At 66.6% G+C, this 46,893-nt stretch carries 48 protein-coding genes; 24 read left to right on the top strand and 24 right to left on the bottom strand.

Features of this window, described 5'->3' with window-relative positions; translation table 11 throughout:
- Positions 1–47: 47 nt before the first annotated feature.
- Together TV39_RS15520 and TV39_RS15525 are read right to left on the bottom strand one after the other, a co-directional pair.
- Complete coding sequence (locus TV39_RS15520; RefSeq protein WP_235347411.1) at positions 48–734, bottom strand: LuxR C-terminal-related transcriptional regulator; 687 nt, start codon at positions 732–734, stop codon at positions 48–50.
- Positions 731–2,158 (bottom strand): ATP-binding protein, encoded by a 1,428-nt coding sequence (locus TV39_RS15525; RefSeq protein WP_043483064.1) that lies wholly within the window; start codon positions 2,156–2,158, stop codon positions 731–733. The genes TV39_RS15520 and TV39_RS15525 overlap by 4 nt, the downstream gene beginning before the upstream one ends.
- 124 nt (positions 2,159–2,282) lie before the next feature.
- On the opposite strand from TV39_RS15525, the gene TV39_RS15530 reads away from it, so the two are divergent.
- The 5 genes from TV39_RS15530 (at position 2,283) to TV39_RS15550 (ending at position 6,512) form a co-directional block, all read left to right on the top strand.
- Positions 2,283–3,872 (top strand): PspC domain-containing protein, encoded by a 1,590-nt coding sequence (locus tag TV39_RS15530; RefSeq protein ID WP_043483067.1) that lies wholly within the window; start codon positions 2,283–2,285, stop codon positions 3,870–3,872.
- A 1-nt stretch (position 3,873) separates the two neighbouring features.
- Positions 3,874–4,200: a hypothetical protein gene (locus TV39_RS22605; protein ID WP_043483079.1), complete on the top strand. Its 327-nt coding sequence runs from the start codon at positions 3,874–3,876 to the stop codon at positions 4,198–4,200.
- Positions 4,201–4,203: 3 nt separating this feature from the next.
- Positions 4,204–4,461 carry a PspC domain-containing protein gene (locus tag TV39_RS15540; protein WP_011692833.1) on the top strand — a complete coding sequence of 86 codons (258 nt, stop codon included), beginning with the start codon at positions 4,204–4,206 and terminating at the stop codon, positions 4,459–4,461.
- A 170-nt stretch (positions 4,462–4,631) separates the two neighbouring features.
- Positions 4,632–5,657 carry a 6-phosphofructokinase gene (locus tag TV39_RS15545; protein ID WP_043483085.1) on the top strand — a complete coding sequence of 342 codons (1,026 nt, stop codon included), beginning with the start codon at positions 4,632–4,634 and terminating at the stop codon, positions 5,655–5,657.
- Positions 5,658–5,753: 96 nt separating this feature from the next.
- Positions 5,754–6,512 carry a GNAT family N-acetyltransferase gene (locus TV39_RS15550; protein ID WP_043483087.1) on the top strand — a complete coding sequence of 253 codons (759 nt, stop codon included), beginning with the start codon at positions 5,754–5,756 and terminating at the stop codon, positions 6,510–6,512.
- Positions 6,513–6,535: 23 nt separating this feature from the next.
- On the opposite strand, the gene TV39_RS15555 is transcribed toward TV39_RS15550, so the two are convergent.
- From TV39_RS15555 to TV39_RS15585, 8 genes are all read right to left on the bottom strand, one after another.
- Positions 6,536–8,062, bottom strand: a complete 1,527-nt coding sequence (locus TV39_RS15555) for a DHA2 family efflux MFS transporter permease subunit (RefSeq protein ID WP_043483089.1) — start codon at positions 8,060–8,062, stop codon at positions 6,536–6,538.
- Between the two features lie 34 nt (positions 8,063–8,096).
- Positions 8,097–8,222, bottom strand: coding sequence for a hypothetical protein (locus TV39_RS22745; protein WP_268747789.1), 126 nt, complete (start codon positions 8,220–8,222; stop codon positions 8,097–8,099).
- Between the two features lie 10 nt (positions 8,223–8,232).
- Positions 8,233–8,661, bottom strand: coding sequence for a PadR family transcriptional regulator (locus TV39_RS15560; RefSeq protein WP_235347412.1), 429 nt, complete (start codon positions 8,659–8,661; stop codon positions 8,233–8,235).
- A gap of 158 nt (positions 8,662–8,819) precedes the next feature.
- Positions 8,820–9,227 carry an ankyrin repeat domain-containing protein gene (locus tag TV39_RS15565; RefSeq protein WP_043483091.1) on the bottom strand — a complete coding sequence of 136 codons (408 nt, stop codon included), beginning with the start codon at positions 9,225–9,227 and terminating at the stop codon, positions 8,820–8,822.
- Entirely contained in the window at positions 9,224–10,309 is a 1,086-nt protein-coding gene (gene ygfZ, locus TV39_RS15570; protein WP_043483093.1) for a CAF17-like 4Fe-4S cluster assembly/insertion protein YgfZ, read from the bottom strand. The genes TV39_RS15565 and ygfZ overlap by 4 nt, the downstream gene beginning before the upstream one ends.
- A gap of 77 nt (positions 10,310–10,386) precedes the next feature.
- Positions 10,387–11,121: a flavodoxin family protein gene (locus TV39_RS15575; RefSeq protein WP_043483096.1), complete on the bottom strand. Its 735-nt coding sequence runs from the start codon at positions 11,119–11,121 to the stop codon at positions 10,387–10,389.
- A 103-nt stretch (positions 11,122–11,224) separates the two neighbouring features.
- Positions 11,225–11,839, bottom strand: coding sequence for an FABP family protein (locus TV39_RS15580; protein WP_043483099.1), 615 nt, complete (start codon positions 11,837–11,839; stop codon positions 11,225–11,227).
- 169 nt (positions 11,840–12,008) lie between these two features.
- On the bottom strand, positions 12,009–12,743 hold the full coding sequence (locus tag TV39_RS15585) for a hypothetical protein (RefSeq protein ID WP_043483102.1): 735 nt from the start codon (positions 12,741–12,743) through the stop codon (positions 12,009–12,011).
- Positions 12,744–13,019: 276 nt separating this feature from the next.
- On the opposite strand from TV39_RS15585, the gene TV39_RS15590 reads away from it, so the two are divergent.
- From TV39_RS15590 to asd, 10 genes are all read left to right on the top strand, one after another.
- On the top strand, positions 13,020–13,718 hold the full coding sequence (locus tag TV39_RS15590) for a winged helix-turn-helix transcriptional regulator (protein ID WP_011692843.1): 699 nt from the start codon (positions 13,020–13,022) through the stop codon (positions 13,716–13,718).
- Between the two features lie 269 nt (positions 13,719–13,987).
- On the top strand, positions 13,988–14,959 hold the full coding sequence (gene mshD / locus TV39_RS15595; protein WP_043483105.1) for a mycothiol synthase: 972 nt from the start codon (positions 13,988–13,990) through the stop codon (positions 14,957–14,959).
- Positions 14,960–15,063: 104 nt separating this feature from the next.
- A complete protein-coding gene (locus TV39_RS15600; protein ID WP_043483108.1) occupies positions 15,064–17,313 on the top strand; it encodes an RNA degradosome polyphosphate kinase in 2,250 nt (749 codons plus the stop codon).
- Positions 17,314–17,323: 10 nt separating this feature from the next.
- Positions 17,324–18,328: an NUDIX hydrolase gene (locus TV39_RS15605; RefSeq protein WP_043483110.1), complete on the top strand. Its 1,005-nt coding sequence runs from the start codon at positions 17,324–17,326 to the stop codon at positions 18,326–18,328.
- A gap of 108 nt (positions 18,329–18,436) precedes the next feature.
- Complete coding sequence (locus tag TV39_RS15610; RefSeq protein WP_235347413.1) at positions 18,437–20,089, top strand: hypothetical protein; 1,653 nt, start codon at positions 18,437–18,439, stop codon at positions 20,087–20,089.
- Positions 20,086–20,475 carry a GntR family transcriptional regulator gene (locus TV39_RS15615; protein ID WP_043483113.1) on the top strand — a complete coding sequence of 130 codons (390 nt, stop codon included), beginning with the start codon at positions 20,086–20,088 and terminating at the stop codon, positions 20,473–20,475. Before TV39_RS15610 ends, TV39_RS15615 begins: the two co-directional genes overlap by 4 nt.
- Before the next feature lie 9 nt (positions 20,476–20,484).
- A complete protein-coding gene (locus TV39_RS15620; RefSeq protein ID WP_011692849.1) occupies positions 20,485–21,288 on the top strand; it encodes a thymidylate synthase in 804 nt (267 codons plus the stop codon).
- Entirely contained in the window at positions 21,285–21,869 is a 585-nt protein-coding gene (locus tag TV39_RS15625; protein ID WP_043483116.1) for a dihydrofolate reductase, read from the top strand. Before TV39_RS15620 ends, TV39_RS15625 begins: the two co-directional genes overlap by 4 nt.
- A 4-nt stretch (positions 21,870–21,873) precedes the next feature.
- Positions 21,874–22,092, top strand: a complete 219-nt coding sequence (locus tag TV39_RS15630; protein WP_043483118.1) for an NF038396 family protein — start codon at positions 21,874–21,876, stop codon at positions 22,090–22,092.
- A gap of 130 nt (positions 22,093–22,222) precedes the next feature.
- Complete coding sequence (gene asd / locus TV39_RS15635; RefSeq protein ID WP_043483119.1) at positions 22,223–23,353, top strand: aspartate-semialdehyde dehydrogenase; 1,131 nt, start codon at positions 22,223–22,225, stop codon at positions 23,351–23,353.
- On the opposite strand, the gene TV39_RS15640 is transcribed toward asd, so the two are convergent.
- Complete coding sequence (locus tag TV39_RS15640; protein WP_043483121.1) at positions 23,350–24,453, bottom strand: winged helix DNA-binding domain-containing protein; 1,104 nt, start codon at positions 24,451–24,453, stop codon at positions 23,350–23,352. The genes asd and TV39_RS15640 overlap by 4 nt on opposite strands.
- 252 nt (positions 24,454–24,705) lie before the next feature.
- Here TV39_RS15640 and TV39_RS15645 point away from each other — a divergent pair, with 252 nt between their 5' ends.
- The gene (locus TV39_RS15645; protein WP_235347414.1) at positions 24,706–25,059 is read left to right on the top strand and encodes a hypothetical protein; all 354 of its coding nucleotides are present in this window, start codon (positions 24,706–24,708) and stop codon (positions 25,057–25,059) included.
- Positions 25,060–25,105: 46 nt separating this feature from the next.
- Here the strand turns inward: TV39_RS15645 and TV39_RS15650 are convergent, their stop codons facing one another.
- From TV39_RS15650 to TV39_RS15665, 4 genes are read right to left on the bottom strand one after another with little or no spacing between them, the layout of a single operon-like run.
- Positions 25,106–26,173, bottom strand: coding sequence for a UDP-N-acetylmuramate dehydrogenase (locus TV39_RS15650; protein ID WP_043483123.1), 1,068 nt, complete (start codon positions 26,171–26,173; stop codon positions 25,106–25,108).
- Between the two features lie 37 nt (positions 26,174–26,210).
- Positions 26,211–27,491 (bottom strand): MFS transporter, encoded by a 1,281-nt coding sequence (locus tag TV39_RS15655; protein ID WP_043483238.1) that lies wholly within the window; start codon positions 27,489–27,491, stop codon positions 26,211–26,213.
- A 13-nt stretch (positions 27,492–27,504) separates the two neighbouring features.
- Positions 27,505–27,957 (bottom strand): MaoC family dehydratase, encoded by a 453-nt coding sequence (locus tag TV39_RS15660; protein WP_082049767.1) that lies wholly within the window; start codon positions 27,955–27,957, stop codon positions 27,505–27,507.
- Positions 27,958–27,959: 2 nt separating this feature from the next.
- Positions 27,960–28,439 carry an FAS1-like dehydratase domain-containing protein gene (locus TV39_RS15665; protein WP_043483125.1) on the bottom strand — a complete coding sequence of 160 codons (480 nt, stop codon included), beginning with the start codon at positions 28,437–28,439 and terminating at the stop codon, positions 27,960–27,962.
- 195 nt (positions 28,440–28,634) lie between these two features.
- Between TV39_RS15665 and TV39_RS15670 the strand changes: the two genes are divergently transcribed.
- Both TV39_RS15670 and TV39_RS15675 read left to right on the top strand, forming a co-directional pair.
- On the top strand, positions 28,635–29,012 hold the full coding sequence (locus TV39_RS15670) for an ArsR/SmtB family transcription factor (RefSeq protein WP_043483126.1): 378 nt from the start codon (positions 28,635–28,637) through the stop codon (positions 29,010–29,012).
- Entirely contained in the window at positions 29,009–30,667 is a 1,659-nt protein-coding gene (locus tag TV39_RS15675) for a SulP family inorganic anion transporter (protein ID WP_043483127.1), read from the top strand. The genes TV39_RS15670 and TV39_RS15675 overlap by 4 nt, the downstream gene beginning before the upstream one ends.
- Here TV39_RS15675 and TV39_RS15680 read toward each other — a convergent pair.
- Genes TV39_RS15680 through TV39_RS15690 form a run of 3 tightly spaced genes read right to left on the bottom strand, consistent with a single transcriptional unit; the run spans position 30,657 to position 32,789 of the window.
- Positions 30,657–30,881 carry a DUF3188 domain-containing protein gene (locus tag TV39_RS15680; protein ID WP_043483129.1) on the bottom strand — a complete coding sequence of 75 codons (225 nt, stop codon included), beginning with the start codon at positions 30,879–30,881 and terminating at the stop codon, positions 30,657–30,659. The genes TV39_RS15675 and TV39_RS15680 overlap by 11 nt on opposite strands.
- A 22-nt stretch (positions 30,882–30,903) precedes the next feature.
- Positions 30,904–31,881: a DUF2797 domain-containing protein gene (locus tag TV39_RS15685; protein WP_082049769.1), complete on the bottom strand. Its 978-nt coding sequence runs from the start codon at positions 31,879–31,881 to the stop codon at positions 30,904–30,906.
- A gap of 38 nt (positions 31,882–31,919) precedes the next feature.
- Entirely contained in the window at positions 31,920–32,789 is an 870-nt protein-coding gene (locus TV39_RS15690) for an HpcH/HpaI aldolase/citrate lyase family protein (protein ID WP_043483131.1), read from the bottom strand.
- Positions 32,790–33,092: 303 nt separating this feature from the next.
- On the opposite strand from TV39_RS15690, the gene TV39_RS15695 reads away from it, so the two are divergent.
- Genes TV39_RS15695 through TV39_RS15710 form a run of 4 tightly spaced genes read left to right on the top strand, consistent with a single transcriptional unit; the run spans position 33,093 to position 36,911 of the window.
- Positions 33,093–34,112 carry an ABC transporter substrate-binding protein gene (locus tag TV39_RS15695; protein ID WP_043483132.1) on the top strand — a complete coding sequence of 340 codons (1,020 nt, stop codon included), beginning with the start codon at positions 33,093–33,095 and terminating at the stop codon, positions 34,110–34,112.
- Between the two features lie 40 nt (positions 34,113–34,152).
- Positions 34,153–35,046, top strand: coding sequence for an ABC transporter ATP-binding protein (locus tag TV39_RS15700; RefSeq protein WP_043483134.1), 894 nt, complete (start codon positions 34,153–34,155; stop codon positions 35,044–35,046).
- On the top strand, positions 35,046–35,954 hold the full coding sequence (locus TV39_RS15705; RefSeq protein WP_043483135.1) for an ABC transporter permease: 909 nt from the start codon (positions 35,046–35,048) through the stop codon (positions 35,952–35,954). The genes TV39_RS15700 and TV39_RS15705 overlap by 1 nt, the downstream gene beginning before the upstream one ends.
- Positions 35,955–35,990: 36 nt before the next feature.
- A complete protein-coding gene (locus TV39_RS15710) occupies positions 35,991–36,911 on the top strand; it encodes a TauD/TfdA dioxygenase family protein (protein WP_043483137.1) in 921 nt (306 codons plus the stop codon).
- 88 nt (positions 36,912–36,999) lie between these two features.
- On the opposite strand, the gene TV39_RS15715 is transcribed toward TV39_RS15710, so the two are convergent.
- The 5 genes from TV39_RS15715 to TV39_RS15735 form a co-directional block, all read right to left on the bottom strand.
- Entirely contained in the window at positions 37,000–37,986 is a 987-nt protein-coding gene (locus tag TV39_RS15715) for an aldo/keto reductase (protein WP_043483139.1), read from the bottom strand.
- A 126-nt stretch (positions 37,987–38,112) separates the two neighbouring features.
- Positions 38,113–39,819, bottom strand: a complete 1,707-nt coding sequence (locus TV39_RS15720; RefSeq protein WP_043483140.1) for a glycoside hydrolase family 13 protein — start codon at positions 39,817–39,819, stop codon at positions 38,113–38,115.
- Between the two features lie 98 nt (positions 39,820–39,917).
- Positions 39,918–40,817, bottom strand: a complete 900-nt coding sequence (locus tag TV39_RS15725) for a carbohydrate ABC transporter permease (protein ID WP_043483142.1) — start codon at positions 40,815–40,817, stop codon at positions 39,918–39,920.
- Positions 40,817–41,761: a carbohydrate ABC transporter permease gene (locus TV39_RS15730; protein ID WP_043483144.1), complete on the bottom strand. Its 945-nt coding sequence runs from the start codon at positions 41,759–41,761 to the stop codon at positions 40,817–40,819. The genes TV39_RS15725 and TV39_RS15730 overlap by 1 nt, the downstream gene beginning before the upstream one ends.
- 25 nt (positions 41,762–41,786) lie before the next feature.
- A complete protein-coding gene (locus tag TV39_RS15735) occupies positions 41,787–43,088 on the bottom strand; it encodes an ABC transporter substrate-binding protein (RefSeq protein ID WP_043483242.1) in 1,302 nt (433 codons plus the stop codon).
- A gap of 238 nt (positions 43,089–43,326) precedes the next feature.
- Here TV39_RS15735 and TV39_RS15740 point away from each other — a divergent pair, with 238 nt between their 5' ends.
- On the top strand, positions 43,327–44,529 hold the full coding sequence (locus TV39_RS15740; protein ID WP_043483145.1) for an ROK family transcriptional regulator: 1,203 nt from the start codon (positions 43,327–43,329) through the stop codon (positions 44,527–44,529).
- 85 nt (positions 44,530–44,614) lie between these two features.
- Here TV39_RS15740 and TV39_RS15745 read toward each other — a convergent pair whose 3' ends face one another.
- Complete coding sequence (locus TV39_RS15745; RefSeq protein WP_043483146.1) at positions 44,615–46,186, bottom strand: Na+/H+ antiporter; 1,572 nt, start codon at positions 46,184–46,186, stop codon at positions 44,615–44,617.
- A 395-nt stretch (positions 46,187–46,581) separates the two neighbouring features.
- Between TV39_RS15745 and TV39_RS15750 the strand changes: the two genes are divergently transcribed.
- A partial coding sequence (locus tag TV39_RS15750; RefSeq protein WP_043483148.1) for an IS110 family transposase occupies positions 46,582–46,893 on the top strand: 312 nt, incomplete at its 3' end.

Here is a 46,893-nt window from a genome sequence, read left to right on the forward strand (position 1 = left end):
AGCGCCTGCGTTTGGGCGACAGGAAGTGAGGGAGCGTCTGTGGCGCGCTAGAGGAGCCTGCGTTCGGCCGCCCACTTGGTCAGTTCGTGGCGGCTGGACAGCTGAAGTTTCCGCAGCACGGCGGAGACGTGGGTTTCCACGGTCTTGATCGAGATGAAGAGCTCCTTGGCCACTTCCTTGTAGCTGTAGCCCCTGGCGATGAGCCGCATGACCTCCAGCTCACGGGCCGAAAGGCGGTCCAGTTCGTCGTCGGCAATATTCGCCGGAGCCGTCCCGAACGCGTCCAGGACGAACCCGGCCAGCCGCGGCGAAAAGACAGCATCGCCGCCGGCCACGCGCAGCACGGCATCGGTGATTTCCGCACCCGAGATGCTCTTGGTCACATATCCGCGGGCGCCGGCGCGGATGACGGACACGACGTCCTCGGCCGCGTCCGAGACACTCAGCGCGAGGAACCGGGTGCTGCCCAGCAGGGCGGCAGAACCGGCAATGACCTCGCGGCCGCCGCCGCCCAGCCCGCCCGGCAGGTGCACGTCCAGCAGCACCACCTCCGGACTGGTCTGCGCGATCACGGCCATGGCCTGTTCAACCGTTCCCGCCTCGCCCACCACGGTGACCCGGGCATCCAGGTCCGCTTTGAGCCCCGACCGGAAAATGGCGTGGTCGTCCACAATGACCACGCGGACCGCCGGGGCGCCACCGGCTTCCGCACTCCCTGCTTCGACGTTGTTCACGACTTTCCCTCTCCGTTGTCCGCGGCGTCGGACGGCAGCTTGAGCCGCACTTCCGTGCCGTCCGGGCTGCTGCTGATGACGGCGGTACCGCCGTGCCGGTTCATCCGCCCGACAATCGATTCCCGGACCCCCATACGGTCCTCCGGAACCGACGCGGGGTCAAAGCCGGGCCCGCGGTCCTTGACGTAAACTTCCGCGCCGCCGTCGGCTACCTCAAGATAGACCGATACCGTCCCGCCGCCATGGCGGGACGCATTCACCATGGCCTCGCGGCTGGCCTGCACCAGCGCTTCATGCCTTGCGGTCATGGCGGTGTCTCCCACACTGACCACGTCCACGGCATTGCCCAGGGAATCCTCCACCTCCGCGGCAGCTGCCCTGATGCGGTCCGAGAGCTGCCCTGCCTCCTTGCCGGGGTCACGGTACAGCCAGCCCCGCAACTCCCGTTCCTGCGCGCGGGCCAGCCGCAGGACGTCGTTCTCGTTGCCTGACCGGCGCTGAATCAGCGCGAGAGTCTGCAGGACGGAATCGTGCAGGTGGGCGGCAATCTCCGCCCGTTCCGTTGCACGGACCCGGCCCGCGCGTTCCGCTTCAAGGTCCCGCCAGAATTTCAAGCCCCACGGAAGCAGCACCAGGGCCACGCCGCCAAGGACCGCCACGGAGGCCAGGAGCGCCAGCCAGGTCTGCTCCCAGGAACCGGAGCCCGACACCATCACCAGTACGCCTGCCACCACCAGGGCGAGTCCGGCGGCGAGCCTGGCCCAGCCGCCGGCCTGGTCTGCCTTGGTCTTGTCGAGGAGTCCGGCCCTGCGGGTTTCGTCCAGCTGTATCCAGGCGATGGCGGCCCCGCCAAGGATCGCCGCAACCGGGATCAGCGTCCCCAGCGGGACGTCGACACCCACCATGCGCGCGATCAGGATCCCGCCAGCCAGCAGCAGGCCTGCGCCCAGGAGGACTTCCTTGCCGTACGGCATGCCCCTGACGCGGAACCACGGGGCGGTGGCGGCCTCCGCGCCATTCGTCCCCCCGGTCAGCCCGCCAGCAGCCCCCGGGCCGGTCCCGGGCGCCATGCCATGAAGCGGCGCACCGGGGAGTGGGCCCGCTGCCGGGAAGGCGGCAGCGGCAGGCACCGGGCCGGAACCACAATCCGGCGGCAGCGGCAGCCCGGGCGCGCTGACGGCCGGGGCAATAGGCGACGCCGGGCGCCGCGCGTTCCGCTTCGCATTCTCGTCGGCAGTCGGGACCATGATCCAAAGCCACGCATAAAATGCCAGCCCTGCTCCCCCGGCGAGCGCGGCCACCACCATACCGATCCTGACCATCCGCACGGGCCAGCCCAAATGGGCGGCCAGGCCCGCACAGACGCCCGCGATGACGCGGTCGCTGCTGCGGACCAGCGGAGGGCGGGTAATGGCCGTTGTCATGTGTCAATCCAAACACGGATCAGGGTTCCACACGTCTGGTTTCAGCCGGAACCGGGGGTCAGTCAGGGGTCGCTCAGGGTGTTCCCCAATAGAGCGGCGGCGACAGGGACGGCAGGATCGAAGTATGAACTCGCACAATGCATACCCCGAGGAAGATCCGCTGCCGTCCGGCCGTCCCGATTCCGGCTCCGCCGCTTCAGCGGATGACACATCCGACGCCGGATCAGTCCAGGAAGGTGACAACGCCGGCCCGGTCCAGGATGGCCCGGGCCCTGCGCAGGACACCTTTCCTGGCGGCCCGCCGCCGCTTTACCCGAATGCCCACTTCCCGGATGCCCGGCCGGCGGATGCCCCCTACGCTTACCCGCAGTCGCAGCCCCAGAACTTCTTCAGCTGGGTCCGGAGCCACGGCATTCAGCGTGGACGGGACCGCTGGATAGGCGGTGTGGCCAGCGGCATCGCCCACCGGCTGGGGGTCGATCCGCTGATCGTCCGGGGCGTCTTCATTGTCCTGTCCATCTTCGCCGGCATCGGAGTGCTGCTCTATGGCATCGCCTGGGCACTGCTGCCGGAGCCCGACGGCCGCATCCACGTACAGGAAGCCGGCGCCGGACGCTGGTCCACGGGCATGACCGGAGCCCTCATCACCACAGTGATCGGCTTTCCCAGCCTGGGCAGCGGATTCTGGGGCTGGGAGCGCAACGGATTCGGCGGCTTCTTCTGGACCGTCTTCTGGATAGCCGGAGCCATCTATCTCATCTATTACCTCTCCCAGCGCGATAAGGCCACCCATGGAGCGCCCCTGATGAACACCAGCACGGAAGGCGACGCAACCACCGGCCGAACCGCCTTCGCAGCCACGTCGCCGGCCGGCACCTCGTCCCCTGCCCCCGGCGCACCCTACGAACCCGGCGCCTTTGCGGGCGGCCCATACGCCACCGGCCCGTACACGGGCGGCACCCACTCAGGCAGCCCTTCCGCCAGCGGCCCGTACGACGGCGGCGTTCCCGGCTCGGGCGGTTACGGCCCCACCCCGCCATACGGCGGCAGCTACGGCGGGCCGTCCGCTCCCGCGCCGAAGGCGCCTAACCTTGGCCCGGGCGCCCCCGCCGTCGCGGTAACGGCCGGCCTTGCCCTCCTGGTGGGCGGCGGCATCAAAGCCCTCGAAGCCCTCAACGTCACCAACCTCGGTGACGCCACCAACGCGGTGGTGTGGGCCAGCGGCGCGGCCGTCCTGGGCCTCGGCATCCTCGTCGCGGGACTCAGGGGCCGGACCTCCGGAATCCTTGGATTCTTTGCCGTTGTGGCCCTCATCATCGGCGGGATCTTCAACGTGGTGCCCAACGGAGACCGCTTCCGCTTCCAGAACGCGGACTGGAACCCGGCCAGCATCGAACAAGCGCGGCAGGGCTTCGACATCACCGGCGGCAGCGGAACCGCTGACCTGACAAGGCTGAACATCACCCCGCCGCTGGGCACCGACGTCGTCATTCCCCTGGATGTCACTGCCAGCAACCTGACCGTCATCATTCCGAACACCGTACCCGTGGAAATCCGCGCGGACATGACCCTGGGCAACCTCAACGAAGGCTCACAGAATCACGGGGGCATGACCTCCAAGCAGAGCAACTACAACACGGACAAGCCGGGCGCCGCGCTCATCCTCGAGATCGACGGCACCATGAGCAACATCACCATCCAGGAAGGAAACTGACGTGAGCAGCTACGAACCTGCCCCGGACACCGCACCGCAGGCCCAAGGACAGGCCAAAGAACAGCCACATGCCTCAGCGACGGAACCCTCCCGAAGCGCAGGCGCACGGCACGGCGGCCAGTCACCGGCCCGGGTGGGCACAGTGGTCTGGGGCCTCATCGTCCTGGCGCTGGCGGCGTTGATCATCATCGGCCAGCTTGGCATCGTGGTGCTGAACGGCACCTACGTGCTCATCGGCCTGATGATCGGTGCCGGCGCCGCACTGGTGGTTGGCGGCCTCCTCTCAGCCCGCAGACGTGACAAAGAAACCACAACAGGGAAGTCTTGAGCCATGGATAAGTTCTTCAGCATCGTCAGGGGCCTCGGCCTGAAGCGCGGACCGCAACGGTGGCTGGGCGGTGTGTGCGGAGGCATCGCCGCAAAGCTCAACGTGGATGTTGCCTTCGTGCGGATCGCGTTCCTGCTCCTCAGCCTCCTGCCCGGCCCGGCCTTCGTGTTTTATCTGGCAGCATGGCTCATCCTCCCGGACCAGCGGAACGCCATCATCCTGCAATCCTTCCTGGACAAACGCTCGATCAACGGATCCTGACCACGGGTCCAAGGGCCCCCGCTCTCCGGAGCGGGGGCCCTTTCGTTCGCCATGGATGACCGGCCCTTTGTAACCGGTTTGTGTCGTAACCCACACTCCCCACTAGAATCTAGGTGAGCTCAGCGTGGCGCTCTGCCTGTACACCCCCTCACCAGGATTTGAGCCGAGACATGAAAATTGGAATTCTCACCAGCGGTGGCGACTGCCCCGGACTGAACGCCGTCATCCGCGGTGCCGTCCTCAAAGGGATCGCCATCCACGGCCACGAATTCGTAGGTTTCCTCGACGGCTGGCGCGGCGTCGTCGAAGGCGACGTCATCGACATCCCCCGGACCATGGTCCGCGGCATCGCGAAGCAGGGCGGTACCATCCTCGGCACTTCCCGGACCAACCCGTTCGAAAACGGCGGTGGCCCCGAGGTCATCAAGGGCCACATGGACCGGCTCGGCATCGACGCGATCATCGCCATTGGCGGCGAAGGAACACTGGCCGCAGCCAAGCGGCTGACCGACGCCGGCCTGAAGATCGTCGGTGTTCCCAAGACCGTGGACAACGACCTTGACGCCACGGACTACACCTTCGGCTTCGACACCGCCGTCCAGATCGCCACCGAGGCCATCGACCGCCTCCGCACCACCGGCGAGTCCCACCACCGCTGCATGATCGCCGAAGTCATGGGCCGCCACGTGGGCTGGATCGCGCTGCATGCGGGCATGGCCTCAGGCGCCCACGCAATCCTCATTCCGGAGCAGAAGGCCTCCATGGACCAGATCACCGAGTGGGTGCAGGAAGCCCACGCCCGCGGCCGCGCACCCTTGGTGGTTGTAGCCGAGGGCTTCGTCCCGGAAGGCCAGGAAACGCCGCACTCAGAGCGCGGGCTGGATACTTTCGGACGCCCGCGGCTGGGCGGCATCGCCGAAATGCTGGCTCCGGAGCTCGAGGCGCGCACCGGCATTGAGACCCGGGCAACGGTTCTTGGCCACATCCAGCGCGGCGGCGTCCCCTCCGCGTTCGACCGTGTCCTGGCCACACGCCTGGGCATGGCCGCCATCGACTCGGTGGTAGACCAGCGCTGGGGCACCATGGTGTCGCTCCACGGGACCGACATCGTCCACGTTGGCTTCGATGCCGCCCTGGGCAACCTCAAGCGCGTTCCGCAGGACCGCTACGACGAGGCCGCCGTCCTCTTCGGCTAGGCCGACCAGCCGCAGCAGCGCGAACGGACACTTGAGGCCCGCTTGTGGGGCCTCAAGCGTCCGTTCGCGCTTCACTCCGCTGGGTAGGGTTGAGGCATGACTCTCGACCCCGGTTCCGCAGACATCATCCAGCTCGCATGGGCCCGCCATCTGGGACTCGATGACGGAGCTTTTGCCGCGGCCCGGAAGCTCGACGCCGATGCGACCGCTTCAGGGGAGGGCTTGCCAGCCGCCGGTGCACGGATCACGCGGGCGGAGGAGGCCCGGAATTCAGTGGACTTTGTGCGTTTGTTCGGCACCTCTGCCCTCGTGGGACCCCAGTGGGCGATCGACGCGGCCGAGGGAATCCCGGACGAGGAACTCGCCCAGCACGTGACACTCCTGACCATTACCCGGAAGCACGGCGGCCACGGCCAAGGGGCCGCCGCACTGTTCTTCGCCGACGACCTCCCCCTGCGGCAGCCGGCCGACGAGCTGACCGTCTCGCACGGGAACCCCGAGGCCATTGAGCTGGAAGGCATGTGCCCGCCGGACGATGTCAACGAGGTGGGATTGTCCGATCTGGAGCACCGGTTCACCATCCTGCGCGACGACGACGGCCGCAAAGTCCCGGTGGCCTGTGGCGCCTACGGCGAGTGGGAAGGCATCCTCGCCCAGATGGGCGTCCTGGTGGATCCCGACTGGCGGCGGCGGGGACTGGGCTCCCTGGCTGCGTCCATCGCCGCCCATGAGGCACTCGCGGCGGGGCTCACCCTGCAGTGGCGCTCGGACGTCAGCAACAAGGGCTCACTCGCAATCGCGCGCAGCCTCGGATTCTCAACCGGCGGCATCCACACCAGCGTGCTGCTGGGCTGACCGGAATCAGCCCTGCGCACCTCTTAGGCGGACTTGGTCTGCGCTGCTTCGGCGTCGGCGTCGTTCGATGCGGGCACGCTGACGGCACCCCAGTTCTTAACCGGCTTGGGTTTGGCGAAGAACAGCGCCACGGCTGCGCCGAGCAGGATCACCGCCGCCGGCAGCATGATGGACTGGCCCATCGCCGTCGAGAAACCCTCGTGCAGTGCCTCCGGCAGTGTGCCGCCGAAGGCCATGGGGCTGGCCTTGCCGGAACCGTCAGGTGCCGCCGGAAGCTCCGCCGCGAGCCGCGACTGGATGAGGACGGCAATAGCGGCGCTGCCCAGGACGGCGCCAATCTGTCGCGTGGTGTTGTAGACGCCCGAGCCGGCGCCGGCTTGGCGCGGCGGCAGGTTGCGGGTGGCTGTGGAGCTCAGCGGGGCCCAGATGCCCGCGTTCGCGAACCCCAGCACGGCACTGGGCAGGAGGAAAAGCCAGATCGGCGTGTCGGGGTGCATGAGGGAGGAGTTCCAGAAGAGCGCCACCGACATCAAGACCAGGCCGGCCGCGGTGATGTATTTCGGGTTGACGCGGTCGATGATTTTTCCCACCACCGGGGCGAGGCCGCCGGAAATGAGCGCCATCGGGACCATCATCAGCGCCGACTGCGTGGGGGTCAGACCGCGGACCACCTGATAGTAGAAGATCAGCGGGAGGCTGAAGGCCGTTACTGTGAAGCCGACGGTGGTGATGCCGATGTTGGCCAGGGAGAAGTTGCGGTCCTTGAACAGCGACAGCGGGAGAAGGGGCTCGCCCTTGTTGAACCGCTGCCACAGCACGAAGCCCGCCAGGACCACCAGGCCGGCGATGATCAGGCTCCAGACGGTGATGGGCCCTGTGATGGTGCCCCAGTTGTAGGTCTCACCTTCCTGGATGCCGAACACCAGCAGGAAGAGCCCGACGGCGCTGAGCAGCACGCCGGGGATGTCGAACTTGTGCGGGTGGGTGCTCAGTGTGGGGACAAAGCGCAGGGCCAGGATGAAGCCGACGATTCCCACGGGGACGTTGATGAAGAAGATCCATTCCCAGCCGAGGCCGTCCACCAGCACGCCGCCCAGGATGGGCCCCACGAGGGTTGCGATACCCGCTGTGGCACCCCAGATCCCCATTGCAGCGCCACGCCTGTCCGGCGGGAAGATCCGGGTGATGACAGCCATGGTCTGGGGCGTCATGATCGCGGCGCCAAATCCCTGGACCACGCGGGCCAGGATGAGGGTCTGGACGTCCCCGGACAGCCCGCACCACAGGGATGCGAGCGTAAAGACCACCAGGCCCGTGAGGTAGAGCTTCTTAGGCCCGAACCGGTCGCCCAGCCTGCCGGTGATCAGCAGCGGCACGGCATAGGCCAGCAGGTACGCGCTGGTCACCCAGATGACGGAATTGATGTCCGCGTTCAGGCCTTCCATGATCCGCGGATTCGCCACCGAGACGATGGTGGTGTCGATCAGGATCATAAAGAAGCCGATCACCAGGGACCAAAGCGCCGGCCACGGCCTAGCTACGTTTTCCATGTGAATCCTTCGGGAGTGATTGTTGTGTGGTCCGCTACCACGGGAGTTCCCCGGAGCGGAGCTGGCCCTGCAGGCTGCGGATCCAGCCCATCTCGGACTGCAGCATGGTCTGTTGGTACTGGAGGTCAATCCAGTACTTGCGGGCCACGTCTTTCTCCAAGACGGCAGCCTCACCTTTTTGTCAGGAACTCCAACTGCTCCTGCAGCAGCAGCAGGCGGCGGTCCAGGAGGTCCAGGACGACGGCGGCGGGCAGGTTGTAGGCCTCGGCCACAGCCAGCGGGAATGACGGATATTCGTTGACCGGTTCCGCGAGCATGTCCTGCAGCCGTTCCGTCAAGGCCTCCCGGCCGGCGGGCGTGATCCGGTACGTGGTCCGTTCCGGCCGGTTGCCCTCCCGGTCCGTCCCGGCAGTTTCCACGAGGCCGCGCTCCTCGAGCCGGCCGACGGCGTGATACAGCGTTCCGGGGCGCACCTTGACGAGCCGGTCTTCATGCCTGGCCATCAGGAGCTGGTACATCTCGTACGGATGCATCGGCTCTTCAACCAGCAATGAGAGCGCGGAGATGCCGAGCGGCGTTAAGGGGGCGGACCGGGGCATTGTTCGGGCACCCCTGCTTCCTGACGACTGGTTCCTCCGCAGCCGTGTCCCCACGTGCGGAATTATTCCGCTTCAACTATTCCACATGGAATATTAGGGTGCAAGAAAGCCCGCGGATCCAGGGATCCGCGGGCTCCCCCGCACAGGTGCCGGGGGTGTCAGCCCATCAGTGCCTGGATGTCGGTCCGGGCGAACATTTCCGCCGCTGCGCGCGCTGAAGGCGTTCCGGCATCCGGGTCCGCCCCGGCCCCCAGGAGCGCCTCGGCGACGTCCGTGTAGCCCTTGAATGCCGCGCCGGCGAGCGGCGTCTGGCCCCGGTCGTTGACAGAGTTGGCGTCGGCGCCGTGCTGCAGGAGCAGCCGCACCGCCGGGGCGTGTCCGTGGTATGCCGCCAGCATCAGCAGGGAGTCCCCGGCCGCATTGGTCATGTTGGCCGGGGCGCCTGCCTCGAGGTAGCTGCCCAGCAGAGCGGCGTCACCTTGGCGTGCCGCGTCAAAGAGTGCGTGGGCCAGGGCCAGGGTTTCGTCGTCGGGTCCAGCGGTGCTGTTCGCTGCGTTATCGGTCATCGGTGCGTTCCCTTCAGGAATCCGGTCTGGCGCCCCACCACCTGGCCGGCGTCGGGAGCCACAATGACTTCCTGCGCGGCCGTGTATGGTTCGTCGCCGTCTACGACCGTCAGTATTTCATCCGGAGAGACTGAACGCTTTATGACTGCGAGTGCCACGGGACCCATTTCGTAGTGCTGCACCACGGAGGTCACCGTTCCTACCTTGCGCTCCCCCAGGCGTACTTCGCTGCCCACGGCGGGAAGGGTGTGCTGCGAGCCGTCCAGCTGGAGGAAGACGAGCCGGCGCGGCGGATGCCCCAGGTTGTGCACGCGGGCGATCGTCTCCTGGCCCTTGTAGCACCCTTTTGCCAGGTGCACCGCGGTGCGCAGGAGGTCCAGCTCATGCGGAATGGTCTTGTCGTCGGTCTCGGCTCCGAGACGGGGGCGCCAGGCGGCGATGCGCAGCGCTTCCGAGGCCCAGACGCCGGCCAGCGGCCGGTCGCCCACGGTGGCTTCGAGTCCGGCAGCCGGCACCAGGTATTCAAACCAAGGCCGCTCCATGCCCGGGTGGGCATCCTCCCCGACAACCGAGTAGGCGTAGCCGCCGGCGCCCACGTGCGGCCAGGGGTCTTCCCACACTTTCAGGCCGGCCCACTCCTCCACCCGCCGCGTGGATCCGAGGACCGCCCAGTCGTCGGAGACGTCCGCGATTTCAACGCGGAGCATGAACTTCATCCGGTTCAGCCACTCCGCCAGCGGCGCCGCCTCGGCGGCCTCCACAATCAGCCAGGTGGTCCCGCCGTCGTCAATCACCCGCGCGTCGAACTCAATGCGGCCCTGGACGCTGAGCAGCAGCAGTTCGCTGGACTCCCCCGGTGCAAGGTTGGTGACCTGCTGGGAGGAGAGGGTGTTGAGCCAGCTCAAGCGGTCCGGACCGGTCACGGTCACCACGCCCCGGTGGGAAAGGTCGACGACGGCGGTGCCGGCTGCCAGTGCGCGCTGCTCACGCAGCGGCTCACCGTAGTGCGACGCGACTCCGGCGTCAGCGCCGCCGGCCTCGACGGCGCCCGGGCGCGACAACAGGGGGCTCTTGATAGTCATATGAAGGGAACATCCTTAGCTGGGCAGGTATTCCGGCGTCGGCAAGGCCGGCCGCCGGCGGTGCTGTTGGTTCGGTCTCAGCGGTACTCAGGGTTCTCGAAGTCGAACCGCGTGCCCGCTTTCCATTCCTCCGGCAGGTTGCCGTACGCGGGGATCCCGCCGGCGTCCTTCAGGATCCGGGCCAAGTGCAGGAGGTTCCACGTCATGAACGTGGTGTTGCGGTTGGTGAAGTCGCTCTCCGGACCTCCGGAGCCTTCGTCGAGGTAACTCGGACCGGGACCCACCGGGCCGATCCAGCCGGCGTCGGCCTGCGGGGGAATGGTGAAACCGATGTGCTGGAGGCTGTAAAGGACGTTCATCGAACAGTGCTTGATGCCGTCCTCGTTGCCGGTAATCAGGCAGCCGCCCACCTTGGGGTAGAAGGCCCACTGGCCTTTGCCGTTCAGTTCCCCGGAATGCGCGTACAGCCGTTCGATCAGTTTCTTCGTCTGGGAGGAATTGTCGCCCAGCCAGATGGGACCGGCCACCACCACGATGTCCGCTTCCTTCACCGCCGGGTACAGTTCAGGCCATTCGTCGGTTGCCCAGCCGTGCTCGCGCATGTCCGGGTACACCCCGCTGGCGATGTCGTGGTCCACGGTCCGGATCACCCGGGTGGTGACGCCCTGCTTCTCCATGATCAGCCGGCTGACCTCAATCAGGCCTTCCGTGTTGCTGGTTTCCGGAGACTTCTTCAGGGTCCCGTTGAAGAATACGGCTTTCAGATCGCCATAGCTGGCATTCTGCCCCTGGTTCGGCTGCTGGCTGTTCACGGTCCTGCTCCCTGCGCTCGTTGCGGACAACAAATATCAGTGAGGCCTGCCGGCCGGGCTGCCAGGCCCGCCAACCTAGGAAGCTTTGACTAGGAAGCCTTGCTCAGGAAGCTTTGCTCAGGATGGCCGAAGCGTGGGCTTCCAGTCCGCCGCCCGGCATAGAGCCCGTTCCCTTGGCAACGTCCCACCGCCACAGCAGCTTTCCGTCCACCAGGCCGAATATCCGGGTTGCCGCCGTGTACTCCTTGGAGTGGCTCCCGCGCATGACCATGTCGGTGCTCAGCTGGATCTGGGGCCCTTTGATCTGGCCGTAGTAGAGCTCCGAGATCCCGCCGGGGTGCGAAATGGAAACGGAGATGTCGAAACCGCCGTCGCTGTTGCGCAGCGCTTCGACTTCGTCGGCGCTTTTCAGCACGGGGACGATGTCGGCCGGAATCAGGCCCGGGCCGCCGTCTTCCTCCCGCTGCTTCCGCTCCAGAGCCCAGAATCCGGTCTCAACCGTCAGCGGCCGCAGCTTGGTGCCGTCGTCGTCGGTAAGCCAGCTCTCGGCACGGTACTGGAGGTACGGCAGGCCGTTGTGCGTGAAGGATACGTGCTGGAAGAAATGCTCGGAATCCTCTTCGCCGGCCCCCAGCCGTCCGCTGCCCTCCCACTCACCAATGAGCCAGGACAGCGGGACGAGCTCGGGAGTGAGGTCTGTAGGAATTTCAATCGGCACAGTAACTACCTCCGCAGACAACTAGCTCTGGACTGGTATTACTTCTGGCCCTTGAAGAGGCGGTAAACCACGAAACCAGCGAACCATGCCATGGAGAGGCTGGCGATGCCAAGCAGGACAAGGAAGAAAATCTCAAATGCAAGTACGGACATGATGCCATCCTAACGCGTTAGTAGATGAGTAGTTTGTCTATGAAGTAAGCGAGCGAACCCACCGCGGCCACGGGCGCGAGGCCCATGCCCAGGGCGGCTGGAAAGTTAATCCGGTCCCCGCGGAGTATAACCAGTCTGCGCAGGCTGACCAGAACCGCACCCACCGCAATGCCCACTACAGCGGCGGGTATTACGGCGATGTTGGAGAAGATCAGGCCCGCCAGCGGAGCGGTGAGGCCGGCCAGCACAATGCCCAGCGGCGCCACGATCCGGTCCGGCCAGCGAATGAGGCCGGCCAGCAGGGCAAAGGCGGCACTGATGCCGGCCACGAGTAACATTTCCTTGACCCCGTTGAACCGTGAAGCGGCAATCCACCCGGCACCCAGGCAGGACAGCAGCACGCCGGCGCTCGAACCCAGCGTGGACTCCAGCCGCTGCGCCTGGCCCGTGCCGCGGAGCAGCTGCATCAGGAACACAGCCATCACGCCTGCCGCGATAAACGCCGGGGTCCAGTCGAGGAAGCCGGGCGCCGGGACGTAGGTGGCAGCCACGGCCGAACCCGCCCCGGGCAGTCCGATGATGGCGGCGAGAGTCTTCTTGGCAGGAATGTCCAGGAAGTGCGGCCAGCCTACTCCCACGGCCAGCGCAACGAGTATGGCCACACCAAGCAGCACTTCAGGCGAGGTGTACGCGCCGCCGATGAAGACAGCAAGCCCGGCCAGCCCAATGGTTCCGATGGTCCACGGCTTCACTGTTTACCCGCGCTCACTCTCTGCTGACGTCTTCTTCGCTCGGTCCAATCCTGCCTTATGTGACCTGCTTATGTCGCAAAACGCGAACTGAAACGGGCCGGATCAGTGTCTGTTAAGGGGCAATTGGGTATACTCAAAGCTCAGCTACGCTTCCTTCGGAGGATGCGGGCCCGGCCGGAATTTCGGCTGGCCACGACCGACGCGGGCAGCCAGTACCGGCCGGTGAGAGCCCGGTTCAGACGCCCAATGATGCGCGGACAGCCCCTTGGAGGAACAATGTCGCACATCCTGCTACTGACGAACAGCACCGGATCATCGGTGGACATTTTGCCTGCCCTGGAATTGCTGAACCACCGCGTCCATATCCTCCCCGCCGAGCCCACCGCCCTGCTGGAAACCGACCCCTGCGACGTCGTCCTGCTGGACGCACGCAAGGACCTGGTCGGCGCGCGGTCCCTCACCCAGTTGCTCAAGGCCACGGGGCTCAGCGCACCTTTGATGCTGATCCTCACCGAAGGCGGCATGGCGGCCGTCTCCTCAGCATGGGCCGTAGATGACATCCTGCTGGACTCAGCGGGTCCGGCCGAAGTCGAAGCCAGGATCCGGCTCTCTGTCGCGCGTGCCGTGCCGGAGAAAGAGGACCTTCCCACCGAGATCCGCGCCGCCGGCGTCGTCATCGACGAAGCAAGCTACACGGCCAGGGTCAACGGCGCGCCCCTCAACCTGACGTTCAAGGAATTCGAACTCCTGAAATATCTGGCGCAGCACCCCGGCCGGGTGTTCACCCGGCAGCAGCTCCTCACCGAGGTGTGGGGCTACGACTACTACGGCGGCACCCGCACGGTTGACGTCCACGTCCGGCGGCTGCGCGCCAAGCTTGGCGCCGACCACGAAAACCTGATCAGCACCGTGCGCAACGTCGGCTACCGGCTGACCCTGGTGCGGCAGCCCGAAGAGGAGCTGACGGAGGCCTAGCCTTCCGCGCCGCCCGGTCGGACCAGCCGCCCCGGAACTCAAATAACGAAGAAGCCCCGGACCATTGGTCCGGGGCTTCTTCGTTGGCTTCTTAGGCCTGCAGTGGAGGACATACGGGTCGAACGTATCGAGGCCACCCCAGTGGTGGATCCCCCTCAGTTCCTGCTTCAGGAAGCCGGAACAGGTAACGACTATACGTGCCGGATCCGTCCGCATCAAATCGGACCGAATCACGCCGCCAGCCGGACGGGCCGTATAGCCTGTAGAGCATGAGTCCTGTGCATCCCGAGAACTGGCCCGTGCTCGTCATCAAAGGCGGAGTGGACGATGAACTGCTCAGGGATTTCACCGCCCTCGCCGCGGCCGCCGAGGAGTCGGACGGAAACCCTCCCCTGTCCGAACAGACCTTTGTGACCCTTCGCGCCGGCGAGTCGGGAAGCCACCCGCTCCTGGCCCTGGCCCTCTACGCGCCCGACGAGGACTCGGACCCGGCCACCGCCCAGGACCTCGCCGGCTTCGCCGTGGTGGTCGAGGAAGCGGACGGCACGGGCGTGCTTGAGGTGGCGGTACACCCGAGTTACCGCAACCAGGGAGTGGCTGACAGGCTGGTGGCCACGCTTAAGTCATCACGGGGTTTCGACGGGCTCAAGGCGTGGTCCCACGGAAACCACGAGGCGGCAGCGGACCTTGCGGCCAAGTACGGTTACGTCCCCGTCCGGGAATTGTGGAAGATGCGGCTGACGACGTCCGCCGCCGAACTGCCCGAAGCCGTCCTCCCGGACAATGTGACGCTGCGGGCATTCGTCCCCGGGCAGGACGAAGAGGCCTGGCTGGCAGCCAACAAGGCGGCCTTCAGCCACCACCCGGAGCAAGGCAACATGACGCAGCAGGATCTTGAGGCCCGGATGGCAGAGGACTGGTTCGATCCCGCCGGTTTCCTCCTCGCCGTCGACCCGTCCGGGCGGATCCTCGGCTTCCACTGGACCAAGGTGCACCCGCGCCACGGCGGCCATCCCGCGATCGGTGAGGTCTATGTGGTGGGTGTGACCCCCGAGGCCCAGGGCATGGGACTGGGCAAAGCCCTCACTGTGGCCGGCATCAGGTACCTGCAGGACCAGGGCCTGCACGCCGTCATGCTGTACACCGATGCGGACAATGCGCCGGCTGTTTCGCTGTACCGCAGACTCGGCTTCACGCGGTGGGATGCTGACGTCATGTACGGACCCAAAAACGGCGGTTAATCCAATCGGCAGACGCATGCACCACGGTTCCGGAAATCTGCGTATCCCCCGAATCGAATGCTTGTAAGGTTGAAGGTAAACCGCGCCAGCAATAAGGAGTGACCATGCAACCGGAATCAGCCGGAATCGCCACGTCTGAGGCCAAGGTGCTTCCGGTGCGCGCCCGCTTCGGGTCCTCCGAGGTCCCGGCTTCCCGTGCCACGCAGGACCGGATCGACATTCCCGAGTTCGCGCCCAATCTTGAGCCCGAGGGAGACATCAGCCCGGACCGGTTCCTGGACCGTGAATTGAGCTGGCTGGCTTTTAACTCAAGGGTGCTGGAGCTTGCCGAGGACCCCACCCTCCACCTGCTGGAGCGGGTCAGCTTCCTGTCCATCTTTGCCTCCAACCTGGACGAGTTCTTCATGGTCCGCGTGGCCGGGCTGAAGCGCCGGATCGCCACCGGGCTGGCCGTCCCGTCGCCGGCAGGCCTGAGCCCCATGCAGGTGCTGGACCAGATCGGCGACGCCGCCCACCGGCTTGCGCAGCGCCATGCCCGGGTCTACGCCGAGCAGATCCGGCCGGCCCTGGCGTATGAGCACATCCACCTCATGCACTGGGATGAGCTTGACGACCAGGCAAAGGACCAGCTCAGCGCAATGTTCGCGGAAAAGGTCTTCCCCATCCTGACCCCGCTGGCAGTGGACCCGGCCCATCCGTTCCCCTACATTTCGGGCCTGTCGCTCAACCTGGCGGTGGTGGTCCGCAACCCCGTCAGCGACAAGGAACTGTTCGCCCGCGTCAAGGTTCCGGACCAGCTGCCCCGCCTCATTTCCATCGACGGCCCGCGCGCCGGATCGGTCCCCGGCAGGGTGGCACGGTTCATCGCCCTGGAAGAAGTCATCGCCGTCCACCTGGACCAGCTGTTTGCCGGCATGGAGGTCCTGGAGCACCACACGTTCCGCGTCACCCGCAACGAGGACGTTGAGGTGGAAGAGGACGACGCCGAGAACCTGCTGCAGGCGCTCGAAAAGGAACTGCTGCGCCGCCGGTTCGGCCCGCCCGTGCGGCTCGAAGTCACCAACGACATCAACCCGAACATCCGGGCGCTCCTGATCCGCGAACTGGGTGTGGAGGAGTCCGAGGTCTACTCCGTTCCTGCACCGCTGGACCTCCGCGGCTTGTCCGTCATCGCCGGAATCGACCGCGCGGACCTGCACTACCCGAAGCACGTGCCGCACACCTCGCGGTACCTGAATGAATCGGAAACGTCGAAGGCGGCAAACGTGTTCGCGGCCATGCGCCGGCGGGACATCCTGCTGCACCACCCGTACGATTCGTTCTCCACGTCCGTCCAGGCGTTCCTGGAGCAGGCCGCGGCGGACCCGAAGGTACAGGCCATCAAGCAGACGCTATACCGCACTTCGGGCGACTCCCCCATCGTCGATGCCCTGATCGACGCGGCAGAGGCAGGCAAGCAGGTGCTTGCCCTGGTTGAGATCAAGGCACGCTTCGATGAGCAGGCCAACATCTCCTGGGCACGGAAGCTCGAACAGGCCGGCGTCCACGTGGTTTACGGCATCGTGGGGTTGAAGACCCACTGCAAGCTCTCCCTTGTGGTCCGCCAGGAAGTGGACGGCCTGCGGCGTTACTGCCACATCGGCACCGGCAACTACCACCCGCGCACGGCCCGCTACTACGAGGACCTCGGACTGCTGACCGCCAACGAGCAGGTGGGCGAGGACCTTTCCAGGCTCTTCAACCAGCTCTCCGGCTACGCCCCGAAGTCCACTTTCAAGCGGCTCCTGGTGGCGCCACGTTCGGTGCGGTCCGGCCTCATCGACCGCATCGAAAAGGAAATCCGTAACGCCAAGGCAGGCATCGCGGCCAGGGTGCAGATCAAGGTCAACTCCATGGTGGACGAGGCGATCATCGACTCGCTCTACCGCGCCTCCCAGGCCGGCGTGAACGTGGACGTGATTGTCCGCGGCATCTGTTCGCTGCGCCCCGGCATCCCCGGGCTCAGCGAAAACATCACCGTGCGGTCTGTGCTGGGACGTTTCCTGGAGCACTCGCGCGTGTTTGCCTTCGCCAACGGCGGGGACCCGGTGGTCTTCATCGGCTCCGCCGACATGATGCACCGCAACCTCGACCGGCGGGTGGAAGCGCTGGTCCAGTTGACCAGCGGCGACGACACGTCCTACGTGCTGGATATGCTCCGCCGCTACATGGACCCGGGAACGTCCAGCTGGCATTTGGACAGCCAGGGCGAATGGACCCGGCACCACATCGGGGACGACGGCAAGCCGCTGGAGGACGTCCAGTCCTGGCTGCTCGCGTCGCGTTCCCGCCAGCGCCAGACGATAAGGCGGTAGGACCCTGGCCTTGAAAAGTGATGCGAAAAGCGACGCCACCAACGATTCGGCGAACGATTCGCTTATTGCGGACCAGACGGACCATCCCGGGGAACCGGTGGCCGTCACGGCTGCAGGTGCCCTGCCGTGGCGCGTCAGCAAGGACAAGCTAGAGGTCCTGCTGATCCACCGCCCAAGCTACGACGACTGGTCGTGGCCCAAAGGAAAGATCGACGCCGGAGAGACCATTCCGGAGTGCGCGGTCCGTGAGATCGCAGAAGAGATCGGGCTCAAGGCCACCCTGGGCATTCCCCTTCCCCCCATCCACTACCACGTGTCCGCCGGACTGAAAGTAGTCCATTACTGGGCCGTGGATGTGGACGGGGCCATGCTGCGTCCGGACGGCAAGGAAGTGGACAGCGTGATGTGGTGCTCCCCGGAGAAGGCCGCCGCCCTGCTGACCAACCCCGGTGATGTTGCGCCGCTTGAGCACCTTGTGGCGGCCCACGCCCGCAAGGAACTGGACACCTGGCCGCTGCTGGTGGTCCGCCACGCCAAGGCCAAGCCCCGCTCGTCCTGGACCAAGGCCGAAGGGGACCGTCCGCTCGCGGCCACGGGGTTGCGGCAGGCGCAGGCTGTCCGCCGCTTGCTGCACGTTTGGAAGCCGCTTCGCGTGCACTCGAGCCCGTGGCAGCGCTGCGTGGCCACCATCGCGCCGTACGCCAAGTCCGCGGACGCCAAAGTGAAGCTGCACGACGCCCTGACGGAACACCGCCATGCCCGGAGCCCGAAGAAAACCGCGGCTGTGGTGGAATCGCTCTTCGACAAACAGCGCGCCATTGCCCTGTGCACCCACCGGCCCGCACTGCCCACGGTGATCTCCCAGCTGGGTGAGCACATGAACGGCCGGCTGCGCGCCCTGCTGCCCTCCTCCGACCCCTACCTGGCGCCAGGAGAGATCATCGTGTGCCATGTGGCCCGCAGCAGCAACCACAAGATTGTCGCCGTGGAGCAGTTCAGGCCCTTCGACGACTAGAAGCACAGGCCCGCCCCGGCCACGCAGCCCAGAACGCAACGGGCAGGCTTGACCTGATCCCCTCTGTATCAAATACTCAGTACATTGATGCAAAATCTGGGGGGGATTATGCCGGTCCAATTCGAACTGCCGCCGATGCTGCTGCTGGGACCGCTGGCCGCCGCCGTCGTTCTCTACCTCGTCCTGAGGTGGGTGGTATGGGAACCCAGGATGGGCGCCTCGCCCGAGACTGTTTCGCAGCACGCGCTCTGGGTGGGGGTCATCGGCTGGATGGCAAGCTCCCTCCAGGGGGCCACAAATATCGGCATCATCCCGGCCGGCAGAACCACCAGCCCCGTCATCGGTCCTTTCCTGGTCACTCCGGAGACCATCATTCCGGCACTGGCCTGGCCGATCCTCGGAACTCTCGGGGTCCACGCACTGGGCCAGCTCAGCTATCCGCGGCCCCGGCGACCCCGCCGCAAGGCCAGCCTCCATGTCCGGAAAATCCGCGATTTCCTGCCACGGCCGCTGGCCTGGACAACGCTGGCCATCTTCACGGGCACAGCCGCATTCATCGTCTGGACCGCGACGCTCCCGGGCTTCGACGCCATGGCTTACGGGTCGGTCCGGGAGGACCCGGAAGGGTACCGGACCTTCGGCGGAGACGGGCGCATCCCCGGGATTGAGCTGGCCGGCTGGCTGGGAGGCGCGCTGGTCATCCTGGCTGCGGGCACCTGGCTGGTGCTGATGCTGATCGGCCGCCGCCGGCAGCTCGAGCAGCTATCGGACCAGGACAATTCGCTGCTGCGGACCATCGCCATGAACAGGCTCCTGCGGACAGTCGCCACGGTGGCGTCCGGCCTCGCCGTCATCGCCGGTAACTATGTGGCCCGTCCGGACCCGGGGGCGGGCAGCACGTCGTGGACTAATTTTGCCGGCTTTGCGGGCATGGCGGTTCTGCTGGCCATGCTGGCCTGGGCGCCGCCGAAACTGACGGGACCCGCAACAGCCGCCGCCCTACGGGATTCGAAGCACGGCCCCTTCGGTGCCGGCCCGCACCCGGCAACCAGGCTCGTGGTTTCCATCGGTGCCGGCCTCGGCGTCGCCGCAGCCCTTCCGGTGCTCGCAGGAGTGTTCCTGGTCCCGGCAATCATTGCGGCGGGCCCCTCGGGGCCGGCGCTTTTCGTAACGCTCGTGGCGGGGCTGGTGCTCCTGGTCCTCGCGGCCGGCGAGCTGCTGCTGCAACGCAACTACGCGGGCCCCGATGAACCGCGAACATGGCCCCGGCAGCCGGTGGGTGCGGCCCTCCTCACCACGCTGATCCTGGCGCTGCTGGTCTTCGTCGCAATTCTCGTGGTCTCGGCCGCCGGGAACTCACTGATTGGCAGGGACGGCGGGTGGATCCCTCCCGCCGTCTTCAGCTCCGCCGGGGCGGTCCTGGCGCTTCCGGCTTTCCTGGCAGCGCGCCTGCGCCACGGCATTCCGGGCGCTCCAGCCGGGCTCGATGCTGCGCTGCGGGCCATCACCCTGCACCGGCTGGCGCGGACGCTTGCGGCCATGTTCATGGCGCAGGCAGGGATGGTGCTGCTGATGAACAGCCAGGCATGGGCCGCAGTCTTCGGGGTGGCGTTCCTGCCGTCCATCCCGTGGTGGCCTGCGTCCCTTGCCGGCTCGATCCTGGCCTGCGCGGCGATAGTCACGGCCCTGGTGCCGGTGCGGACCTTCGCAGGCTCCCGTTCCCGGCCCGCTCCCCTGCCCCGCAGGGACCGTGTCACATGACGGCGGGGATCGCAGTTGACCTGCGGTCGGCCGTGCCGCCGTATGAGCAGATCCGCACCCAGATCTCCTCGTTGATCGCCGTTGGCTCGCTGGCTGCCGGAACCCGCCTGCCCACTGTCCGCAGCCTCGCGGCGGACCTGGGCATCGCAGCGGGGACGGTGGCACGCGCCTACAAGGAACTCGAGCAGGCCGGGCTGATCGAAACGCGGCGCCGCAACGGGACCGTCGTCGTCGGCATGCCCGACTCCGTCCGCCCGGCGGGCGGCTCCGTGCCCGCGGACCTGACTGCCGCCGTCGACCGATACATCGCTGCAGGCCGCGCCGCGGGCCTGGACGACGGCACGCTCCAGGACATACTGCGCCTCCGGCTTGGCCATCCTCAGTAGACTGGGACCGTGAGCATTCCAACGCCCTATGAAGACCTCCTGCGTGACGTCCTTGCCAACGGCACGCACAAATCTGACCGCACCGGCACCGGCACGCTCAGCGTGTTCGGGCGGCAGATGCGCTTTGACCTCAGCCAAAGCTTTCCGCTGATCACCACCAAGCGCGTTCATTTCAAGTCGGTGGCAGTTGAACTTCTATGGTTCCTGCGCGGCGAAACCAATGTGAAATGGATGCAGGACCAGGGCGTCACCATCTGGAACGAATGGGCCGATGCCGACGGCGAACTGGGCCCCGTGTACGGCGTGCAGTGGCGCAGCTGGCCGACGCCCGACGGCGGCCACATCGACCAGATCGCCGAGCTGGTGGAGAACCTCAAGTCCAACCCGGACTCGCGCCGGCACATCGTCTCCGCCTGGAACGTGGCTGAGCTTCAGGACATGGCCCTGCCGCCGTGCCACGCGTTCTTCCAGTTCTACGTTGCGGACGGCAAACTGTCCTGCCAGCTGTACCAGCGCTCCGCGGACACCTTCCTGGGCGTCCCGTTCAACATCGCTTCCTATGCGCTGCTGACCTGCATGCTGGCCCAGCAGGTGGGCCTGGAGCCCGGTGAGTTCGTCTGGACCGGCGGCGACGTGCACATTTATGACAACCACATGGACCAGGTGCTCAAGCAGCTGAAGCGCGAGCCGTACGAATACCCGCAGCTGAAGATCCTCCGCAAGCCCGACTCCATTTTTGACTACACGCTGGACGACTTCGAAGTGGTCGGATACCAGCACCACCCCACGATTAAGGCGCCGATCGCAGTATGAGCACCGACAACGCCATGGATCCCCTGGCCTTCACCGAAAAAATCGCCGACGCCACCACCGGGGTGGGCCTCGTCTGGGCCCAGACCACGGCAGGCGTGATCGGCAAGGACGGCGACATGCCGTGGCACCTGCCCGAGGACATGAAGCACTTCACCCGGCTTACCACCGGGCATCCGGTGATCATGGGCCGCAAAACCTGGCTCTCCTTCCCGGACAAGTACCGTCCGCTGCCTGGCCGCACGAATATCGTGGTGACGCGCCAGGAAGGCTGGGGCGACACTGCCGAGGCCAAGGGCGCCATCGCGGTGAAATCGCTCGACGACGCGCTGCTGGAATCACAGTTCGCGGCCGGCCACGAAACCGTGTGGGTGCTGGGTGGCGGGGAAATCTTCGCCCAGACCCTGGACATCGCCGACGCCGCAGTAGTGACGTTCATCGATTCCGAGACCGACGGCGACACCTACGCGCCCGAGCTCGGCTACGAGTGGAAGCTGACTGCCAGCGAGCCGGCCACCGGGTGGCTGACATCCGCCACGGGAACACGCTACCGGTTCACCATGTGGCGCCGGACGGAGGCCTAGGACCTTGCTGAAGAAACCGGAAACACTCTTTGTCCTGGGCTACATGCTCCTCCCGCTGCTGGCACTCCTCTCCGCGATCGTGGGACTGACCATGATCCTGGGCGGCAACAAGATCGCCGGCGCGATCGTGCTGGTGGTGGTCACCCAGGCGTTTGCCTTCGGCGCCGTCTACGCGCTGCGCCTCCGCAAGGCTGCGGTGATCGAACAGCACGACTCCGAGTAGCGGCTCCGGCGGCGCTCTGTCCTTGCGCCGCACGATGACGCGTCCTACGGAAGGCGCCTCCCGGCGTCGTACGTTTTGCAGGTGACGTAACCGACTGCGCCGTGCCGGTTCCGAAGTCTAAACTGTACGAATGACTACAGCAGCTACCCCCTCCGTCGGCCTGGTCGGATGGCGCGGCATGGTCGGCTCCGTCCTGATGCAGCGCATGCAGGACGAAGGCGACTTCGCCAACATCAACCCGGTGTTCTTCTCCACCTCCAACGCCGGAGGTGCCGCGCCTTCGTTTGCAGAAGGCGCCGGCAAGCTCGAAGACGCGTTCGACGTCGACACGCTGGCCAAGCTGCCGATTATTGTTACCGCCCAGGGCGGCGACTACACCAAGCAGGTCCATGGCGAGCTGCGCAGCCGCGGCTGGGACGGCCTCTGGATCGACGCCGCCTCCACCCTGCGCATGAACGACGACTCGATCATTGTGCTGGACCCGATCAACCGCGACGTCATCGACAAGGGCCTCGCCAACGGCACCAAGGACTTCATCGGCGGCAACTGCACCGTCTCCTGCATGCTGATGGGCCTCGGCGGCTTGTTCAAGAACGGCCTCGTCGAGTGGGGCACGTCCATGACCTACCAGGCCGCCTCCGGCGGCGGCGCCCGCCACATGCGCGAGCTGCTCAGCCAGTTCGGCACGCTCAACGCCGAGGTCAGCTCGGAACTGGACGACCCGGCGTCGGCCATCCTGGAGATCGACCGCAAGGTCCTGGCGCACCAGCGCACCGACATCGACGCGACACAGTTCGGCGTCCCGCTGGCCGGCTCGCTGATCCCCTGGATCGACGCAGACCTGGGCAACGGCCAGTCCAAGGAAGAGTGGAAGGCGGGAGTGGAGACCAACAAGATCCTCGGCACCGCCGGCGAGAACCACATCGTCATGGACGGCCTGTGCATCCGGATCGGCGCCATGCGTTCGCACTCGCAGGCCCTGACGCTGAAGCTCCGCGAAGACCTTTCCGTGGCCGAGATCGAGAAGCTCCTGGCCGAGGATAATGAGTGGGCCAAGGTGATTCCGAACACCAAGGAGGACTCCATGGCGAGCCTCACTCCGGTGGCGGCATCCGGCACGCTGGACATCCCGGTGGGCCGCATCCGCAAGATGGAAATGGGCCCGGAATACATCAGCGCCTTCACCGTGGGCGACCAGCTCCTCTGGGGCGCAGCCGAGCCGCTGCGACGCATGCTCAACATCGCCACCGGCACGCTCTAGCCGAGGAACCTCAGGTACCTCGCGGCCTGCAGCTCAAATGACTTTTGGGCTGCAGGCCGCAGTCCGTTAACCGTGTCGAACGGAACAGGTACGACGGCGGCCGTCCGGCCGGAGCCTTCCCGCGCCCAGGTGCCGACCACCTGTCCGCCGGCCACGATCGTCTTCTTGAACATTCCGTTGCCGCCCGGGACTATTTTTTGGGCATGTGCCGGCGGAAGCACGAGTGACCGGTCCGTGTATCCCAGCAGGAATTCATCGAAGCCCGGCAGGATCAGCAGGGAGCGCTGGCCGGGGACGCCGTCGTCGAGCAGTGCCGCGGTGGACGGCGACATCCAGTAGTTGGTTCCCCCGAACTCCACCTCAGCGAGCTGATCCCTCACCGCGGCCAGTGCGCTGCGGACCTCCGTCACGGGCGTACTGGACCACCAGGCGAAGTCACGTTCCGTGGCCGGGCCGTGGCTGAGCATGTACCGGAGCACCAGCTCGGCGATGCCCTCGGCGCGGTCCAGCTCGCGGGACTTCGGAATCCACTCGTCGAACGCCTTGATGAGCTGCTGGTTCCCCACAAGCGGCCCCTGCACCAGCCAGGCCCGCTGGCACAAAACTCCCAGCAGGTGGATGCCGCGCTGGCCCGCCGTGGACTGGCCCGCGGCTTCAAAGGCCGCAAAGAGCTGTTGCCGCGTGGCCGAGCCGCCGCCGGAGACAAGTTCCAGGGCCGCATCGCGGGCAGAGTCCACGTCCCGGGCAGCGATCTCCAGCTCCCGGTGGCGGCCGCCCATTCCGCGGAGCTGGCGATCGGCCGTGATGTCCAGGATCCAGCGCAGGTCCTCCGGAGCCAGCAGGTGAAGGGTCCCGCGCATGGGCCACGAGCGGACAACCAGTCCGTCATCCAGCGCGGACCTCACGGTGTCAACGCCGGCATTGCGGACCCTCAGCCCCACCGCCCACAGTGCCGCCTGCATGTCCTGGGCCTGCATGGCCGTCATCCAGCGCACGGCGTCGGGAGCTGAATCGAACGCCGGCGCCAGCAGTCCCTGCGCGGCGAGGCGCAGCCGTCCGATGACCTGCCGGGTGACCCGGGTCCGTGCGCCAGCTCCCATGCCCCTATCGTAGGTCGGACCCCCATCCGGGGCGGCAGTCCCGGGCAGTTTTGCACGGGCAGTGCACGGCAGGCTCCCAGCCGGTTTACAGCCGGGGTCCCTACGCTTGATGGATGACTATCGGAGAGCTCTGGCCGCACCTGCGGCCCCTGTGCCGGGCCCTTGCCCTGCTGGGCTGGGCTACCAGTGCTGCCGGAATGGCCGCAGGGCTCTCCATTGCCGTGGCAGGAGGAACGAGCCTCTCCCCCCACCATGGAGGCCCTGCAGGGCTTTTCGACGGTCAGCATGGGGGTGGCTGTCATCAGCTTCATCGCAGCCTCCCTGCTGCAGCCCCGGCACCGCGGCTGGCGTGCTGTTGACCATGACGCCGACGGCGCTGCCCCGGATCCCGGCGGCGAGTTGCCGCCCACCATCAGGAGCTTCCTGCTAGCCGCTTTCGCGTTGCTGACGGGCGCAGTCGTCTTCGCCTGTGCCGGGCTGGTCCTCCGCAACGGCCCCAGCGCGCAGTCCGTTGCGTTTTGCCAGGTCTTCCTGCTGGGCGCGGCGGCATCCGGGTTCACGTTCATGCTGTTCAGCAAGGTGGCCCCGCAGCGCCGGCGGACCTAGCCCGGCGCCGGCGGACCTAGCCCGGCGGCGGTAGTGTTCGGAGCGGCTAGAGCTCCATGCCGATCAGCAGCGGCTCCGGGTGCAGTTCAATGCCAAAGCGCTCGATGACGCCGCGCTGGACCTCACGCGCCACGGCCACCATGTCTGCCGCGCTCGCGGAACCCCGGTTGGTGATGGCAAGGGTGTGCTTGGTGGACAGGGACGCCCGTCCGCCGGAGACACTCGCGCCCGCCAGCCCGTATCCCTTCCCGAAGCCGGCATGGTCGATCAGCCAGGCGGCGGACAGCTTGACCAGGCCGTCCTCCCCGGCCGGGTACCGGGGAGCGTCCCCGGGGAGACGCCCTGCCGTTTCCGAGGAGACGATCGGATTGGTGAAGAAGGATCCCGTGGAATACGTGTCGCGGTCATCCGGGGCCAGGACCATGCCCTTGGAGGCACGGAGCCGCAGGACTTCACGGCGCACATCGTTGGCGTACGCCCTTTGTCCGGGTTCGACGCCCAGGGACTTCGCCAGCTCGGCATACCGGATGGGCGCACTCATGCGGCCCAGCGGCAGCTGGAACTCGACCGTGAGCACAACGAAGCGCGGGGACCCCTGGACGGTGGTCTGTTTGAGGATCGAATCCCGGTAGCCGAACTTCAGCTCGGAATTCGTGAAGGTGCGGACGGCGTTCTTTTCCCGGTCCCAGGTGCGCACCGCGGCGATGGTCTGGGAGACGTCCGCGCCGTAGGCGCCCACGTTCTGCACGGGAGTGGCGCCCGTGGAGCCGGGGATGCCGGACAAGGCTTCGATTCCGGACCAGGCGTGGCGGACGGCGTGCTCCACCAGGGCGTCCCAGTTGTGCCCTGCTTGGACCACCACGGCGACGCCGCCGCAGGAGTCCTCGGCGTTGACGGTGAACCCTTCAGAGGCGATCCGGAGCACGGTGCCGGGGTAGCCGTCGTCGGAAACCAGCAGGTTGGACCCGCCCGCGATGATGAGCAGCTGCTCGCCGGCGGCGTCCGCCGAGCGGACGGCCTCGATGATCTCCGGCTCCGTGCGCGCCTCGATGTAGGTGCCGGCGGGACCGCCAACGGCGGCAGTGGTCAGGTCGGAAAGCAAAGTCTGGGTCACCTGTCCAGCCTATCGGTCATTCCGGCGGGACCGGGATTCAGGAGAGCTTCCGGGCCACCGGGGACAGCAGGAAGCTGACCACGAGCATCACCATCACGGCAAGCAGCGAGTGGAGGATGCCCACGTGTTCGGCAAGCAGCCCCAGCAGCGGCGGCCCGCACAGGAAGGCACCGTACCCGATGGTGGACACCACCGAGACGCGCGCAGCGGCCTTGACGGGGTCGTCGGCCGCGGCGGACATCCCCACCGGGAACCCCAGTGAAGCACCCAGGCCCCAGACAGCCAGGGCCACGAAGGCCAGCCAGGGCACGGGGGCGAACACGAACAGCCCCAGACCGGCGACGGCCAGCGCGGCGCACCAGCGCATCACCGGCACCCTGCCGAATCGGTCCAGGACCAGCGTTCCGGCGAAGCGTCCGATGGTCATGAAGGTGACGAACAGGCCGTAGCCCGCTGCCCCTGCCGCGTCCGTCTGGCCGTGGCCGTCGGCGAGTGCCAAAGCCACCCAGTCGCCGGCCGCACCTTCGGCGAGGGCAAGACCCAGGACCAGCACGCCCAGCAGCAGCGTGCGTTTGTCACGCCAAGCCTGGGCGATCTGTCGTTTGTTGTCCAGCGGCTGTTCCGGTACCGCATCCGTCTGGCGCACAACGGGGATGGGCCCGGTGGACGGGTCTTCGAAAGTGTCCGGCCCGGCGGCTTTGAACGGGCGCTCCCCCTGCACCGGCGTGATGTCCGCCCGGAACCAGTAAGCGGCCGTGGCGACGGATCCGGCCACCACCAGTCCGCCCGCCGACAGGTGCCAGAACACGGGGATGTTCGCACCGGCAGCCCACGCCCCCAGCCCGGCGCCCGCAACCGTTCCGAGGCTGAAGGAACCGTGCAGCCGGGGCATGATGTGCCGGCGGACGGCGCGTTCCACCGCGGCGCCTTCGACATTGGATGCGGTGTTCCAGCTGGCGGTGCCGAGGCCGATGATCGCCATGCCCGCGGCGACCACCACCGGGCTGGCGAGCACGGAGGTGCCGAAACCGGCCAGCAGAAGCCCGAAGCCCACCATGACGCTGCCGATCCGGATGGTCCGTTTGGAACCCAGCCGGAGGACGATCAGCCCCGACGCGGAGACGGAAATAAACGAGCCGGCCGTCAGGCAGAGCAGGAGCAGTCCGATGGTCCCCGGAGTAAGGTCCAGGCCGTCCCTGATGGCCGGGAGCCGGGACACCCAGGTGGAGAACGCGATTCCGCTGGCCCCGTAGGCCACCACCACGGCGTTCCGCCAGTGCGTGACCTCGGCGGCCGGCGTGAAGACCTTCCTGGTCACGGCAGCATCTTTGTCACGCAAGCCTGACGACAGCCTGGGCCTTCATCAGGACTTTCTGGCCGGCGGACACCACGGTGAGGTCCACGCGGGCGGTTCCGGCATCGGCGTCGAGGGCGCCAACTGAGCCGCTGACCTCGATGACGGCCCCGGGCTCTTCGGTACCGGTGGTGTCCGTGACCAGGACCGGCTTGGTGAAGCGGGTCTGGAAATCGACGACGGCGGCCGGGTCGCCTGCCCAGTCGGTCACCAGCTGGACTGCGGCGCCCATGGTGAACATGCCGTGGGCAATGACGCCGGGCAGGCCCACGCCGGTGGCGAATGCTTCGTTCCAGTGGATCGGGTTGAAGTCGCCGGACGCGCCGGCATACTTGACGAGGTCCTGGCGGGTGACGGTGATGCTGCGGCTGCCGACGCCCTGGCCTACGGCAAGCTCAGAAAAAACAGGGGCAATGGATGCGGTGCTCATGGTTACTGTCCCTCTCCGCGGACCAGGATGGACGAGGTGGTGGTGGAGACGGCCTCCCGGGAAGCACCCGGGCCGTCTGCGCCGTCGCCGGTGAGGGCGAAGATTTCCGAGCGGGTGGTGATCATGGCACCGCCGCCCATGGCGCGGACGCCGTCCACGTGCAATTCCGCCACCAACCGGTCACCGGCGAAGATGGGCCGGTGGTGGACGAACCGCTGGTCCGCGTGGACCACGCGGGAGAAGTCAATGCCGGACTCCGGATCCTCGATCAGCTGGGCATCGGCACGCTGGGCAACGATGATGGCGAAGGTGGGCGGGGCCACGAGGTCGCTGTGGCCCAGGGCCCGGGCTGCTTCCAGGTCGTAATGCGCGGGATGGCTTGCCTTGACCGCCCGGGCGAACTCGCGGATCTTCTCGCGGCCGACGTCGTACACCTCTGCGGCAGGGTAGCTACGGCCCTGCAGGTCCGGATTGATAGTCATGGCCTCAAGCCTATCGCTCCCCCGCCGCCAGGCCGGCGGCCTGTTACGAAGAGAGAGGCGGCCGGTTCACGGCCTGTTACGCACGAAGGGCCTGGCAGCCCGGCCGGTGTAGTGGTATGATAAATTCATCATTCCATCAAATCATGCAGAGACCGCTCATCCGGGCGCTGCATGACCAGGCGACAGCAGGCCCCCATGATTTCCCCGGCACAGGCCCCTTTGTACGAAATCAAGGCCAACCTCTTCAAGGCCCTCGCCCACCCGGCGCGCATCAGGATCCTCGAACTGCTGGCGGCTGCCCCCGACACAACAGCCCCGGTCAGCTTCCTCCTGTCCGAAACCGGGCTGGAAGCCTCGCACCTCTCCCAGCACCTGGCAACGCTGCGCCGGCACAAGGTGGTGACCTCGGTCCGGTCGGCGAACGCCGTGACGTACCGCCTGGCGAACCCGAAAATCGCAGAACTCCTGGCCATCGCCCGAATGTTCCTGCTGGACACGCTGGCGGACTCCAGCGAACAGCTCCGCCTGGCGCAGGAACTGCCGGGCGCCCATCTCACCGGCCAGTCCTCGTGAGCCGGCTGCGGACACTCCGGGCGTTCCTGCCCTCCCGCCGGGACTACGACGGGCTGGGAACCTCGTGGAAGACGGACCTCACAGCCGGCGTCACGGTGGGGATCGTTGCACTCCCGCTGGCACTGGCGTTCGGGGTCAGCTCCGGGGTGGGCGCTGAGGCAGGCCTGATCACTGCGGTGGTTGCCGGCCTGGTGGCGGCCATCATGGGCGGCTCCAACGTCCAGGTGTCCGGCCCCACCGGCGCCATGGTGGTGGTCCTGGCCCCAGTGGTGGCCACCCACGGTGCCGGCAGCATTCCCATTGTTTCGCTGCTGGCAGGGCTCCTTGTCTGTGCGCTCGGCATCAGCGGGCTGGGCCGCGCCGTCGCTTTCATCCCCTGGCCCGTGGTGGAAGGCTTCACGCTCGGCATTGCCGCCATCATCTTCCTCCAGCAGGTGCCCTTGGCCACCGGAACAGCAGGCATCCCCGGCCACAACACCGTTGTTGCCGCGGTCGAGGCCGCCTCAGGGGCCGCGTTTCCCACCGTCGTCCAGACCCTCGCCGTGGTGGCGGGCGTGGGTGCGGTGATGTTCCTGCTCCCCAAGCTGAACAAGTCCCTGCCCGCAAGCCTGATCGCGGTGCTGCTGGCCACCGTGGCCGCCGAAATCCTTGGGCTGGACATCCCCCGAATCGGCGAGCTGCCGCATTCCCTGTCCGCGCCGTCCATGCCCTCCCTGGACCCGTCCACGCTAAGCGGGCTGCTGATGCCCGCGGTGTCCATCGCGGCGCTGGCCGCCATCGAGTCCCTGCTCTCCGCGCGGGTGGCGGCCGGAATGGTCGGTCCTGACGGAAGGCCATCCGGGGCTTACCGCCCCGACCGTGAGCTCACGGGACAGGGACTGGCATCTATCGCGGCGGGGTTCTTTGGTGGCATGCCGGCCACGGGTGCCATCGCCCGCACCGCAGTCAACGTCCGGTCCGGGGCGAAGACCCGCCTCGCGGCGATTGTTCACGCGCTCGTTCTGCTGGCGATCATCTACCTGGCAGCCGGCCTCGTGGGAAGGATCCCGCTCGCGGTACTCGCCGGCATCCTGATGGTCACGGCCACAAGGATGGTCTCGAAGCATACGGTGACCGCGATCATGCGTTCCACCCGCGCGGATGCCTTCGTGTTTGTCCTGACAGCGCTGATCACGGTCGCGTTCGACCTGATCGTGGCCATCGAGATCGGGCTCATCGCTGCGGCCCTGTTTACGCTGCGGAAATTCGCCTCGCTCAGCAGGGTGAAGCGCGAGGAAGTTCCGGGGCCGCATGTGGAGGGCGACAGGCACATCGCAATCTTCAGGCTCGACGGCGCCATGTTCTTCGGGGCGGCGGAACGGATCCTGCAGGAAATCAGCGAGGTCAAGGATATCCAGGTGGCCATCATCCGTTTGTCCCAGGTGCGGATGCTGGACGCCACGGGCGCCCATGCCTTGGTGGAAGTCATCTCAGCACTGGAACTGCGCGGGATCACCGTTCTACTGAAGGGCGTCCAGCCGGAGCACCTGGAACTGGTGACGAACGTGGGTGTGATCCGGTCCCTCCGGCACCACAAGCATCTGTTCACGTCGCTGCCCGCGGCCGTGGAGCATGCCCGGAGCCACGTCCTGCGGAACGCTGCCGCTAACGCTTGAGGTTCTTCCTGATCTGCTGGCCCCGCACCACGATCCCCACAACGTGCAGGATGAGGCCGACGCCGATCACCGGCAACGACGCCACGGCGAGGCCCTGGTTGCCGGACGTGTTGCCCACCAGGTTGAGGACAATGCCGACGGCGATCAGGCCCATGGCGCTGAAAACCAGCACCTTGTAGGAGGTGGATGCGGTGGCCCAGAATTCGTTCAGCACCGTCCCATTCTATGTGCCGGCCTCAGAACAACGATTCCTGTACGGCCGGGACCTCCGACGCGTGGTGGTCTCCGAGTTCTACGCGCCGCGCCTTCAGGTTGCCGAGGTTAACCACGAACTCCAGCCCGGAGCCATCCAGTCCCGCCACCGCGATGCTGCCGCTCACCGCGGCAATCCGGAATCCGTGCGCTCCGGCGCCCATGCTGTGCGGGTACGCGTACCGGACCGCCGCCACGCACGCTCGGTCTGCAAGGCCCGGCCGGACCCACTGTTCGTCCACCACCTCGAATCCCTCCCCGCCGGCGCGGGCCAGCAGTGCGCGTGCGTCACCGGCCAGCTGCCGGTTCAGGGCATCAAGTTCGACGGCGGGTGCCGGTGCCACCAATGCGGCGGCCTTGGCTGCCGAACGGACCTGCTGCGGGAGCCCCGCGTCGCGGGTGAGCATGTCTTCAAGGACCCGGACCACCCTGCCGTCGTCCGCCCGCGCCACATAGCGTGCCACCACCGCGCCCTGCTCGGCCAGCCGGTTCCATTTCCGCAGGTTCGATGCGGTGCCCACCTTGCTGGCGCCGCTGGCAAACGTTGCCACATACAGCCAGTGCTGCTGCATGAGGTAGGCGCGGAGGCCTGGCGGGACGCCCCCGCCGCGGTGGAAGTCATGGATCAGCCGGGAATCATCCACCACGAAGCAGCGCTCGCACTGGCTGCCCTTGACGGCCGAGGCCTTGGCCGGGCAGAGGACGTGGTCCCGGTCAGCCGGGCCGTGCACCTTGTGGTGCCCAAGGCACCACTTGCCACCCGCGGCGACCCGGAAACCCAGCCGGCTGCCCGCGTCGAGCTCCAGCTCCCGGAAGCCGCCTGAAGGATCCTGCAAGCGCACCACCGGAGTGCCGCCGTCGCGCTTTGCCGGCCCGCGCTGTCCTGTTCCGGTGTTCGCCGGGGAACCGGGCGGCGCGCCATCCCAAAAGACCCCGTGGACCAGATAGCGGGTATCGGTCACGGGGTCTCCTTTGGCTGCGGCTGCTGCGGTGGCGCTAGCTAGAGCGCCGGCTGCACCCCAAAGGCTACCGCGAGCTTCATGATCTTCTCGGCGCGGCCCAGGCGCGGCAGGTCGGAGCCGTCGCGGATCACGCGGCCGTTGGCCTCGAAGTCGGCCATGAAGTCCGTGGCCCACGCGACGTCGGACGGCGTGGGGCTGATGACCTCGTTGATGACGTTGGTCTGGTCGATGGCCAGGCAGAGCTTGCCGGTCATGCCCATCATCACGGTGATTCCGGTCTGCTCGCGCAGGATGGGGTGGTTGGTGCCCACCGTGGGGCCGTCAATGGGGCCCGGCAGGTTGCCCACGCGGCTGGCAACAACCAGCTTGGCGCGCGGGTACGCCATCGCCTCCGGAGTGGCCGCCATGCCGGTGTCGCGGCGGAAATCGCCGGAACCGAAGGCCAGGCGGAAGGCGCCCTGGGCCTTGGCGATGTGGTTGGCTTCCTCGATGCCGACGGCGGATTCCACCAGCGGAATCACGGGGGTCTTGCCGTCCATGCGGTGGTAGCTCTCGGTGACCTGGTCCGCGGACTCGGTCTTGGCCAGCATGACTCCGAGCAGGCCCGGGGTGCCGCGCAGGCCGGCGAGGTCATCGGCCCAGAACGGGCTCGTGGCGTCGTTGATGCGCACCCAGGCCCGGCCGCCGGCGGTCAGCCAGTTGATGACGTGTTCGCGGGCGGTGTCCTTCTGCGAGGGGTCCACCGCATCTTCGATGTCCAGGATGATCGAGTCCGCACGCGACGTAGCCGAGACGTCAAAAAGCTCAGGCTTCATCGCGTTCACCAAAAGCCACGAACGGGCAATTTCGGCGGGAATGTTTCGTTCGGGCCGTACGGTGTCGACGGCGGCGGAGGTTGAGGTGGTCATACTCCTACCGTATCCGCCCTGAGCCTCCCAACGCTAAGTAACAGCTGTCCAACGGGCGAACAATACGACCAAAATCCGGCGCGGCCGGCGCGTCAAACGCGTTCACGGGCCGTTAACGGGCGAAACGGGGCGTCTTGTGACCCGCGGTTTCGCCCTGTTTCCGCGCATTTCCGCGGGTTTCCCGGCGTGACGGCAGCGCTTCCCCTCGCCCCGGACGGTGCGCTTACATCGTTCCAGCGGCAGGCAACCGGCCACCACCGCTTCAGTCCAAGACCCGCTCCATCCCTCACAAAGGAACCCCGAATGAAACGACACCTGACCATCATGAGTGCCGCGGCCGCCGTCGTCATCGCGATGACGGTGTCGGGCTGCGGCGGCGCGGCCGAAGCCGGCAGTACAGCCGGCGGCGCCACCGAAGTAAAGGAGCTCCGCTACCAGGGCTCTGCCAACGCCGTCACCCTTCCGGAGCTCGCCCAGGACCTCGGCTACCTTGGCGACATCAAGCTCAACTGGGTGGGCAACACCATCAGCGGTCCGCAGGACATCCAGTCCGCGGCCACCGGGCAGACCGACTTTGGCGGCGCGTTCGCCGGAGCCGTGGTGAAGCTGGTGGAAGCCGGCGCCCCGGTCAAGGCCGTCATCAACTACTACGGCGAAGACGAAAAGACCTTCAACGGCTTCTACGTCAAGGAAGACAGCCCCATCCGGACCGCCCGCGACTTCATCGGCAAGAAAATCGCCGTCAACACGCTCGGCGCACACGCGGACGCCGTCATCAGCACCTACCTGCAAAAGAACGGCCTGAGCGCCGAGGACATTAAGCAGGTGCAGCTGGTGGTAGTGCCGCCCAACGACACCGAAGAGGCCATCCGCCGCGGCCAGGTGGACGCCGGCTCACTGGGCGGCGTCCTGCAGGACAAGGCGATCGCCGGCGGCGGCCTCCGCTCGGTGTTCAGCGACGCCGAACTCTTCGGCACCTTCGCCGGCGGCCCCTATGTGCTGCGCACTGACTTCATCGCGAAGAACCCCAACACCACCCGGACGTTCACTACCGGGGTGGCCAAGGCCATCGAATGGGAGCGGAACACCCCGCGCGAGGAAGTGATCGCCCGCTTCACCAAGATCCTGCAGGAACGCGGCCGCAACGAAAACCCGGCAGCGCTGCAGTACTGGAAGAGCGTGGGTGTTCCGGCCAAGGGCGAGATCAAGGATGAGGATTTCACCCGCTGGAGCAAGTGGCTCAAGGACACCGGAATCATCAAGGGCGAGCTGGACCCCAAGAAGCTCTACACCAACGAGTTCAACGCCCTGGTGACCGGATGAGCACCGGCAGCAGCACCAGCCGCAACCCGAAAGGACAACCATGACGCCGAAAATCAGCCTCCGGAACGTCACCAAGGAATTCGCGGTGCGCCAGGGCAAGAGCAGCGGGAAACGGCGTACCCGGAAACAGGCCGGCCCGTCCGTGCTGACGGCCCTCGACGATCTCAGCCTGGACGTCGCCGCCGGTGAATTCCTCACGCTGGTGGGCCCCAGCGGCTCAGGCAAGACCACGCTGCTGGACCTGCTGGCGGGCCTCTCCCGGCCCACCTCCGGAAGCGTCCTGGTGGACGGCAAGGAAGTGACCGCACCGGGCCCGGACCGCGCCGTCGTCTTCCAGCAGTACGCATTGTTCCCGTGGCGGACCGCCTCGGCCAACGTTTCCATCGGGCTGGAAAACTCCGGCCTTTCCCGGAAGGAACGGGCCGCGAAGGCCAGCGAATTCCTGGACCTGGTGGGGCTGGCGGGGTTCGAGGACCGCTACCCGCACGAACTGTCCGGCGGCATGAAGCAGCGCGTGGCCATCGCCAGAAGCCTCGCCTATGAGCCGGACATCCTGCTGATGGACGAACCGTTCGCGGCCCTGGATGCGCAGACCCGCGAGCAGCTCCAGGACGAGCTGCTGCGGATCTGGAAGGCCACGGGCAAGACCATCGTCTTCATCACGCACGGTATCGATGAGGCCGTGTACCTGGGCCAGCGCGTGGCCGTCCTTAGCGCACGACCCGGCCGGCTCAAGGAGTTCGTAGCCATCAACATCCCGGACCGCGACGGCGAGGGCGACGTCCGCTCGCATCCGGCGTTTGTGGAACACCGGCACCAGCTCTGGTCCCTCCTGCACGATGAAGTCCGGCTCGCCCAGGACTCCGGACACCGGAAGATCCTCCCGGACGGTACGGCCCCCGACGAACAACCCCAGGAAAGGAGCGCTGCCTGATGAGTGCTGTGCTGACCCGACCGCCCGAGGCGGCTGCCGCCGTCGGACGTTCCCGTCAAACCGGACAGGCCGGGCCATCCGGTCCGGAAAGCGGACCACGGCCGACGACGGCGGGCCGGCTCACTGCCCTGGCCGGGCTCGCCGGACGGGCCGGCTGGAAATCCCTCGCCGTGCTGCTGTTCCTCGCGCTGTGGGAACTGGGCCCCACGTACCTGGCCAGCCCGTCCACGCGCGTGTTCCTGCCGCCGCTGCACGAAGTACTGGCCGCCGGCGGGAAGCTGCTGGAGACCGGGCAACTGCAGAACCACCTGCAGGCCAGCCTCACCCGCTCGGTCTCCGGATTCAGCATTGCCGTGGTGTCCGCCGTGGTGCTGGGGCTGCTGATCGCCTGGTACGGGTGGCTGAGCTCGTTCCTGAACCCCCTGCTCGAGCTGTTCCGCAACACAGCCACGCTGGCACTGCTTCCGGTCTTCACGCTGCTGCTGGGCATCGGCGAGGAATCCAAGATCACCATCGTGGCCTACGCGGCGTTTTTCCCGGTACTCCTGAACACCATCGCCGGTGTCCGGACCGTTGACCCGCTGCTGATCCGTGCGGCGCGGTCCCTGGGGCTGAACAGCTTCCGGCTCTTCCAGAAGGTGATTCTGCCGTCCGCCGTCCCCACCATCTTCACAGGCATCCGGATGGCGGGCACGTCTTCCATCCTGGTGCTGATCGCCGCCGAAATGGTGGGTGCCAAAGCCGGTCTGGGCTACCTGATCGTCAATTCGCAGATGAGCTTCCTGATCCCGGACATGTACGCCGGAATCCTCACCGTCTCCATCCTGGGACTGGCAGTCAACATTCTCCTCGTCGGCCTGGAACGGCACTTCTCCCGCTGGCGCACTGCCGTCGGCTCCGGAAACTGATCCCAACGTCACACCCAATCAGTAAGGAACAACGCAATGACTACCCTCACCGAAACCAAGCTCGAATTTGCCAAGCTGGGCTCCCGTATCGGGGCTGAAATCCGCGGCCTGGACCTCAGCGGGGACCTCTCCGACAGCACCGTGGCGCAGCTCCAGGCGGCGCTCAATGAGCACAAAGCACTGGTGTTCCGCGACGCCAACATCCTCACGGACGAGGCGCAGGTGAAGTTCGCCAGCCACTTCGGACCGCTCACGAAGGCGCACCCCACCGTGGCCTCCGTGGACGGCGAAGAGAACGTCCTGCCGGTGGACAGCGAGAACGGCTCAGCCAACAACTGGCACACCGACGTCACCTTTGTGGTGAACCCGCCGCAAGCATCCACGCTTCGCAGCATCCATCTTCCGGCGTACGGCGGGGAAACGCTGATCGCGTCCTCGGCCGGAGCGTACCAGGATCTGCCGGAGGAGCTGCGGAACTTCGCGGACACCCTCTGGGCCATCCACACCAACGACTACGACTACTCGGTGCCGAAGAACCTGGAGCACCGGAACGCCGAAGAGCGGCGCAAGGAGTTCACGAGGCTGAAGTTCGAGACAGCCCACCCGGTGGTCCGGGTCCACCCGCTGACCGGCGAGCGCGGATTGTTCATCGGGGGCTTCGCGCAGCGGCTGCGGATCGTGGGGCTGTCCAACACCGAGTCGAAGGACATCATCCGGCTGCTGCAGGCCTACGTCACGCGTCCGGAGAACGTGGTGCGGGTGAACTGGGAGCCGAACCAGGTGGTGCTGTTCGACAACCGCATCACCCAGCACTACGCCCCGGACAACTACGACGGCCAGCCCCGCAAGCTCAACCGTGTGACCATTGCCGGCGACATTCCGGTGGGTGTGAACGGCAAGAAGAGCCAAGCCTTGCAGGGCGACTCGTCCACGTACTCGGTGGTGGCCCCGCTCTAGGTGCTCCACGCCCAACTGGGTCGCAGTTAATGTCGTTATGAGCGCTCATAACGACATCTACTGCGACCTAGTTGGGTTAAGCGGGCACTTAGGGGATGTTGCTTCCCCGGGCCGTGACCCACAGTTTGTACCACTCGGCGCGGGTCATGTCGGCGGCAACATGGGCCGCTCCGGCGCACGCGCGGATGCGGTCCGGGTTGGCCGACCCGATCACCGGCGCGATCCCGGCCGGGTGCCGCATCAGCCAGCCGAGGAGGATTGCCTCCCGCGTCGTCCCCTTGGCCGTCGCCATCCCGGCGACCAGGGCCGCAGTGGCGGCCTCGGCCGGCGTCGGGCTTTCCGGCGGAGCTCCGGTGTAGTGGCCCCGGGCCAGCGCCCCGTAGGCCTGCAGGGAAATCCCCTGCCGGCTGCAGAACTCCACGGTGCCGTGCGGGAAGCTGTAATCCAGCCCCTCCGCATGGTTCACCAGCACGGTGCTTTCCAGCCAGGCCCTTTTCAGCAGGCTCATCTCCAGCTGGTTGGCAACCACCGGGGCTTCCAAGTGGTCCTGCAGCATCTCGATCTGCGGGGCGGACATGTTGGACACGCCCACCTGCCGCACTTTGCCTTCACGCATCAGCTGCCCGACGGCGGACGCCACTTCGGCGGGGTCCGCCAACGGGTCGGGGCGGTGCAGCAGCAGGACATCCACGTAGTCCGTCTTCAGCCGTTTCAGGCTGCCGTTGACCCGCTCGAGGATCCCGTCGCGGCTCAGGTCGTAGTGAGTTTCCAGGCCCTGCTCATTGAGCCGGATCCCGCACTTGGTCTGGAGCCGGATCCGTTCCCTCAGCCCGGGCGTGATCGCAAGCACTTCGCCGAATACGGCCTCCGACTTGCCGCTGCGGTAGATGTCAGCATGGTCGAACAGGGTGATGCCTGCATCGAGGGCAGCGTCGATTGCCGCGGCCGCCTGCTCCACGTGCTGAGTTGCGTACGGCTCGGCTGACCAGCTGCCGCCAAGGCCCATGCAGCCGTAGATCAGCTCCTGGGTGTGGATCAGCTCCTGGCCCGACGGGCTTGAAGATTGTTCAGTCATGTCGTCACTCTTTCACTTGATCGTGCGGAGGCCCAGCAGCAAGAAGTCCCGGTGCGCGCCYTGTCGGGGCGCCGCCACCGGGACGGGATTCCTGATGTAGCTAGCGGGTGCTATCCAGGCTTCGCGTTAGCGCAGCCAGACGGTGGTGTTGCCCGGCAGGAGCTTTCCGTCCAGCGGGGCGCTGCTGAGCAGGACCTCGCCGGCCGGGAGCTCCACCGGCTCCGCACCGAAGTTGGTCACGGACTGCCAGCCTCCGTGGCGGCTGAAGTGCAGCACCTCGGGGTTGCCGGTCTCCGCCCACTCCAGGTCTTCGGCGGTCTGCAGCTCGCGCCGCAGCTTCAGGGCCGCGCGGTACAGCTCGAGCGTGGAGCCCTCCACGCCGTCCTGGGCGTCCACTGCGTAGCGGGCAAACCATGCAGGCTGGGGCAGGTGGGCATCGCCGGAGCCGAAGCCAAAGGACGTTCCTTCCGAGGCCCACGGCAGCGGCACGCGGCAGCCGTCACGGCCGATCTCCACGCCCTTGTTGCGGAAGAAGGAGGGGTCCTGGCGTTCCGAGTCCGGGATCTCCGCGACTTCCTGCAGGCCGAGCTCCTCTCCCTGGTAGAGGTAGGCCGAGCCCGGGAGGGCAAGCATCAGCAGGCTGGCCGCACGGGCGCGGCGCAGGCCCAGTTCGACGTCCAGTTCCCCGGCCGGGGCGCCGGCCAGCAGCCAGCCCTTGCCGTCCTGGCCCTTGGCGTGGACGCCGCCGCCCTTCGGCAGGCCGTAGCGGGTGGCATGCCGGACGACGTCGTGGTTGGAGAAGACCCAGGTGGAGGAGGCTCCGGTGGCCGTGGCTTCGGCGAGGTTCCGGGTGATGATCTCGTGGAACTCGTCGGCGTCGAAATCGGCCTGCAGGAGGTCGAAGTTGAAGGCCTGGCCCAGGCCCTGCGGGCTGGCGTAGCGGGCGCGGCGGGTGGCGTGCACCCAGGCTTCGGCGACGGCGGTGCGCGGCGGGTTGTACTCGTTGAACACCTCGCGCCATTCGGCGTAGATCTCGTGGACCTCGTCGCGGTCCCAGAACGGGTGCGAGCCGTCGGCAAAACCGTCAGTACCGGTGTTTGCCTCGCTGAGTTCCACCTTGGAGAGCAGCGGTTCGGTGAGGTCCTTGGTGAGGGCGTGCGCCACGTCCACGCGGAAGCCGTCCACGCCGCGGTCGGACCAGAAGCGCAGGGTCTTCAGGAAGTCGTCGCGGATTTCGCGGTTGGACCAGTTCAGGTCCGGCTGCTCCTTGGCGAAGATGTGCATATACCACTGGCCGGGAGTGCCGTCGGGTTCGGTGATGCGCTCCCAGGCGGGTCCGCCGAAGACGGAATCCCAGTCCGACGGCGGCAGCTCGCCGTTCTCGCCCAGGCCGTCCCGGAAAATGTAGCGTTCGCGGGCAGCGGAACCCCGCGGGGAGGCCAGGGCTTCCTTGAACCATTCGTGGCGGTCGGAGGAGTGGTTGGGGACGATGTCCGCAATGAGCTTGATGCCGGCCTCGTGCAGCGCGGCGGACATTTCGGCGAAGTCTTCCAGGGTGCCCAGCTTGGGGTCGACGTTGCGGTAGTCGTCAACGTCGTAACCGCCGTCCGCGAGCGCGGACGGGTAGAAGGGGCTGAGCCAGACGGCGTCGATCCCCAGTTCCTTCAGGTAGGGCACCTTGGCCGTGATGCCCTTGATGTCGCCCAGGCCGTCACCGTTCGAATCCGAGAAGCTGCGCGGATAGATCTGGTACACAGAGGCCTGGCGCCACCAGTTGGGATCGGCTGCGAGGTTTGAGTCGGACAGGGTTGCCAGAGTGGCGGTGGTGGACAAAGGAGATTCCTTTTCTTGGGTTAGTTGTTTTTGGTGTCGGGAAAAATGGATGGGCCCGGAACTGCGCCCTGCTTCACTGCGTCCTATTTGACTGCGTCCTATTTCACTGCGCCGCGCATGACTCCGGACAGTACCCAACGTTGCGCCAGGATGTAAACCACCAGGGTGGGCGCCATGGCCATCAGGTAGGACGCGAAGGCGAGGCTGTAGTTGGTGTTGAATTCGCCCTGGAAGAGCATCTGCACCACGGGCAGGGTCTGCAGCGCGGGATCCGCGATCAGCATCTGCGGCAGCAGGAAGTCGTTCCAGGAGCCGAGGAAGGCGAAGATCCCGACGGTCGCGTTCATGGGGGCCAGCAGGGGAAAGATGATCTTGCGGAACACCTGCCACGTGGTGGCGCCGTCCATGCGGGCCGATTCCTCGAGCTCCACCGGGATGGACCGGACGAAGGCGATGTAGAGCAGTGTGTTGAAGGAGATGCCGCCGAGGACGTGCAGGAACACCACACCGGCCGGGTTGTCCAGGCCGAGGAGCGCTGTCTGCTTGATGAGCGGCAGGATGATCACCGGGAAGGGGATGAACATGGCAGATAGCAGGTAGACGAACGAGCCGCGGAAGAACCGGTGGTTCCAGTTCCGGGCAATGGCGTAGGCCACCAGGGAACTGCTGGCCAGCGAGCCGAGGACACTCAGCACGGTGACAAACGCCGTGGACATGAAGGCCCGCGGAAAGTTGGTGGCCACGTACGCGGCGGCGAAGTTCTCCCAGTTCATCGGGTTCGGCCAGGCGAGGCCCGTGCCGGTGCCGATCTGGTCCGGGGACTTCAGTGCCATGGCCACGGTGAAGTAGAGCGGCAGCAGCACGGTCAACGAGGCGGCCAGCACCAGCGCGGTGAGCCACCAGTTGATCTTGAAGCCTTCGCGGTTGGACCGGCGGTTCTTTGCGGCGGGAGCCTTCGCTTCGGCAGCTTTCGGCGCGGCAAATGTGGATGCAGTCATTAGAGTGAAACCCCCCGGCGCTGGATGAGGCGCAGCTGGATGACGGAGATCAGCAAGGTGATCAGGAAGTAGATGACGGCGTTCGCCATCTGGTAGGAATAGTCGCCGCCCGTGAAGCCGGAGAAGATGCGCATGGCCACGGACTGCGTCGCCATGCCGGGCCCGCCCCCGGTGAGGCCCACGATGATCTCGTAGGTTCCCAGGAAGCCCTTGAACCCGAGGATGACGTTGATCACGAGGTACCCCAGGATCAACGGCAGCGTCAGGCTGATGAACTGCCGGAAACTGCCCGCGCCGTCGAGGTCCGCGGCTTCGTAGACCTCGGACGGCACGCTCTGGAGGCCCGCCAGGTAGATGATGGTGGCGCCCGGCGCCGCCTGCCACACCGTGACGAGCACGATGGCCAGCCAGGCAAGGTTTTCGTTGGCGAGGATGCTCGTGGCCAGCGGGGTCACGCCGAATCGTTCAGCCAGCACCGGAAGCGTGTTGGAGAAGAGGTAGTTGAATACGAACGAGACAATCAGGGCGGAGAGCACCATGGGGATGAAGAACACTGTGCGGATGCCGGTGCGCCATTTGATCTTCGCGTTGAGGCCCAGGGCGATGGCCAGCGCCACGACGTTGACCACCACGGTAGTGGTGAGGGCGAACATGAAGGTGAAGACATAGGACTGCAGGACAGCGGGGTCCTTGAAGATGTTGACGTAGTTCATCAGCCCGATGAACTTCCAGTCACCGTAGCCTGCGTAGTTGGTGAGGCTGAAGAAGACGCCCACGAGTGCCGGCAGGGTGATGAAGAAGGCGAACAGTGCCAGGACGGGCACCACCATCCAGTAATACGTGGGATCGATCCGGCTCTTGGACCGGACGGTGCCGGCGGCGGAAGTCGGGTTCTTGCGTCCTGCGGGAGGGGCTGTCTGGGCCACCCGGGATGTTGTAGTCATTGGGGCTCCTGGAGTCGGGTGGGGGTCAGACCGCGGTGCGCTCGGCGACGCGGCGCCATTCGTCGTCGAGTGCGGCGAGGAACTGTTCGCCGTTCTTGCTGTAGACGAAGGACTGGATGTAGTTGTTCACGGGCACCGACGGCGGGAAGTAGGTCACGGCGCCCTGGAAGTAGCGCGCCTCTGCGACTGCTGCGTTCAGCCCGGTAATGTGCGCATTGCTGACGGCGGGGGCGTCCTTGAGCGGCGAGAACGCAGCGTTCTTCTCGTTGTACGTGTTCACCACGGACGGTTCCAGCAGGTAGTTGACGAACCGCCGCGCCGCAGCCATGTTGGGCGTGTTCCGCGTGATGGAGAGCGCCATGTCCACGTTAACGCGGGCCTTGGTCTCCGCCGGGTTGTTCGTCGCCGGCAGCGGAAACGTTCCCAGCCTGATGTCCTTGTTGGCTGCCACAAGCTGCGACAGCGCCCACGGGCCTTGCAGGTACATGGCCGCCTGCCCCTTGGCGAACGCGGCATTGCCGTCCGCGTAGTTCTTGCTGGCCGCTCCGTTCTGCGAGAACGAGGCGAGCTGGAGCATCTTGGGCAGGGCCGGGCCGAAGTTGTTGGCAAACGATTCGGCGGAATCCTTGGTGACGCGGGCACCCTTGGCGTTGAGCTTCGTGAAGAATTCCGCAACATCCAGCGTGCCCCCGGACGCGTAGTCGAACATGCCCTGGGCGAGGGTCCAGGGGTCCTTGTACGTTCCGTAGATCGGCGCGATGCCGGCCGCCTTGAACTTTTCGCAGGCGGCAACGAACCCGTCCCAGGTGGTGGGGACGGAGACACCGTGGGCCTCGAAAATGTCGCGGTTGTAGATGACGCCGGCTGCCGCAAGCGAGAACGGCAGGGCACTGATCTCGCTGCCGTTGTACTGGCCCCAGGAGTTGATGAGCTCCTGCATCTTCGGGTCGATGGTGTTTGCCACGGGCATGTCCGACAGGTCGGCGAAGATACCCTTCTTGACGAAGTCGGCGGTGGCCTGCGCGAAGCCGCGGGTCACCACGTCCGGGGGATCGTTGCGGACGAGGCCCGGCACGAAGTTGCCCTCATTGAAGTCCTGGACCACGCGGATGTCCGCGTTGAGCGCCTCGAAGTCCTTGATCACCTGGTTGAAGTAGTCCACCACTTCGGGCTTGTTCTGCATGAACCGGAGGGTGGTGACGCCGTTTTGTGCAGCAGGCGTGGCGCCGCAGCCGGAGAGGGGAACCATCAGGGCGGCCCCGGCCAGGCCTGCGGCCCGGAGGAGGGTACGCCTGCTGGGCAGCGATCCGGGTACAGACGCGTTCACTGGGCAGCGGCTGACGTGCGGGGGTGGCGGGGCTGCGCCTGCGGTGCGGGCGGGCAGTGCTTCAGGATGCGGTTCACAGTTGCTCCTTTGCAAAAGGCGGGTGAAGGGCTGGAAGGAGAGCCGGCGTTCGGCGGCCGTCCGACCCGCCATGCTCTGCGTTTGTACGTAAACGTTTATTTGGAATCTAAATTTAGTTCCTCAAGTATTATGTGGTGCAAAGCACAGAGAGGTCAACACCATGTCGGAAATGACAGCGGCCACACCCCAGCTGCTGCGGCGCGTCAGCGCCGGGGCAGTCCTCGATTTCATGCGCGCTTCCCAGGCGGTGACGGTCACGGAAGTCATGGAAGCCACCGGGTTGACCCGGGCCACCGCCATTTCCGTCTGCGAGGACCTCATGCACCGCGGCTGGATCAGGGAGCTGGAAAACCAGCGGGCCTTTGGCGGCTACCAGAAGGGCAGGCCGGCGCGGCGGTTTGAGCTCAACGAGCGCGCCGGCTACGTCCTGGGCATGGACGTGGGAATCTCCAAAGCGACGGTGGTGGTGTCCGATCTCCGCGGAAAAGCCCTGGGCCGGTCCAGCCAGCCGTTTGCCGGTGCCGAGATTACGGCCCAGGAACGGGTCGCAGTGGTGGACCGGACCGCCATGATGGCCCTGCACAGCGTGGGGGCCTCCCCCGACTCCGTTCTCGCCGTCTGCGCCGGAATCGCGGCCCCGGTGGACCGCAACGGGGACGTGCTGGTGACCCAGCACTTCTGGGGACTGTTCGACGTCGGCCTGAAGGCGGCGCTGCGGGATCTGCACGGGTGGACGGTGCTGCTGGAAAACGATGCCAACCTCGCCGCCCTGGGCGAGCGCTGGCGCGGTGCGGCGGCCGGCGTGGACGACGTCGTGGTTATCCTCGCCAGTGAGCGCCTCGGTTCGGGTGTGGTCGACGGCGGGCGGCTGCTGCACGGCCGGGGCGGCGGTGCCGGTGAGCTTGCATTCCTTGACATGGTGGAGGGGGTGGGTGACACCTTCGGCATCGCCTATCTGGCCCGCACCTGGGCTGCGGACGCCCTCGCCGGAAAAGCCAGGACCTCGCTCCGGGAGCATGCGGGAGATGGCGTCGAAGCGGAGCAGGTTTTCGCCGCGGCCGCCGCCGGGGATGCCGTTGCACTGAAGATCCTGGAGCGGCTGGCAGACAGGATGGCAAGGATCATTGGAGCCGTGGCAACCGTCATCAACCCGGAGTTGGTGGTCATTGGAGGCGCCGTGGCCAACTCGGCCGGGGTGCTGCTGGGGCCGATCGCCGAACGCCTTCCCGGGTTCACGGCCACTCCCCCGGCCGTGGCGGTTTCCCCCCTGGGCGACTCAATCGTGACCGTGGGAGCCGTGCGGTGCGCCCTGGATTACGTGGAAGAGAACACCCTCGACCTGGAGCTGGCGGTCCCTGCCTAAGGTGCCCCGTCGCAAGAGCGCGAACGGACACTTGGGGCCCAAAAACCCATGGATTTAAGGGCCGCAACTGTCCGTTCGCGCTGGATTACTCCGGCATGATCATGGTGCGGAGGTCCAGCTGGCGCAGCACGCGGTCCGCCACTTCCGGGTCCATGTCCGGTTCATTCCGGGCAGCCACCACTTCCTGGCGGGCGGCATCGAGCGCTATGGTCTGCACGGCAATGGCCAGTTCGCGCCCGCGCTGCCGCTTCTCCACCAGGGATTCGTTCCGCAGGCTCCCGTCCAGGAGCTCGGCGTGCAGCCGCGTCATCTTCTCCTTGACCAGTGCCACCTTCTCCGGCGGGAGCTCCTTCATGAGGTCGTTGTCCTTCAGGGCGGCGACGGCGGCCTGCTGCGCGCGCTTCGCCAGCACCCGGGCTGCGTCGCGTTCCTCCGAGCCGTCCCCGGTGGCCTCCAGGACTTTCATCAGCCAGGGCAGCGTCAGGCCCGGCAGCACCAGCGTGGCAAGCAGCACCGCACAGGCGGTGACCAGCAGCTGGTCCCGCGCCGGGAAAGGTGTGCCGTCCGCCAGCGTCAGGGGCAGTGCCAGCGCAAGCGCCAGGGTGGCGAGGCCGCGCATCCCGCACCAGGTCAGGATGAGGACTTCCTTGGCCGAGGTGGGCTGCAGCAGGTTCTCCCGTTTACGTGCCGAGGCAGCCAGCAGGCCGAGCCACAGGAACCGGACCGCGAACACGATGACGCACACCACCACGGCGGTGCCGATCATCCCGTAGACCTCAGTGCCTTCGTCGTGGATGACCTGGCGGATTTCCAGCCCCACCAGCCCGAAAGCCAGCCCGGTCACCAGGAGTTCCACCACATCCCAGAAGGCCGTGCGGGTGACTCTTTCGGCGGCGTCCTGCGGACGCGAATGCCGCTGCATTTCCAGGGCGGTGACGACGACGGCGATCACGCCTGAGGCGTGCACCTCTTCGGCCAGGATGTAGGCGGCAAACGGCACAACCAGGGTGACGGCGCTTCGCGCCACCATGGAGGTCACCAGCCGTGTGATCAGCGCCGTGACCCAGCCCATGGCGATGCCCACCAGCACCGCAACCGCAGCACCCACGAGGAACTTGAGGACGACGTCGGACCCTATCCTGCTGCCGGAGACGGCCGCCGCCACGGCAGCCTGGAAGATCACGATGGCGGCGGCGTCGTTGAAGAGGCCCTCGCTTTGCAGGACGGTGATGAGCCGCCGCGGCATGTGCACCCGGCCGGCCACGGACTCCACGGCCACCGGGTCCGGCGGGGCCACCATGGCGCCCAGGGCGATCGCGGCGGGGATTCCGATGCCCGGGATCATGAGCCAGGCCGCCCCGGCGACGGCCGCGGTGGACACGACCACCAGGGCCACGGCGAGCATGATCAGCGTGCGCCAGCGGACCCGGAACACGGCCCATGAGCTGCGCTGAGCCGTCGCAAACAGCAGCGGCGGCAGGAAGATTGGCAGGATCAGCTCCGGCGAGATATCCATTTCCGGAAAGCCGGGGATAAACGTCAGCGAGGCCGCCAGGATCAGCATCAGCACGGGATAGGGCAGCCGGAGCCTATCCCCCAGACCCACCGCCACCACCGTGGCAAGCAGGAGTCCGATAATAAGTGCCAGCTGGTCCATGGGCTTACTTTCCCCGAAGCGGAGGCGCCGCGCTGATGCGCAGGCGCCTCCCTCCACGATATCGGGTGCCGGCCGGGGGCCGTTCCGCCTAGACGATATGAAGTGGAACGGTTCCTGCCCGTCAGGGCAACGGTCCATTATCGCCGGACGGTCCTGGCAGCGCCAGCTTCCTGTGATTCGCCGCCTATTGGGGTAAAGGGAGGCGCTGCAGGACTTGTTCCCGGCGGTGATGTCCCTTATCCCGGACGGGCAGGGTCAGGACGAGGACGAGGACGAGGGGGCCGGGGCCTTCTGTTTCACAGGGTCCGTGGGTTGCCGTTGGCGGCTCCCTTGGCCTGTCGGCTTGTCGGGGGTGCAATGGTAGTGCCACATGTGAAGTTTGGGAGGTCCCGGCTATGTTTGAGCATACTTTCATTGGGCTGGATGTTCACGCGGTGAACGTCGTGGGCCATGCACTGAACCCCGCCACCGGTGAAATTAGCAACCACACGATGGCCTCAGATCCTGCGCTGGTGCTGGAGTGGCTCGGCCGGTTCACCCCGCCGCTCAAGGTCGTCTACGAATCGGGCCCGAGCGGGTTCGTCCTGGCCAGGTACCTGCGCGCCGCGGGCATCAACTGCGTCGTTGCGGCGTCCTCGAAACTGCTCCGTGCTCCCGGGGACCGGATCAAAACTGATCGGCGTGACGCCCGGGTGCTGGCCGAAATG

Origin of the sequence: Arthrobacter sp. SPG23 (assembly GCF_000876655.1) — a bacterium.
Classification (GTDB): Bacteria; Actinomycetota; Actinomycetes; order Actinomycetales; family Micrococcaceae; genus Arthrobacter.

Bases quoted from the DNA above. Each gene is read 5' to 3' on its own strand.
- TV39_RS15555 (WP_043483089.1), bottom strand. From the start codon at position 8,062: ATGGAAAACGTAGCTAGGCCGTGGCCGGCGCTTTGGTCCCTGGTGATC.
- TV39_RS15545 (WP_043483085.1), top strand. From the start codon at position 4,632: ATGAAAATTGGAATTCTCACCAGCGGTGGCGACTGCCCCGGACTGAAC.
- TV39_RS15715 (WP_043483139.1), bottom strand. From the start codon at position 37,986: ATGACTGAACAATCTTCAAGCCCGTCGGGCCAGGAGCTGATCCACACC.
- TV39_RS15725 (WP_043483142.1), bottom strand. From the start codon at position 40,817: ATGACTGCATCCACATTTGCCGCGCCGAAAGCTGCCGAAGCGAAGGCT.
- TV39_RS15710 (WP_043483137.1), top strand. From the start codon at position 35,991: ATGACTACCCTCACCGAAACCAAGCTCGAATTTGCCAAGCTGGGCTCC.
- mshD (WP_043483105.1), top strand. From the start codon at position 13,988: ATGAGTCCTGTGCATCCCGAGAACTGGCCCGTGCTCGTCATCAAAGGC.
- asd (WP_043483119.1), top strand. From the start codon at position 22,223: ATGACTACAGCAGCTACCCCCTCCGTCGGCCTGGTCGGATGGCGCGGC.
- TV39_RS15600 (WP_043483108.1), top strand. From the start codon at position 15,064: ATGCAACCGGAATCAGCCGGAATCGCCACGTCTGAGGCCAAGGTGCTT.
- TV39_RS15550 (WP_043483087.1), top strand. From the start codon at position 5,754: ATGACTCTCGACCCCGGTTCCGCAGACATCATCCAGCTCGCATGGGCC.
- TV39_RS15560 (WP_235347412.1), bottom strand. From the start codon at position 8,661: ATGCCCCGGTCCGCCCCCTTAACGCCGCTCGGCATCTCCGCGCTCTCA.
- TV39_RS15640 (WP_043483121.1), bottom strand. From the start codon at position 24,453: ATGGGAGCTGGCGCACGGACCCGGGTCACCCGGCAGGTCATCGGACGG.
- TV39_RS15530 (WP_043483067.1), top strand. From the start codon at position 2,283: ATGAACTCGCACAATGCATACCCCGAGGAAGATCCGCTGCCGTCCGGC.
- TV39_RS15540 (WP_011692833.1), top strand. From the start codon at position 4,204: ATGGATAAGTTCTTCAGCATCGTCAGGGGCCTCGGCCTGAAGCGCGGA.
- TV39_RS15705 (WP_043483135.1), top strand. From the start codon at position 35,046: ATGAGTGCTGTGCTGACCCGACCGCCCGAGGCGGCTGCCGCCGTCGGA.
- TV39_RS15700 (WP_043483134.1), top strand. From the start codon at position 34,153: ATGACGCCGAAAATCAGCCTCCGGAACGTCACCAAGGAATTCGCGGTG.
- TV39_RS15610 (WP_235347413.1), top strand. From the start codon at position 18,437: ATGCCGGTCCAATTCGAACTGCCGCCGATGCTGCTGCTGGGACCGCTG.
- TV39_RS15695 (WP_043483132.1), top strand. From the start codon at position 33,093: ATGAAACGACACCTGACCATCATGAGTGCCGCGGCCGCCGTCGTCATC.
- TV39_RS15660 (WP_082049767.1), bottom strand. From the start codon at position 27,957: ATGAGCACCGCATCCATTGCCCCTGTTTTTTCTGAGCTTGCCGTAGGC.
- TV39_RS15590 (WP_011692843.1), top strand. From the start codon at position 13,020: ATGTCGCACATCCTGCTACTGACGAACAGCACCGGATCATCGGTGGAC.
- TV39_RS15525 (WP_043483064.1), bottom strand. From the start codon at position 2,158: ATGACAACGGCCATTACCCGCCCTCCGCTGGTCCGCAGCAGCGACCGC.
- TV39_RS15670 (WP_043483126.1), top strand. From the start codon at position 28,635: ATGATTTCCCCGGCACAGGCCCCTTTGTACGAAATCAAGGCCAACCTC.
- TV39_RS15730 (WP_043483144.1), bottom strand. From the start codon at position 41,761: ATGACTACAACATCCCGGGTGGCCCAGACAGCCCCTCCCGCAGGACGC.
- TV39_RS15745 (WP_043483146.1), bottom strand. From the start codon at position 46,186: ATGGACCAGCTGGCACTTATTATCGGACTCCTGCTTGCCACGGTGGTG.
- TV39_RS15740 (WP_043483145.1), top strand. From the start codon at position 43,327: ATGTCGGAAATGACAGCGGCCACACCCCAGCTGCTGCGGCGCGTCAGC.
- TV39_RS15625 (WP_043483116.1), top strand. From the start codon at position 21,285: ATGAGCACCGACAACGCCATGGATCCCCTGGCCTTCACCGAAAAAATC.
- TV39_RS15565 (WP_043483091.1), bottom strand. From the start codon at position 9,227: ATGACCGATAACGCAGCGAACAGCACCGCTGGACCCGACGACGAAACC.
- ygfZ (WP_043483093.1), bottom strand. From the start codon at position 10,309: ATGACTATCAAGAGCCCCCTGTTGTCGCGCCCGGGCGCCGTCGAGGCC.
- TV39_RS15690 (WP_043483131.1), bottom strand. From the start codon at position 32,789: ATGACCACCTCAACCTCCGCCGCCGTCGACACCGTACGGCCCGAACGA.
- TV39_RS15645 (WP_235347414.1), top strand. From the start codon at position 24,706: ATGGAGGCCCTGCAGGGCTTTTCGACGGTCAGCATGGGGGTGGCTGTC.
- TV39_RS15665 (WP_043483125.1), bottom strand. From the start codon at position 28,439: ATGACTATCAATCCGGACCTGCAGGGCCGTAGCTACCCTGCCGCAGAG.
- TV39_RS15615 (WP_043483113.1), top strand. From the start codon at position 20,086: ATGACGGCGGGGATCGCAGTTGACCTGCGGTCGGCCGTGCCGCCGTAT.